Here is a 55,721-nt window from a genome sequence, read left to right on the forward strand (position 1 = left end):
CTTCTGCGCCACGCCAACGGTTACGAGAGCGCCTACGGTCACATGAGCGCGTATGCGCGCGGCATCGAGGACGGCACGCATGTGCGCCAGGGCCAGGTGATCGGCTTCGTCGGCTCGACCGGCCTGTCGACCGGCTCGCACGTGCACTTCGAAATCCGCATCAACGGCCGCTTCGTCGATCCGATGCGCATCAAGCTGCCGCGCGGCCGCGAGCTTGGCGGAGGGATGCTGGCGAGCTTCGATCAGGAGCGCGAGCGCATCGACGGCATCATGGCGCGCAAGCCGGCGCGCGTGGCGGCGCGCTGAGTTTCACGATTTAAGAGAGAACTGTCCTCCGCTCATGCCCGCGCAAGCGGGCATCCAGCGCCGGGTCCCCGCTTGCGCGGGGACGAGCGGAGGAAGAGGCAGTATTACGCCGCCGCGGCCATCTTGCCGTTGAAGGTGAGGCCGAGCTTGTCGCCCGACACATTCACCGTCTCGCCGTCCTTCACCGTGCCGGCGAGGATCATCTCGGCGAGCGGGTCCTGCACCGACTTCTGGATCACGCGCTTCAAGGGGCGTGCGCCATAGGCCGGGTCCCAGCCCTTGTCGGCGAGCCAGTCGCGTGCACTCGGCTCGAGCACCAGCGTGATCTTGCGATCGTCGAGCAGCTTCTGCAGCCGCACCATCTGGATGTCGACGATGCGGCCCATCTCGGTGCGCTTGAGCCGATGGAACAGGATGATCTCGTCCACGCGGTTCAGGAACTCAGGCCGGAACGCAGAGCGCACCACCGCCATGACCTGATCGCGCACGGCATCGGTGTCCTGGCCGTCCGGCTGGTTCACCAGATAATCGGCGCCCAGGTTCGACGTCATGATGATCAGCGTATTGCGGAAGTCGACCGTGTGGCCCTGCCCGTCCGTCAGGCGTCCGTCATCGAGCACCTGCAGGAGCACGTTGAACACGTCCGGGTGCGCCTTCTCGATCTCGTCGAACAACACGACCTGATAGGGCCGACGCCGCACCGCTTCGGTGAGCGCACCGCCCTCCTCGTAGCCGACATAGCCCGGAGGCGCGCCGATCAGCCGCGCGACCGCATGCTTCTCCATGTACTCGGACATGTCGATGCGCTGAAGCGCGCTCTCGTCGTCGAACAGGTATTCGGCGAGCGCTTTCGTCAGCTCCGTCTTGCCGACGCCGGTGGGGCCCAGGAACATGAACGAGCCGATCGGCCGATGCGGGTCCTGCAAGCCGGCGCGCGCGCGGCGCACCGCGGTCGAGACGGCGCGCACCGCCTCGGCCTGGCCGACGACCCGCTTGGCGAGCTCGTCCTCCATGCGCAGCAGCTTTTCCTTCTCACCTTCGAGCATCCTGTCGACCGGCACGCCGGTCCAGCGCGAGACGACGCCCGCCACGTGATCGGCGGTGACGGTCTCCTCGACCATCGCAGTCTTGCCTTCGGTGTTCTCGACCGCCTTGAGTTTCTTCTCGAGGTCGGGAATGCGGCCGTAGGCCAATTCGCCGGCCTTCTGGTACTCGCCCTTGCGCTGAGCAATGGCGAGCTCGTTGCGCGCATCGTCGAGTTGCTTCTTCAATTCGGTCGCCGAGCCGAGCTTCTCCTTTTCGGATTTCCAGCGGCTGGTGAGGTCGGCCGATTTCTTCTCGAGATCGGCGAGCTCGACCTCGAGCTTGCCCAACCGGTCCTTCGAGCCCGGGTCGCTCTCCTTCTTGAGCGCCTCCTGCTCGATCTTCAACCGCACGATCTCGCGGTCGATCGTATCGAGCTCTTCCGGCTTGGAATCGACCTGCATCTTCAGGCGTGCCGCCGCCTCGTCCACCAGGTCGATCGCCTTGTCGGGCAGGAAGCGGTCGGTGATGTAGCGGTTCGACAACGTCGCCGCGGCGACGATCGCCGAGTCGGCGATCCGCACGCCGTGATGCTGCTCGTATTTGTCCTTCAGGCCGCGCAGGATCGAAATCGTGTCTTCGACCGTCGGCTCGGAGACGAACACCGGCTGGAAGCGCCGCGCCAGGGCAGCGTCCTTCTCGACGTGCTTCTTGTACTCGTCGAGCGTGGTCGCGCCGATGCAGTGCAGTTCGCCGCGCGCCAGCGCCGGCTTCAGAAGGTTCGACGCGTCCATGGCGCCGTCGGCCTTGCCGGCGCCAACCAAGGTGTGCATCTCGTCGATGAAGAGGACGATGCCGCCTTCGGCCGCGGTGACTTCCTGCAGCACGGCCTTGAGCCGCTCCTCGAACTCGCCGCGATACTTCGCGCCGGCGATCATGGCGCCAAGGTCGAGCGCCAGCAGCTTCTTGTCCTGCAGGCTCTCCGGCACGTCGCCGTTGACGATGCGCAGCGCGAGGCCCTCGACGATCGCCGTCTTGCCGACGCCCGGCTCGCCGATCAGCACAGGATTGTTCTTGGTCCGCCGCGACAACACCTGGATGGTGCGGCGGATTTCCTCGTCGCGGCCGATAACCGGATCGAGCTTGCCGTCGCGCGCCGCCTGCGTCAGGTCCCGGGCATATTTTTTCAGCGCATCATAGGCATTCTCGGCGGAGGCGGAATCCGCAGTTCGGCCTTTGCGCAGCGCATTGATTGCGGCGTTGAGGTTCTGTGGTGTGACGGCGGCGGCTTTGAGAATCTTCCCGGCCTCGCTGTCCTTCTCCAGCGCGAGGCCAAGCAGCAGTCGCTCGACGGTGACGAAGGAATCGCCCGCCTTCTCGCCGGCCTTCTCGGCCGCGTCGAAGACTCGCGCCAGAGCGGGATCGAGATAGACCTGGCCGGCGCCGCCACCGGAAATCTTCGGCCGCTTGGCGAGCGCAGCTTCCGTCTGCTGCAGCGCCTGGCGCGAATTGCCGCCGGAGCGGTCGATCAGGCCCGCCGCCAACCCCTCCGGGTCGTCAAGCAGCACTTTCAGGAGGTGTTCGGGGGCAAACTGCTGATGGCCCTCGCGCATGGCCAGCGACTGCGCTGACTGCACGAACCCGCGGGCGCGGTCGGTGTATTTCTCGAAATTCATGGTCTCAACTCCTTCGGCCCAAACTGGCACCGTTTCCGCGGGTCCCCATCGTGGGCGGCCCGCCTCGATCCATTATGTGGGAACGCTTATGCGGGTTTGAAGAGCCCTTCCGCTTGAGATAGGTCAGGACGAGCCCCTTTTCCCGCCGGAATCAGGTCCCTCAATTTCCATGGCAGCCGCCACGATCCAGTCGATCTATCACTACCCCGCTAAGGGGCTGTCGCCGCAGGCGCTCACCCGGGCCGCCCTGACCGCCGGCGGCACCCTGCCGGCCGACCGGCTCTACGCCATCGAGAACGGCCCGACCGGCTTCGATGCTGCCCACCCGGCCTACTTCCCCAAGCAGCGCTTCCTGATGCTGATGCGCAACGAGCGGCTTGCGGCCCTGAAGACGGACTTTGACGAGGCGAGCCGCACGCTCAGCATCCGCCACGAGGGCCGCGAAGCGGCGCGCGGCGACCTCCGCACGGCAGAGGGCCGCGCCAACATCGAGGCGTTCATGGCGGCCTTCTGCGCCGACGAACTCAACGGTCCGCCGAAGGTCCTCTACGGGGAAGGCCATTCGTTCTCGGACGTGGCGAAGAAGGTGGTCGCGATCATCAACCTCGCCTCGATCGCGGCGGTCGAAACCGCCGTCGGGCGGCCGGTCGACCCGTTGCGCTTCCGCGCCAATCTGTACGTGACCGGCTGGCCTGCCTGGCGCGAGTTCGAACTCATGGGCCAGGAAATTGACGCCGGCGGCGCGCGGCTGAAGGTGGTGAAGCGCATCGTCCGCTGCGCGGCGACCAACGTCGATCCGCTGACCGGCGTGCGCGACATGACGATCCCGCAGACGCTGATGCAGACCTTCGATCACATGGATTGCGGCGTCTACGCCGAGGTCGTTACCGGCGGCGAGATCGCGGTCGGCGATACGGTGCGTGACGGCAGGCTGCTATAGCGCCTTGTGCTTGCGGCCTTCGAGCGTTCCGATCAACTCGGAAAACGGGTTGCCGACCGCGCGCGCGACGGGCGCAGCCTGCCGCGGCGCGTCCGACATCTGCTGCACCACGCGGTGCGGCACAGGCGCAGGCGCAGGTTCAGCGCGCCGTGGCGGCTGCCGCGCCTCGTGCTTCACGGCCGGCGTTTCGGCGTGCGCCTGCTCGGCCTCGATCGCCGCGATCAATTCGGTGATGGGCGAATCGACGCCGCCGTCCGCACCCGGCACGCTGACCGGGCCATTGGCAGCAATTCGCGTCTCGCCGTGGCGCGCGCTCGGCATCACATAGGCGATCACTCGCGAGCGCGAATAGATGCCCTCGCCGACCGTCCGATTGTGATTGCCCGAGATGATGATCGGATCGCCGTTCTTGTCGATGCCGGAGACGACGCCGACATGGCCCCCGCGCCTGCCGCGCGTGAGGACGGCGATGGCGCCGACGCGCGGCTCGGAGATGCGCCGTCCGTAATAGGCGAACGACCGTGCAGCATCGGAATTGGTGCCGGCATAGCCGAGCTTGGCAAGAATGAAGTTCATGAACGTGGCGCACCAGAGCCGCTTCCGGTCGGTCGGATTGGTGCCCATGTATTTGCGCGCTTCCGAAACCAGCGCCGGCACGGCGTAGCTCGTGTGCGCCGACAACGAAACCTCGGTGAGCGGATGAGGAGCGAGCGCTGCGGAGCGCTGCGCCGGGCGGACGGGGTGCGGATGCTGCGCCGGCGGCGCGTGACGCGGGCGCGGCAGCGGCGTGCCCGCAGCGGGTTCGATCAGGATCGCGAGGCCGACACAGCCGGCGGCGAAGGCAAACCTTGTCCGTGAACGCATGGCGGGTGCCCAGTCTTCTTGAGCGCCGGAATGAGGCCGGCCCGCACCCGATTTATCACGCCACTTTTAGTCGCTTTCGAGCGATTGAATTTACAATGAAGTGGTTTACGCGGCGCGCGTAACCTTAACGCGCAAGCGCGCGCCCGCTTGCAAAACGGGCGCGCGCTCGACGTCGATCGATCAGCCGCCGGGTTCGACGTAAGCCGCGATGCGGCTACGCGGATAGACCGACTCGGCGACCGTGTTGTTGTGGTTGCCCGACACGATGATCGGGTTGCCGTTCGGGTCGATGCCGCTGACCACGCCGACATGACCGCCGCCGCGCCGGTACATCACCGCGATGGCGCCGACGCGCGGGCCGCCAATGCGACGACCGTAGTGCAGATAGCCGGTGGCAAGATTGCCACCGCCACGGTGGCCCGTGTCGCGCAGAACCTTGTCCATGAACGCCCCGCACCAGAGCGTGCGCCGGTCGGTTGGATTGGTGCCGAGATAACGGCGCGCATCCGCGACCAACGAACTGCCGCCGAAGCTGCCGAACGTGCTCACCGGCTCGGTGGCGACGTGCTCACGCTCGCCACGACGGCGGCTGACGCGGCTATGGCGCGCAGGCGCAACGGTGGCTTCGGACTCGACGCCTCTCGCGCCGTACTCGGGCATGCTGCCCGGACCGCCGTAAGCGCCGGTCGGTGCCGCCACCATGGAGTGCGCGGCGCCAGAGCGATATTCCGCACGCAGGTGGCGATGATGCACGACATGATGCGCAACATGCTCATGGTGGCGTACGTAGCGATGATGGTGCGGCCGCGCTGACGCGGCACTTGAGCTCGCCGCGAAAGCGACCGAGCACGCCAAGACCGTCGCACCATATTTTACAAGTCTCATCAGATCATTCTCCTCGTTGATCCTTTTGAGCGTTTCTCCCCAAACACTTCAGCGCCTTTTCCAAATTGGAAGAAAGGCTGAAGCGTGTCAGCTTTTTGATTGCTGGATGGATTTTTCGTGCCATACGCCGGAATCGGCAGCACGCAGGGCTGCCATACCGTAATTTTGTGCGGTGTCCAACATATTTTATCGGCTTTGAATACGTCGGCAGATGACGGATGAGCGCACGAGGGATGGTTGTTGTCGTCGCGCGATACACGCATGTCCGTTTCGAACAGTCTTTTTGTAAATTTCCGACGCGCGAGGCCGGGCATCCCGCTCCAGGCGGGTAAGAGAGATTGCAGCATCGACGTTCCAAAGAAAAAAACCGCGGGCGAAATGTTCGGTGGCCGCGCATTATCGTCGCGAGGCGCAGAGGCATGCGCTCGATCGGCGGCGAATGGCCGCGGGCGCCCCGGGCACAAGCCGCGCGGCACAGGGGCGGGGCGGCATCAACCCACACGGAACGCCTGTTTGATTTCGTACGCCGGCGCATTTATCAATAGCCGCATGTCAAAGACCCCCGACGTCCCCTCCCTCGCCGAACTGCGCAAGGACATCGACCGCATCGACGAGACGATGCACAATCTGCTGATCGAGCGCAGCGAGATCATCGGGCGCCTCATCGCGGTCAAGAAGAGCCAGGAGACCGGTTCGGCCTTCCGGCCCGCGCGCGAGGCCGAGATGATGCGGCGGCTGGTCGAGCGCCACAAAGGCATCCTGCCGCTCGACACGGTCGAGAGCATTTGGCGCGTCATCATCGCCACGTTCACCTATGTGCAGTCGCCCTTCTCGGTGCATGCCGACCTCTCCGCCGGCGACGCGCTGATGCGCGACAGCGCCCGCTTCCATTTCGGCTTCACGGTGCCGTTCGTGCCGCACATGGGCGCGTCCGGTGTCGTGCAGGGCGTCTCCGAGTCGAAGGGCGACCTCGGCCTTGTGCCGGCGACCGCCGTGGCCGGGGCCGGCGCCTGGTGGAGCGCGCTCGAATTCGACACCGCGCCGAAGATCATCGCCCGCCTGCCCTTCGTCGAGCGCCCGGATCATCCGGCCGCGCTGCCAGTGTTCGTGTTGTCGCGCGTCGCCGCCGATGCCATGGCGACCGACATGTCGGTCTGGAGCGTGCGCGTCTCCGGCTGGAGCGCCAAAGCGGCGCAGGCCCTCGCGGCTGAGGCGGACTTCATCGCGGTACCCGACCGCGCCTTCGACGGCGCGGCGCTGCTCATGAGCCTGCCCAGCGACAATTCGCTCGACGGCATCAAGGCGACCCTGGTCAAGGCCGGCGCCACCTTGCGCTCGGCGGCCCTCGTCGGCAGCCACGCAACCCGCTATACGGTTGCCGCCGACAAGGCCTGAAACGTCCGGATCCGACCATGACCGACCGTCCGCAACCGCGCCCCGGCGTGCTCGACATTGCCCCGTACATCCCGGGCAAGAGCAGCGCGCCCGGCGTCGCCAAGGTGTTCAAGCTCTCGTCCAACGAGACGCCGCTGGGCCCGAGCCCGCATGCGATCGCCGCCTACAACGAGGCCGGCAAGCACCTCGAGGATTATCCGGACGGCGCCGCGACCGCGCTGCGCGAGGCGATCGGTCAGACGTTCGGCCTCGATCCGGCGCGCATCGTCTGCGGCGCCGGCTCCGACGATCTGCTCAACCTGATCGCCCGCGCCTATCTCAAGGACGGCGACGAGGCGATCCACGCCACGCACGGCTTTCTCGTCTATCCGATCGCGACGTTGGCGGCCGGCGCGAAGCCCGTCGTCGCGCCGGAGACCGATTACACGGCCAACGTCGATCACCTGCTGAGCGCGGTGACGGCTAAGACCAGGGTCGTCTTCCTCGCCAACCCGAACAATCCGACCGGCACCTACATCTCGTTCGACGAGGTGAAGCGGCTGCATCGCGGCTTGCCGCCGCACGTGCTGCTCGTGCTCGACGCGGCTTACGCCGAATACGTCGATCGAAACGATTACGAGGCCGGCATCGAGCTCGTGGCCACGTCCGAGAACGTCGTGATGTGCCGCACCTTCTCGAAAATCTACGGGCTGGCGGCGCTCCGGCTCGGCTGGATGTACGGCCCGGCGCACATCGTCGACGCGGTCAACCGCGTTCGCGGCCCGTTCAACGTGAACGCGCCGGCGATCGCCGCCGGCATCGCCGCCATCCGCGACACCGCGCATGTCGAAAAGGCGCGCGCGCACAATAAGCACTGGCTCGCCTGGCTCACCGAAGAGATCCGCGAACTCGGCCTGAAGGTGACGCCGAGCGTGGCCAACTTCGTGCTCATCCATTTCCCGGAGACGCCGGGCCGCACCGCCAAGGAGGCCGACGCCTTCCTCACCAAGCGGGGCCTCATCTTGCGCGGCGTCGCCGGCTACAAGCTGCCGCATGCGCTGCGCATGACCGTCGGCGGCGAGGAGGCCAATCGTCTGGTCGTCGCCGCGCTGCGCGACTTCCTGGGGAAGGCCGCGTGAGCAAGACCCTCTACAATCGTCTCGCGCTGATCGGCGTCGGGCTGATCGGCTCGTCGATCGCGCGCGCGGCGAAACTGCAGAACGCCGTCGGCTCGATCGTCGCCACCGCGCGCTCGCCGGAGACGCGGCGGCGCATCGCTGAGCTCGGCCTCGCCGACCAGGTGGTCGAGACGAATGCCGAGGCGGTCGAAGGCGCCGATCTCGTCATCGTCTGCATTCCGGTCGGCGCCTGCGGCGCCGTCGCGGCCGAGATCGGGCCGCACCTTGCGCCCGGCGCCACCGTTTCGGATGTCGGCTCGGTGAAGGGCTCGGTGGTGCGCGACATGCGCCCGCATTTGCCCGCCCATGTGCACTTCGTGCCTGCGCATCCGGTGGCCGGCACCGAATATTCCGGGCCCGACGCCGGCTTCGCCGAGCTGTTCGTGAACCGTTGGTGCATCCTCACCCCACCGGACGGAACCGACGCGGCGGCGACCGACAAGCTGGCCCAGTTCTGGACGCTGCTCGGCGCCAATGTCGAGGCGATGACCCCGGAGCATCATGACCTGGTGCTGGCGGTGACCAGCCATCTGCCACATCTGATTGCCTACACCATCGTCGGTACGGCGGACGAATTGCAGAACGTGACGCGTTCCGAGGTGCTGAAGTTCTCGGCCGGCGGCTTCCGCGACTTCACGCGCATCGCCGCTTCCGACCCGACGATGTGGCGCGACGTCTTCCTCGCCAACAAGGACGCGGTGCTGGAAATGCTCGGCCGCTTCAACGAGGACATCTCGGCGCTGACGCGCGCGATCCGCAACGGCGACGGCGCGACTTTGTTCGAGCACTTCGCGCGCACGCGCGCGATCCGCAAGGGCATCGTGCAGATTGGCCAGGATTCGCCGGCGCCCGACTTCGGCCGCCCGCATCCGGACCTGCCGCACACGCCGATGCCGAAGCCTTACGCCGCGGAAGAGTAGTGCTTCGTTGAATATATCGAGCGTTGCGACACGCCCGCTTCACCTCTCCCATAGGGAGAGGTCGCCGCACGAAGTGCGGCGAGTGAGGGGTTACAAACTCACTGACTCCTGAACCCCCTCACCCCAACCCTCTCCCCACAGGGGAGAGGGAGCCTGCCGTGCCGTAGGCCAAGTCTAATCCGACACAACCGCGAACTAGAACAACGCCGGCGTCTTGCCGATCGGGATCGGCCCGAGGAACATCGCGCCGTCTTCGAAGCGCAGCGGCAGCGCCACCGCGGGCCGCCCTTCGAGCGTCGTCTGCTGGCCGAGCGCGTTGATGCCGGCACCAATATTCGAGCTGAGCTGCTCGCGCGCGGCGTTGCCGAGGCCCGGAGCCAAACGGTCGAGCGCCCCGGCCAGTTTGTCCATCGCCGGCGAGCTCTGCACCATCTGCTTGGCGCCGATCTCATCGAGGAACTGTTCGAGGCCGGCGACGGTGACCTGGATCTGGCCGTCGAGATGGCCGCCGGCGTTGAGCGTCAGCGCGCCGTTGCCGACCGCCAGGATGTCGCCTTGCGATACGCGCGCCTGCGGCACCTCGATGCGGCCGCCAGCCGCCTGCAATTCGCGGAAGCGCACCTTCCAGGGCTTCGGCGAGAAATCGGTGACGCCGCGCAGGACCGTATCGATCGTCGCATCGATCGGCTTGGTCGCGGCCGGATGAAGGCCGGGAAGCGACGCCTGCTGTACACGCAGCGCCGTCTCGATGCCGCCCTTGTCATCGGCCGACGGGGCAGCGACGCGCCCATGCAATTCCAGATGCTGGGCCTTGAGCCAGACGTCGCGCTTGCCGCCGGCGACATGGTCGATCTCCGGCGCGTCGAAGACCAGCGACACGCGCTGCGGCGTCGCCGCCAGCCCGCGCACGCTCGATTGTCCCAACGTCCAGTTCGCCTCGAACTCGGGAGTCGCGCCGGCGCCGCCGATGCTCACGGGACCGTCGAACTCGCTGATCAGAAGGGTCGGATCGTAGATCTGCGCGGCGACGAGAATGCGTGGCAGCCGCACATCGAGCGGCGGCGAGAAGTTGCGGAACTCGGCCGTCACCGGCCGGCACGTCACCTCGATGCGGAACGGATAGCCGGCGATGTCTTGCGAGCCACAGCCGAACACGCGGCCCGCCGCGGCCTCGTGCTCGCGCCAATCGGCAATCACCTCGGCCGCGCGCCCGGAGGCGTACCACCAGAAAGCGCTCCAGCCGCCGATGAGCGCGAGCACGAAAACCACCATCGCCAGATAGCGGCGGCGCGTCCGGCGACGGGATTTCAGATCGATCGGCATATCCGACATCGCGGCTCACACACCTTCCGAATGCGGCGTTTCTGCGCCAAATCTCCCAGGCGCGGCCTTGCGCTGGCGGCAGGCGGCTGGTACCGGAGCCGCGTTCCTTGCTCCTTGTCAACGCCGCAGGCCACTCCCGCGCAGGATGAGCACAACAATCGACCAGTGGGGCGGCGATCTCTGGGTTTTTGCCTACGGCTCGCTGATGTGGCGGCCTGGTTTTGAATTTCAGCAGCGCCGACCCGCGCGCGTGATGGGCGCCCATCGCGCCCTCTGCGTCTATTCGTTCGTGCACCGCGGCACGCCGGAGAAGCCGGGACTGGTGCTCGGGCTCGACCAGGGCGGCAATTGCCGCGGCGTCCTCTATCGCGTCGCTGCCGCGAAGCGCGCGGAGACCATCGCGTATCTGCGCGGGCGCGAGCAGGCGACCATGGTCTATCGCGAATGCTGGCGCTCGGTCTGGTTCCTGGATGACCCGGGACAGCGGGCACAGGCGCTTTGCTACATGGTCGACCGTGGGCACGAGCAATATGCCGGCCGGCTGAGCCTGGAAAAGCAATTGCACTACGTGCGGCAGGGGCATGGCCGCTCGGGCAACAACCGCGATTACGTGCTGGAAACGGTGGCCGAGATCGAACGGCAGGGTTACCGCGACCCCGAGCTGCACCTGCTGGCCGATCGGCTCAAAGGCGTGCACGAGCACGCGTGAATTCAGCCGGCGCGCCGCGCCCCGCCCTCGGCGACGAGCCGCGCCGTCGCCGTTTCGATCTCGTCCTGCAAACGCCGGATGAAGTCCTCCTTGTCGAGCCCCGGCGGGATCGGATCGAGGATCTCGACCACCACCGTGCCCGGACGCCGCAGGATCGACCGGCGCGGCCAGAACACACCCGAGTTGAGCGCGACGGGCAGACAGGGCACGCCTTCGGCGGCGTAGAGATACGAGACGCCGTATTTGTAGCGCGGCTCGGCGCCGACCGGCCGCCGCGTGCCTTCGGGGAAGATGATGAGCTGTCGCCCGCGCGCGAGCTCGACGCGCGCCCGCTCCGCCATCTGCACCAGCGCCTGCGAGCCGGCGCGGCGATCGACCGCGACCATGCGCCCCTTGATCGTCAGCCAGCCGAAGATCGGAATCCACTGCAGCTCGCGCTTCATGATGAAGGTCGGGCTGTCGAACAGGTGCAGCAGGGCGAAGGTCTCCCACGCCGACTGGTGCTTGGCGGCGACGATGACGGCGCCCGGCGGAATCTTCTCGCGTCCGCGCAGCTCGAAATCGACGCCGGCGATGACGCGCAGCAGGACGAGGTTGACGCGCCCCCAGGCCTTCGCGACTTCAACGATCGCCTGATACGGCAGGAAGAACGTCGGCAGCGCGATGATCAGGAAGACCAGCGTATTCAGGTAGAAGCAAATGTTGAATGCGACAGAGCGCAGAATCGTGACCATGGCCGCGCTCCTCACGTAGTGTCCGGATCGATGCGCATCCGGACGTGCGCGAAGAGATATTTCAGATATTCGCTGATGAAAAGCCGCATGGTCTCGCCGTTCGACCACCAGGGATTGGCCTTGATCTTTTCCGACACGACCGGGAACGGGATCAAGGTCGTCTGCGGCATCTGGTGCTCCATCTCGGCCATGGCGCGCGGCATATGCCAGTTCGACGTGACGATGATCAGCGAATTGAAATTGTGCTCGACCGCCCAGCGCTTGGTCTCGATGGCGTTGCCGAAGGTATTGAGCGCGGAGCGGTCGAGATCGACGCAGCAGGTGAAGTACTTCGAATAGAGCGGCATCAAATGCGCAATCTCGGCGGCGCGCGTGTCATGGTGCACGCCGGTGATCAGCAGCCGCTTGCCGCGGTCGGCGGCGAGAAGTTCGATCGCATCGGGGATGCGCGCGGGGGCGCCGGTGAGCACGACGATGCCGCTGGCATTGCGGTCAAGCGAAACCTCCTCGGTCTTGATCTGCCAGACGAACCAGAAAAAGCCGCCGGTCAGCAACAGCGCGGCGACGAGGCCGGCGGTTATCGTGAGGAAGCCGATCCAGCGGACCAAACCGGAAAACATATCAGTCGATCATCTCGAGCGTGCTGTTGACGGTGTGCCGCGAGGTGAAGGCGGTCACACCGGCGATCAGAAAAACCTGGAACAGCACCGCGACATAGCCGCCGATGCCGATGGCGAAGGAGCCGAACAGCGCCGTGGTCTGCTCGCCGCCCGCCGTGCTGCCGAACCAGCGGCTCAAGCCCGCGGCCAGCGCGAACAGCGCCACCGCGGCGCCGCCGCCGATGGCGCCGCCCTCGAGCCCTAGCAGCAGAAAGTGACGCTGGAAATTCTCGGCGATGAACCGGTTCTTGGCGCCGACGAAATGCAGGACTTCGATGACGGTCTTGTTCGTGGCCATGGCGCCGCGGGTCGCGAACGTGACGGACAGGATCGTTGCGGCGATCATCAGCACCAGGATGGTGACGCCGATGGCGATGGCGGTGCCGGACATCGTGCGCATGCGGTCGATCCAGCCGCGATGATCGTCGAGCACGGCGCCGGGCACCTGCTGCGTGAGGTCGTTACGCAGCAGCGGCAGATCCGGCGCAGCGCCGCGCGCGACCTTCACCACGATCAGCCGCGGCACCGGCAGTTCGTCGAGCGTCAGCCCGCTGCCGAGCCATGGCTCGAGCAGCTTTGCCGATTGCTCCCTGGTGTAGGCCTGCACGTCGGCGATGCCGGGGAAGTTCTTCACCACCGCGGTCGCCTTGGCGACGTCGGCGTCGGTATCCCGGCCGGACGCCGGGATGATCTGCACGGTCATTTCGTGCGAGACGTCGGATTGCCATTCGCTGGCGGCCTTGCTCACCAGGATGACGCCGCCGGTGGTGAGCGAGGCGAGGAAGGTCATGATCGCGACCACCGCGACCAGCGCACGCCCGGCAATCGAATTGCGCGGCACCAAAGGCGTCTCGTAGCGCGGCTGCGGCACGGCAGAGACGCGCGGCACCGGCGTGAAATCGCTTCGGACGGTTTCGCTCATCCCCTCGCCTCAGTCGTAGATGTGCAGGCGGCCGTCGTGCAGCACGAGGCGCCGGGCATCGTACTGGTCCATCAAGGCGATGTCGTGCGTCGCGATCACCACCGAGGTACCGGACTTGTTGAGCTCGATGAACAACCTGAGCAGCCGCTGGCCCAAAGTCGGGTCGACGTTGCCGGTCGGCTCGTCGGCAAGGAGCAATTGCGGACGGGCGATGACGGCGCGGGCGATGGCCGCGCGCTGCTTCTCGCCGCCGGAGAGGACGGGCGGCAGCGCCCAGATGCGCTCGCCGAGGCCGACCCAGTTCAGGAGTTCGATCACCTCCTCGCGGTAGCTGTCCTCTGGCCGGCCCATCACGCGCAACGGCAACGCGACGTTCTCGTAGGTGCTCATGTGGTCGAGCAGCCGGAAATCCTGGAAGACGATGCCGATCCGCCGCCGCAGCGTTGCGACCGCGTCCTTGGACAGGGTCGCCACGTCATGGCCGAACTGGGTGATGAGGCCGCGGGTCGGCTTCAGCGACAGGAACAGGAGGCGCAGCAGGGAGGTCTTCCCCGCCCCTGACGGGCCGGTCAGAAACTGGAATGAATGCGGCTCGATGCGAAAGGTGAGGTCGCGCAGAACCTCCGGCCCCATGCCGTAACGCAATCCAACATTTTCGAATCGGACCAAACCCGTCTCCGCCACCCCGGCTCGTCAACCCCCGCAAGGCCGGCCAGCGCGCCCCGCAACGCTGATTCCCCGCTAGAACCAAGGTTTTACAGCATTATGGCCGCGCCGCCAGAGCGGAAAGGCCGCCCATCCAAGGCATTCGGGCGAGGCCATTCGCCGCCCCATGGTTTCCGGTCCTTTAACGGTCGGCTGCTAGGTTTCTGACCGGGCTACCGGTTTGGATTCCATGCTGATCGTCTGTCCGAGTTGCGCGACGTCCTACCAGATCGACCCCGGGTCGGTCGGGGGGACGGGACGTATGGTGCGATGCGCACGTTGCCGGGCGACCTGGTTCGCGACCGCGCCGGCGCCCGGGACGACGGTCGACGCCTTCGTCGACAGCGTTATCGCCGAGGCCGAGGCCGAGCAGGCGCCGCCGGCCACTCCGCCCACCGCAGCGCGGGAGCCGGTCCTTCCCGCCGTCACGAACATCGCCCCGCCGGACGACTTCGGCCACGACGAGGCCGCGCCGGGATCGGTGCCCGACGTCCATGCGCCCGAGGCTGAGACGGCGAATTTCGCCGCGGCCGACGACTTTGTGGCCGCCGAAGCCGAAACGGTGACCATCGCCGACTCGCCGTCGCTGGTGCCGCCGATCGAGCACATGCCGCTGCCGGAGCCGGGCGCGAAGGCGGAAGATGATTCGGAATCCTTCGTCGCCCGCCGCCGCCGCCTGCAGACGAAGCGGCAGAAATCGCGGCGTTCGTCGCGCTGGACGGCGATCGTGCTCGTGCTGTTTGCCTTCAACGTCGCACTGATCGGCGCCCGCAACGAGGTGGTGCGCTACCTGCCGCAGACCGCGTCGCTGTTTGCCGCCATCGGCCTGCCGGTCAACCTGCGCCAGCTCGACTTCGAGAAGGTGCACATCACCCGCGAGACGCAGAACGGCGCCAGCATCCTCTTGGTCGAGGGCAAGATCGTCAGCAAGTCGCACAAGCCGCTCGAAGTGCCGCGGCTGCGCTTTGCCGCACGCAACGCGACGGGGCAGGAGGTCTATGTCTGGACCGCCAAGCCCGAGCGCAGCGTGCTGAACCCGGGCGAGGCCCTCGAATTCCAGAGCAGCCTGGCCAAACCACCGGCCGACGCCACCGACGTGATGGTGCGCTTCTTCACGGCCTCGGACGCCATGGCCGGCGGCAAGTAGCCGCACCGACCTGCCGCGACACCGCCCACGGCCTAAAATTCAATCTACAGTTGTATAACGGCGCAACCACCGCTAGCATCGCCAGCACAATCTGCGGTGGTAGCGTTATGTGGCGTCGCGTGGGGGCCGGCGAGAGCCGCGCCGGCCTGGGGAGGAACACGGCCGGATTGGGCTCCCTTTATCCGGAGCTCGACTGCGTGCGCGCCTGCGTCGCCCCGGCGGCGCTGACCGCGGCCGAGGACCGCGCCGCCCGCCTGGCCATCGGCGCCGACCGCGCCCTGATCGCGGCAGGCGCCATCGACGAGGAGAGCTACGCCCGCGCTTTGGCCGAGCACATCGGGAGCCGGTTCGAGCCGTTCGACGACGTCCCGCGCGATCGCTGCACGCTCAGCGACGAACGCCTGATCGAAGCCGCCGCCGCCGGCCTCGTCCCGCTCGGCGACGGCGAACAGCCCACGCTCGTGGTCGCGCCGCGCCACGCTGCCGCACGGCGTCTGATGCAGTTGGCCGACCGCGCTCCGGAGCTGTCGCAGCGCTTTCATTTCACGACGACGGAGCGGCTCAATGGCTTCGTCCTCGGCCATGCCGGCGCAGCGCTGAGCGAGCGCGCCACCGGCTTGCTCGAGGCAGTGTCGCCGGCGCTGTCGGCGGCTCCGCCCTGGCGTCCCGGCCAATTGCGGCTGGTCCTGCCGATGACCCTCGCGGGCCTGGCCCTCTTCCTGTGGGCGCCGGCCACGACATCGCTGGCGCTCGAAGCGGTGCTGGCGCTGTTCTTCCTCGCCTGGCTGGTGCTGCGGTTGTCCGGCGCGGCCGTGCGTCCGGAGAGCCGGCCGCCGATCTCCGCAGGCGCCGACGACGAGCTGCCGATCTATACCGTGATCGCCGCGCTGTACCGCGAAGCGCGCTCGGTCGACAAATTGCTGCGGGCGATCGACCGGCTCGATTATCCACCCGAGAAGCTCGACATCATCCTCGCCATCGAAGCGGACGATCTGGAGACGCGCGGCGTCATCGATGCGCGCACGAGCAAGCGTCCGCTCTCGGTCATCGTCGTGCCGACGGGCGGGCCGCGCACCAAGCCGAAGGCGCTCAACGTCGCGCTGGCCTTCGCGCGCGGCGCCTACACCGTCGTCTACGACGCCGAGGACCAGCCGGAGCCCGACCAGTTGCGCCGCGCCCTCGCCGCCTTCGCCACCGCCGGCGACCGGCTCGCCTGCGTGCAGGCGCGGCTGTCGATCGACAACACCGACGACAGCCTGCTGACACGTCTGTTTACCGCCGAATATGCGGCGCAATTCGACGTGTTCCTCGGCGGGCTGGCGGCGCTCGGTCTGCCGCTGCCGCTCGGCGGCTCGTCCAATCATTTCGCCACCGCCGTGCTGCGCGAGGTCGGCGGCTGGGACGCCTGGAACGTCACCGAGGATGCCGATCTCGGCATGCGGCTCGCCCGTTTCGGCTATCGCTCCGGCGTCATCGCCTCGACGACCTACGAGGAAGCGCCGGCGCGGCTCGGTCCCTGGCTGCGCCAGCGCACGCGCTGGTTCAAAGGCTGGATGCAGACCTGGCTCGTGCACATGCGCGCGCCGGTGCGGCTCTGGCGCGATCTCGGCGCCGCCGGCTTCTGGACATTCCAGCTCGTGGTCGGGGGCAACGTGCTGTCGGCGCTGGTGCATCCGCTGTTCGCGGCGAACCTCGCCTATGCCTGCGTGACGAACAGCGGATTGAACCTTGACGTGCTGCTCGTGCTCTATGGCTTGAATCTGGTGAACGGCTATGTGTCGTCGGCCGTGCTGGGCTGGATCGGTTTGTCGCGCCGGCGCCTGACGCGCACGGCGTGGATCCTTCTGCTCACGCCGCTGCACTGGCTGCTGTTGTCGTGGGCGGCGTGGCGCGCGCTCTATCAATTGCTGATCGCGCCCTACAGGTGGGAGAAGACCGAGCACGGCCTCGCCCGCCATTCGCGGCGCATGCGGCGGCTGACGCAGTCTTTGCTTGCGCTGGAGCGAGAGCTCGCCGCAGCGCACGCGGCCGGCGCGGTGCCGAAAATAAACGGGGCGCCCGCGGTGGCCGCGGGCGCCCCGGTGCAGAACAGCTGACGCCTTACTGCTGCTCCATGCCGGCGTCCTTCACCACCTGCTGCGCGGTGGAGCGGCCGGCCTTGATCTCGGCAGCGAACTCTTCCGGCGTATCGAGCGCCGGCACGAGACCGCGGGGGAACAGGTTCTTCTCCTGGAACTCCTTCTCGCCGACGATCGCGCGCACTTCCTTGTTGATCCTGTCGATGACGGGCTTCGGCGTGCCGGCCGGCGCGAACAGCCCGTACCAGCTGCGCGACGGCGGGCCCTTGTAGCCGGTGTCGGCGAGAGTCGGCACGCTCGGCAATTGCGGCGTGCGGATATTGTTGGCGAGTGCGAGAGCCTTCATCTTGCCGGCCTTGATGTGCGGCATGACATTGCCGATGCCGATGAGCGCGATCGGAGTCGAGCCCGACAGCACCGCGTTGGTCGCCTCGCCGCCGCCGCGGAATGGCACGCGCACCCAGTCGGCGCCCTTCTCTTTCTTGAGATGCTCCATGTAGACGACCAGCGGCAGCGACGCAGTGAGGTAACTGAGCGTGCCCTTCTTCGCCTTCGACAGCGCGACGAGATCGTCGACCGTATTCACCTTGAGCTCGGTGTTCACGATCAGCGCCTGGATGATGCTGAACAGGTTGACGATCGGCGTCAGTCCGGTCTCCGCATTGTAGGTGAGGTTCTTATAGAGATATTGATTGTAGATCAGCGGATCGGCGTCGACGATGCAGATCGTGTAGCCGTCGGGCTTGGCCGCGGCACAGGCGCCCATGGCGATGTTGCCGGCCCCGCCGGGGCGGTTCTCGATGATGATGTTCTGACCCATGCGCTGCCGCAATTTGTCGGCGAGCACGCGCATGAAGATGTCACTCAGGCCGCCGGCGCTGGATGTCGTCAGCACCTTGATCGTGCGGGTCGGATAGTCCTCGGCGCGGGCCGGAGCGGCCGCGCTGATGACGATGGCTGAAAGCAGGAACAGGCAGGCCGCAAGGCGCCGCATGGCGTGAACTCCCCCGTGAGCGTTTCCAGACGTTTATTGTTGTCAGCGGGGGTATTTGAACATCGACCTCGCGCGCCGGCAAGGCGGAGAGGCGGTCAGCCCGCCAGGCGGGCCTTCACCAGCGCGCTCGCCTTGCCGAAGTCCATCTGCCCGGCGTACTTGCCGCGCAGGACGCCGATGACCTTGCCCATGTCCTTCATGCCGGCGGCGCCGGTCTCGGCGACGGCGGCGTCGATGGCGGCCTTCATCTCGGCCTCCGACATCTGCTGCGGCAGGTAGCCCGAGATGATGGCGATCTCCTCCTGCTCCTGCTTCACCAGGTCGTCGCGGCCGCCCTTCTGGTAGAGCTCGACCGACTCCTGCCGCTGCTTGATCATCTTCTGCAGGATCGAGAGCACGGCCGCGTCGTCGAGCGGCTTGCCGGTCGTGCGCGCCTCGATGTCGGCGTTCTTCAGCGTCGCGTTGACCATGCGCAGCGTCGAGACCGCGCGCTCGTTCTTGGCCTTCATCGCCTCGGTCAGGGCTTTGTTGATGTCGTCGCGCAGCACGGTGCTAATCCCTTGAAAAATGGCCCCCGGACCGACCCGCAACGCGGATGGGGTCAACCCCCGCCGGTCCCTTGCCTTCCCATACATAATACGCAACTAAGAGGCCATGACCCAGACGCAAGGAAACCCGGCCGGGGCTTGGGCGGAACCCAAAGCCACGGCAGTTTTGGTGCTGGCCGACGGAACGGTGCTGGAGGGCTTCGGCTTAGGGGCCACCGGCCATGCCGTCGGCGAGGTGTGCTTCAACACCGCCATGACCGGCTACGAGGAGATCCTCACCGACCCCTCCTACGCCGGACAGATCATCACCTTCACGTTCCCGCACATCGGCAACGTCGGGACCAACGAGGAGGACATCGAGAGCGTCAACATGGCCGCCCGTCCGGGCGCCTGCGGCCTCATCCTCCACACCGACATCACGGCACCGTCGAACTACCGCGCCACGCGCGGGCTCGACGAATGGCTCAAGGCCCGCGGCATCGTCGGCCTCGCCGGCATCGACACCCGGGCGCTGACCGCGCTCATCCGCGAGAAGGGCATGCCCAACGCCGTCATCGCGCATGCGCCGGACGGCAAGTTCGATCTCGCCGCGCTGAAGAAGGAAGCGCGCGAATGGCCCGGCCTTGTCGGCATGGACCTCGTGCCGCAGGTGACGAGCGGCCAGCGTTTCACCTGGGACGAAACCGAGTGGGTCTGGGGCAAGGGCTACGGCCGCCAGGACAATCCTGAATTCCATGTCGTCGCCATCGACTACGGCATCAAGCGCAACATCCTGCGCCTGCTCGCCGGCGCCGGCTGCAAGGTGACGGTGGTTCCGGCCAAGACGTCGGCCGAGGACATCATGGCGCTCAAGCCGGACGGCGTGTTCCTGTCGAACGGCCCCGGCGATCCGGCGGAAACCGGCAAGTACGCGGTGCCGGTGATCAAGACGCTGGTGGACTCAGGCACGCCGACCTTCGGCATCTGCCTCGGCCACCAGATGCTCGGCATCGCCATGGGCGGCAAGACGCAGAAGATGCATCAGGGCCATCACGGCGCCAATCATCCGGTGAAGGACGTGACGACCGGCAAGGTCGAGATCACGTCGATGAATCACGGCTTCGCGCTCGACAAGGAGTCGCTGCCGAAGAACGTCGAGCAGACGCACTTCTCGCTGTTCGACGGCTCGAACTGCGGCATCGCGCTCAAGGACAGGCCGGTGTTCTCGGTGCAGTACCACCCGGAGGCCTCGCCCGGCCCGCGCGACAGCCATTACCTGTTCACGCGCTTCGTCGACATGATGCGGCAGAAGAAGCAGAAGAAGAGCGCGTAACGCGGGGCGCGCAGCGAGCCCGGACCGGCCGCACTGCGTTGATCGGTACCATGTCCAAGCCCCTCACCTATCAATTCAGCGACGACGGCATCGTCCCGAACAACGCATTGCCGGTCGTCGTCTACGAGGGCGCGCTGGATCTCGGCCGCAGCGGCAATCCGGCGGCGGCGATCGAGGCGCTGTTCCGCTCGAACGGCTGGGGCCGCGACATGTGGCGCAACGGCGTCTTCCCGTTCGTGCATTACCATTCGATGATCCACGAGGCGCTCGGCATCGCCCGCGGCCACGGCCGCATCCAGCTCGGCGGCCATCAGGGCCAGGTCTTCGACCTCAAGACCGGCGACGTCGCCATCCTGCCGGCGGGAACCGGGCACCAGAAGCTCTCCGCCAGCGACGACTTCCTCGTTGTCGGCGGCTATCCGCCCGAGGGCACCTACAATCTCTGCCGCGGTGACAATCCCGCCGAACGTGATAAGGCCTTGCAGACGATCCCGCGCGTGCCGCTGCCGCAGAGCGATCCCGTGCTCGGCACGAGCGGCGGCCTCACCGATCTCTGGACCCGCTGATGGACTGGATCAGCTTCTACGATTTCAAGCATTCCGTGATCTACGTGAATGCGCGGCACCGCGACGTGCACTACCGCACCATCGCCACCGACATCGCCAAGCTTGTGCCCTCGCCGGATGCGCGCGTGATGGACTACGGCTGCGGCGAGGCGACGTCGGCGGCGATCCTTGCCGATGCTTGCGGCCATCTCACCATGGTCGAGGCGGCGCCGAACGTGCGCGCCGCGCTCGCCGCGCGCAACGCCGGCAATGCCAGGATCGCGGTGATGACGCCGGACGAGGCTGCGGCCGAGCCGGCGCAGTCCTACGACATGATCGTGCTGCACTCGGTGGCGCAATACCTCAGCGCCGCCGAGCTCGACGGCTTGCTCGCGCGGTTCCACCGCCTGCTCAAGCCGGACGGCCTGTTCGTCCTCGGCGACATCATCCAGCCGCGGCTCGCGGCGCCGATGGCGGCGATGGCGTTGCTGCGCTTCGGCGCCGCCAACGGCTTCTTCTGGGCGGCGGTCGGCGGCCTGATGCGCATCTTCGTGTCCGACTACCTGAAGATCAAAAGCCAGGTCGGGCTGTCGCATTACGAGGAAGCGGACATGCTGATGAAGCTGCGCGACGCCGGCTACGACGCGAAGCGCGCGCCGCGCAATATCGGCCACAATCAGCAGCGCATGACCTTTCTCGCGCGGCCGCTAACCGGGCATTAACCGCACGCGCCGCGGGAACCCACAGTGGCCGCTCGCATAACTTTCCATCAAGCCTGCGCCCTTACGACAGGTGTCGGCCCGGTGGCGGAGTGGCGACGCAGAAGCCATGCAAGGTCTTCCAGCCTGGTTCGATTCCAGGCCGGGCCTCCACCCGCTTAGTTGAGCATTGATTTAGCTCGCGAATTCTACCAAAAAGTCCCACCGCAGCTCGAGGTGGGACACAGTTTCGTTCGCGGCTGTTCTAGTTCATCGAGCGTTCCTTTGGGGCCGGGGGTACTGGTCCCTTTCCATGGTCCCTAGCCCCTTTTGAAGCGAGCGATGGCCCCTTTTCACATGCCGAATTTATTCGTCATCTTAGCCGTAACAGCGCATGATGGGACATCACCGGCGAGGCTTTGTCCCGTAGGTGTCGGTGACTGAGAGACGCGTCCCCGCTCCCGCTCGCATCCTAGGGGGGAGACTATGACCGCTCAAAATACGTCCAAGAATGCACCTGAGTGTCACCGCTGCGGTAGCGCCATGGTGTTCGTATCGGCACAGATCGCCGCTTCAAAACCCGTCAATATCTTCCTCTGCTCCAATTGTGTCGTATTGGAAGTGAGGGGAGAGGCCGAAGCTATGGCGCAAATGCCAGAACGTGCCCGAAGTCAGAACATCATTCCGATACAGTAAGGCCCGCCTCAGTTGGCGGCCTCTTTCGTTGGTGCCGCCTCTTAGCGGCTGTTGTCTAGAAGATGCATGGCCGAATCGGCGAGCCGCTTCTGATCGGCGGCTCGCGTATACAGCTCAGCTTGCTCGATCGAGTCCCAACCGAAAATAGCCATGAGCTGACGGGCTGTAGCGCCTTTTTCAGCGGCGATCGTCGCTCCGGCCTTGCGTAAACCGTGCGCTGTGCAGTGGGCTAGCTCCGCCTGGTCGCACCACTCGCGCATCTTGTTGCCGAAGCCAGCATCCGTGAACGCGCGCCCGAAATCGGTCACGAGGAACGTCAGATCACCGCAGGGGGAGGCATCAATGACCTCTTGGAGGACGGGCAAGATGGTCAGTGTGAGCCGCTTCGGCTTGCGATTCCGATTCTTGTGCTGCGTGAAGGTGAGCTTGCCTTGGTGCACATGCTGACGGCCAAACCTGATCGCGTCTGATCGCCGCTGCCCAGTAAACAATAGAAGAGACAGCGCAAGGCGCGCCTTCGTCCCGATCGGATGTCGCTCCTCGAATTGACGGACCTCCTCGACGCTCCACGTGTGGTAGCCGGTCGAGCCGGTCTTGAATTTTTCGATCTCTCGGGCCGGATTCGCCGTCACGTAGTGCTTCTTGACCGCGAACTTGAACACCTGCCGGATCGCCTTGATTCGGCTATTCGCCGCTTCTGGCGCATTCATCTTCCGATCCCGCAGAACCTCGATGGCCTCCGGATCCATCCGACCCAAGGGCATGTCGCGAAAGAACCGGTCAGCGCGCGGCGCTATCGGCTCGTCGAAGGTCCCCTCGAGGATTAGACGGCGCACACGCTGAGTCTGCGGATCAAGCCGCTTAAAATCCATGCATTCGGAAAAGTACTTCACACAAAGCCACCGCCAGGTGTTGGGGGCAATCCCGTGCTGAATACGCGGCGCTGGAGCGCCCTTGGCCTGCTCGTAGGCGGCCATGAACTCGGGCGTCCAAGGGATGCCGCGCAAGCGGACCTTCGGACGGCCTCGAACTCGGTAATAAGTTCGGATGTTTCCGTGCCGGTCGGTATCTTCGACGCAGCCGGGCGGCAATCGGCGTGGCATTTCCGGCGAGCATACCAGCATCAGACTGCCACCTTCCAGTCTTCAGCAGTCCCTTCGCTATGCTCATCCGGCAGAGCATCGAAGGCCAGATCGAGCGCGCGAACATCCCAAACCTTGCGGCTGTCAATCAGCTTCGCGGGTCCCACCCTGCCATCCTGCCGCATCTGATCGAATTTCGACGGCGAAACGCCGAGATACATCGCGGCCTCCTCTCGAGAGAGGCCGCGCCGCGGGCCGGGACGAATCTGAGAAAGGGTGGCAACCATCGCGGACGGAAATTGCGCGAGAATGCCCCTGCCCGCCAGAGGAACAAATTTCAGTTCTTGCTACATCACTTCTGCATAGCTCGGAATTCGACTCCCTCAGCGCGCGGGGATCATGAACGGCCAATGTTGGCCCTTTAGCCACGGCAAGGGCGCTTGCCATAAGCTGCGGCTCGTCCCGCGACAGCGCAGCCTCGATTCAGGGCGGCAGTGGTGTCGCTAAGCGCATGACCTCTCGTTTCCTTGCATCGTGAATCAGCGGGCGCAGGGGGAAGATGCCGGGTTGTCTTTGTCTCTCCCGACAACGAGAGGGTTTTCCAGCTTATCCCCAGACAGCGGCGGCCGGGCCGGTTCCACGGTCATGTCGCGTACAGACAACATCCCGATACCCCGACACTGTCAGATTGGGTAAGGGGCTCCTCGGGGGCGCCTGTGAGCGATCGTACTGACCAGATCATCGCCTCATTAAAGATGCCGAGGCCGCCGTGCCCTCTCTGCGCATGGCCGCTGTGGCAGACCGGGATTGAGCACTTGGCGTCTGACCGTGAACGCCGGTCATTCCTGTGTCCGCGTTGTGAATACGTTGATGCCCAAGAGACGCGGATAATGCGGCCGGCGGCTTAGCGATGGCTCGGCAGCCGATCTACTTGCCATGGACCGAGGCTGACGACGAACTGCTTCAGCGGCTCTGGCGTGCTCCGTTGACGGTCACGGCGATAGCCCGCCGTATGCACCGGAATACAGAGACGATCCGCGCCAAGGTGAATGCGTTGGGACTGCCACCGAAGGTGCGCTCTGTGCCCGCGCGATCAGGGAGTGGACCCCGGAGGGAATAGCGCCCGGGGGTCCTGAGGACGATGCGCGCCAGGGCGAGCACTCCTCGAATCGACGCCGCCAATATGGCTCTGTCGCGCGGCAGGCTCCCCGGAATTCGGAGCTTCGGGCGCGAGTGGGCGAGGTTTTCCTCGTCATGCTCGTATCGGTTGACGAATGCGCGAGTCTTCCGCACCATGCGATCCTTAGCTGTAGCAGGGGCTAGGGGTTGGAATGCGCTTTTTGGTCTATGTGCTCGCGGCCGGGGCCGTTTGGGCGTGCGTTGGCTCTTCCGATGAGGCTACTAGCAAGGAGCGCGGAAGCGAGATAGCGGGGCTTGCCAAAACGTGCGCCGAATTTCGAGAGCGCTTGGCCGCTTCCGGCAAAATCTTCGGAGACGTAGTACCGCGATTTAGTTTCCGCGACTGGGATGAGGACCATCCTGACGATCCGAAAACAGATAATCGGGCCTACACCGTCGAGAACGTGAAGGCGGTTGATGGCGAGCTCGATTGCGCTCGGAAGTCCGATCAGCTCTCAGTTTTCCAGATGAACGTCACCACCGCTGGCGAGGACAGGGACGATCTCCTTGCCGTTGGTCGGTTCATGGTCTCGATGTACGCCGTGACGTGGGCTTACACGGGCTGGTCAAAGCCCAAGGTGCAAAAGATTGTCAGTGACCTAATTAAGAAGGCGAATAGCGAAGCAAAGAAAAGCGAATTCCGCGGGGATTCGGTGACGCAAGGTAAGGCGGAGTACGAGATCACGGACGATGTTGATCTGGACTACACGGTGGGCGGTGGGTTGACCCTCATGATCGACGCCAGCACTTCTCCCCAGCAGTAGACCGCTCGCTACTTCAGGACACACCACCCGAGGGTACTGGCCCCTTTAGCCCCAAAAGGGGCCAGCCGGGATTTGAAAAGGGGCCGGTGAGCAATTCACCATGAGCCATACATTTCGGTTGTAGAGGGCCGCCCTTTCGTGCACGTTTTTGTTGCAGGGGGACTCAGTGCTGCTAGCCGCGACAACCGAAGCCGCCATTTTTCTTGGGCTGACGGCCGAAGGGTGGATTGCCACTGGGACTTTTGTGCTTGCCGCCGCGACCGTAGTCCTAGTGGCGGTTGGACTGTTCCAGATTAGTTCTGCCCGAGAAGAGACCAAGAAGACCCGAACCCTTGAGGCTTGCGACCGGTATGATCGCGACGCCGTACTATATAACTGCTTGAGAAGGCTGGCGTTTGCGAAGACTAGCGGTGCTTTGGCTGCGGAACCTACAAAGTTCCGGCCGGAGGTAAGCACCCTGTTGAATTACTTGGATTCCCTTGCTGTTGGGATAGCTCAAGGCCTATATATCGAGGAGCTGGCAAGGGACCATGTGGAACCAATCCTCAAGCGCCACGTAGACCAGTTCCTGGGGCCGGATGCGCCGAATGTCGGCCTTGATCGCGCCAATTACGCTTGCTTAACGGAGTTGAGAGCTAAGTGGTCGAACTCGACTCCTAGGTTCCAAGACGGCCAATCTCGCTGGAAGAGGAGGAAGAAACAACAATGACGGTGATCAATCGTTCGGGTCCCAAGTTCTGAGGACCATAAAAGGGCCGCTTGCGCGGCCCTTTTCATTTCAAGTCACTCAAACAGATCCCCTTGAATTACCCGGAACGCCCGACGGCGCTCGGTCGGGGTCTGCGTCGGCACCGGCGGCACGGCCTTAAGCGCGGCCTCGATCAGGTCGGCCACGGACCACGCCCGCTCAGTCAGACCGAGCGCCATCGCAGGCGTCATCCGCAACGCTTCATGGGTCCGGCATAGATTGTAGAACGCGGCGTGCAGGCTGATCGCCGCAAGGTGGCAATCGATCTTCTTTGAGAAGCCATTGCTGAGCCGCGCGAACCGCTTTGAGCCCATGCGCAGCGTCAGGTTCTGGCGTTCGACGTAGCTGGTCGAAATATCCTCCGGCTCGTTCGCTACGGCTACGCGCTCTACGGCTACTACCTGAGCCGGAGAATAGCGGCGGGAGGCTTCCGTTACGTTCAGGTGCGTTACCGAATAGGTCTTGTTGATCACGCCGTGCGCCGCGCGGCCCCCGAAGGCGTCACGGATCGCGTTTTTGTACGGATGGAAGCCATCCGTGCTGATCTCCGGCACGCCGATGACGCGCTGGCGAAGGTCCTGAATGAAATCATCCGTGGTTAAGCGTCTGCAGGTCAATTCGTCCGCTACGCGATATCAGCGTGAACTGGCCTATTTGCTAAGTATCCTTTGACGAAAGAGGCCGCCAACTGAGGCGGCCTCACTCGGGCATGGGAATGCCGAGTTCTTTAATAGCGCGGGCGCAGATTTTGGCTGGCTCGCGTTCACCCAGTCGGTATGCGTTAATAACTTTCGCCGCGACCAGCTCGCAGACTGGATCAGTGCGGTCTATCAGGCGAAGTAGCGACAAAGTGGAATCGTAGGCGTCCGTGAGAACTGCGACCTCGGTCGGGCCGAATGATGCCTGCTGCAATAGTCGCTGAATTGGCACGGCTTACCCCTGACGCCCCACCGCCACAGGATACCGCATTATCACCCCGAATTGGACGAAAGCCAAGCTTAGTGCGAGGTGCCAGAATCCTCGCCAGAGCCGGGTGGCCAGTCCTTCTGATCCGCCTGCGCCGTTTCGGTGCCGTGCGACGAACGCAGAAGCCGCGTCCATTCCTGCGCAAGGCGCAGCCATGTCGCCTTATACGTCGCTAATCGAGTTCTTTGCCATGCGCTCACATTCAAGCGCCTGCTTTCGATATTCGTCAGAGCGGTCATTCATTCCCCTCAGTACGCCCAATCGTTAAAAGGGACCACCTCTCATTTCAAAAGGGGCCAGTGAGGATGGAAAGGGGCCAGTACCCACCCGAGAATGCGAACATAGCACGAACGTCCTGCCAGCGCCCAATGTTCCCGGAAAGAGGGCTAGGGCTACTCCTAAATACATATAAAACCCACTCCGCCTCCAGCAGCTCACCAACGTGGCGAAGCTATCACCCCAAGAACGCGTATATCTGGCCAAAAAGCGTCTTTTCGCGGTACTCGAACGCCACACGGTGGCCAATGCCCGTACCCTTGAGCAAAAGATCAGTGATGCAGGCCCATTCGGCCAGCGCATCGACCCGCACGTCCTTACCGAGGTACGCAACGACTTGGTCAAAACTGGGGAGCTCGTCCGCGACAAACATGCGAACGCTCCCTGGTTCTACCTCGGGAACAGCCCTATCCAGGCGGTCTTGGAGCGGTTGAACGAGCAGCTACCAATCTACGAAGCGCTCCTGCAACCGACCCTGAGCCGCCGCGTGGGGCAAGCGCTCGAGATTGCCACCTACCGCGCGCTCTGCCTTACGGAAGGCTGTGACTTCGATGGGCGCTACATTGACCTTGATGAGCACGGGGACGAGCTCCCATATCGAAAGCAGGAGCCTTCGCAACACATCGGCATCAGATCCTTGAGCGGCGACGAGCGACTCGACTTCATCGTCCGCACTCCCGACGCCGGCCCGCTCGGGATTGAGTGTAAAAACGTCCGCCACTGGCTTTACCCTCACGTGGAGGAGATCAAAGAGACCTTATCCAAATGCATCGCCATAGACGCGGTGCCAGTTCTTATCGCGCGCAGAATCCCCTACGTCACCTTTCACCTGCTCTCGCGGTGTGGCGTCATTGTGCATCAGACGTATAATCAACTGCTTCCCGAAAGCGATGCAGAACTCGCGGCGAAAGCTAAGGAGAAGACCCTTCTGGGCTACCACGATATTCGGCTGGGCAACGAGCCCGACGCGCGCCTAAAAAAATTCATTTCCAAGAATATGCTTTCGGTGGCAGCGCAGGCGCGCGCCCGCTTCGAGGATAATAAAGACCTGCTGGATGACTTCGGTAACCGTCGAATCCCCTACGAAGAGTTTGCGGGACGCATCCGCCGTCGCGATCAAGGCTTAGGAGATAAATGGGATCCGGACCCTTGATGCCACGATCTCTCGGCTTCTTCCGCTACTTCATTCGATAGGCAGTTGTGTCCCATGTCTCAGTACCCTGACGAACCGTCGGACGGCTATTTATCCGACGTCATCCCGTTCGAATACACCGCAGCCATCGGCGAAATCTTTTCAAAATGGGCACTTCTTGAGCACGAGATTGATGTGATGATATGGGACTTAGCGGGTCTAAGCGATACTCCAAAGATTGGCGCCTGCCTGACCGGTCAATACGTTTCGATAGCCGCCCGGTTCAGCGCCCTGATTGCGCTGGCTCGAATTAGGGGCGCCTCAGGATTCCAGCTCGCAAAGCTCAATAAATTCAAAGAACACGTTCTAGGGCTTGCCGAGCGGCGGAACCGGGTCGCACATGATCCGTCGCTCACAACGTGGGATCTTAAAACGTCGCCCCTCTCGGCGAAGACCTACAGACTGCACAAAACCGCACGTTCAAAACTCGAATATACCCTTAAGCCGATCGACCTAAGCGAGCTTAGATCATTGCGAGAGGAAATTGACAATACTCTCACAAACTTTGGGGGGTTGGCGCTCGATCCCTCTCTCGCGCCTTATGAAGTCCGTTAACCGCGTCGCCAGAGCCGCACCGACTGCTACATCGTCGCGCGCTTCTGGCCTTTGGGGCGTCGAAGGTGTCATTTAACCCGCGGTTCCACGTCAGCTCGGTCGATGGTAGGGTATCGATGCATATATTCCACGACGGCATTTACAAGGTCGGCCTCTAGCGGTTCACCTGGCTGAATCGGCGCAACAGGTTCGACATGCAGCACCTGGTCACAGTCCCGTCCTTCGCCACCTGGTACGTGATCCAGGACCTGTTAACGGCCTGATGGTCAAAGGTCACTCGGAGATCTCCCGCCTGTGTGTGGTTTGGGCCCCTGAACGAGACTTCTACGCCGGTCTCTCGCTCTCCGCCAAGCGGCTAAGAAGGCGGGCGGCCGCTGTTGGGTGCCATACACCGCCTCGCGGAGAGGGCACCCCCATTGCTGTAAGTTCCGCCGCCACGGCTCGAACGGTGGTTATGCCCTTGGCCTTGATCTCATCGATGATCGCCTGAAGATTCGTTGCACGCTGCTCAGCATTCGCCTTCAGCGCGGCGACCGCTTCGCGGTTTCCCGTGTACTTTCCGCGCATACAGGCGGCTCCGTTCGGGTTTCCCAGCTTTACCCCGCGGGCCTTGGCGGCGGCGAGCGCTGCCTTTGTACGTTCACTTATCCGGCGGGCCTCGTCCTCGGCAACGGCCGCCAGGATGTGGATGGTGAGGCGGTTCGCTGACGGCATGTCCGCCGCAACGAAATCGACCCCGGATCCATCAAGGCCGTGATGAAATGGAGGTTGCGGGCCAGACGGTCGATTTTGGCCACCACCAAAGTCGCGCCGATCGCCTTGGCATGTTTCATCGCGGCGGCGAGTTGCGGTCGGTCTGATCGCTTACCGGATTCCACCTCGGTGAATTCGGCGGCGGGAGCCTCGCCCTTCAGGAAGGAGGCGACGGCTGCGCGCTGTGCCTCCAACCCGAGGCCAGACTGCCCCTGCATGGCGGTCGAAACTCGATAGTAGGCGACGTGCTTGCGAACTCGGACCATGTCTCATTTCCCTGCAACGGACGTTACAGGGAATTGTGTACAACGCATACTGTTTACCGTAAACGGTAAACAGTATGCGTTTCTGCATGGGTGTCGTTCGGCCTATGCTGAAATGCAGTGTCAGGGGTGTCAGCTGCGATGCCGATCTTCCAATGGCCGGAACACTCATCGATCCGCTCTGGCCAAGAGCGACCACGATAAGCCTCAGCGGTCGTCAGGGCGCACGTCGGGCAGACGCACCTATCCACGGTCGGTCTCGCCGAGTTCTTCAAGAGCGGGGTGGCCGTGCTTCTTCAGCCAGGCGTCCAGAGCCTCCCGTAGGATGCCGCTGACCTTTCCAGGACGACCCATTCCGAGATTGCTCAACCGTCGCCAGTCGGCCTCGGTCAGGTAGACGGTGACCTTCTTCGGCGGATTGGAGACCGGCTGGAGCGATTTTGCCTTCCCGGTGGTCCGTTTGCCTGTCGGATTCGCCATCAGTGCGCGCTTGCCATCGTGTCTGTCAGATACCCATGATTTACAGCAAACGGCTGACGGCAAAAAGCCCGCCGAGCCAGGCTCGACCGGAAGGGCAGTGGAAGGACGGGCTCTACGCGGTCTGTTTCAGGCGGCAAGCTATCTTTTGCCGGCAATGTTCGGCCGCCATCGGTCCATCAGCGACGACGATCGGCACCGGTCCACGGTGCGTGTAGGCGGTGCTGGGTATCCGCAGCCACCAATAGCCTTGCCGATCGACCCGCGCTTGTGCGGCGCCGCCCTCGGCCAGCAGGTATGTCGCGCCGTCTACCAACTCTCGAATTTCCATCTCACCACTCCTCATAGACAGGCCGCCGGGCCTTTTGAGACCCGGCGGCCGGTTGCAGGATGTTCTGTGGTAGGAAATTGCGAATTTGTTGGGTGAGAGCCTACGCGATTCACCGTTTACTGCAAGCGGTTTTTTTAGCGAGCCGGCCGACTCTACGGTGCGCCGGCGCGCGGGCGAAGACTAAGCGAACGCCATGATGCTTGGATCGACAAAGTCACCCTTCGCCGGGCCGACTTTGTCGCCAGCGAACGGAAGTAGCAACTCCATTTGATCCTTGAATTGTTTTCTCCGGGCCGTGCGTTCGATACGATCTGGCTGCGGCAGCGGCGGAAGCTTCGGCATTTTGCCTTCAAGAATCTCTTCAATCGTCACGATCTGAAGACGAGGCACTCGCCCGTGGGCGGATTTTGAAACATAACCAGCGGCGGCGGCTTCCGTCTTCATTGGGCCGGTAGGGTCAGTTAGAGAGATCAGAATGCCCATCTCTGCGCCTTCGCGCTCGATAACCCCGCGCAGGTCCCGGACCATCTGGACGCCGACGTTCTCTCCGCCCTTGACCGAAATGATGATTAGACCATCTCCATAAGGGCCGTTCTTAAACATCATCCGTCCATCAATGCCACGATCAGCCCCTTTCTTTTCTTCCCGGTACCAGCGAGCGCCGAGCCTCCAGGCCGCCCACCATTGAAATTGATGTTTGTCCCGCGCCGCGAGCTCGCGCGCGCCTGCGAGGTCAACGGGGCGGCCTGCCACCTGATATGAGTTTTGTGAAGCGCCCATAGATTTGAGGCGGCCTTCGATCAACGTGACTGCGTAATGAGTTACGTCAATCCCCATCCACTTGCGCTTCATGCGCTCGGCGGCTTCGATTGTAGTCCCGCATCCGCAGAACGGGTCGAGCACCACATCGCCCTCATTCGAGGAGGCGCCAAGAATGCGCTCGAGCAGCGCGATTGGCTTTTGTGTCGGATAGCGCAGCCGCTCTTGCGCTTGCGAATTGATCGGGTCGATATCCGTAATCATATCCTGAATGGGATTGCCCGCCGACGCACTCAAGTATCTTTTGTATCTGGGCGTCTTGCCTCTGGGTGGCCAATACACAATGCCGGCAGCTTCGAGAATATCGAGCCGCTCTTGCACGGACATCTCGGGATAGCCGGGCGGATGCTTGAACCAATCGGGAAGCGCGCGGTCTGGTGGCAACTCCCAATGTCGGCCCTTCCTCGTTGGATCGATGCCGCGCCAAGGCTGACCCGAGCTACCGGTGCGAGTACCAGGTCCATCGAGCGTTACGGACTGATAGGTGCCGTTGCCGTCTTTTGTACGATAATGGCTGTCAAGGTAGGACTGGTTATATTTCTCGTACACGCGGTTCCACGTGTATTTGTCCGATGCCGAGTAGAAAAGAATATTATCGTGGATCGGCCCCCATCGCTTTGCGCGACCGTGCGCCTGTGTCCGCTTCCAGATTACTTCATTCCGAAAGTTTTCGTGCCCCCACACTGCATCAAGAATGACTTTCAGGTAGGCACTGGCGGTCGGATCGCAGTGGAGATACATGGAGCCGGTAGGCTTCAGCACGCGCCGCATTTCGATTATGCGAGCGGTTATCATTGCCAAGTAGGCCATCATCCCGTTTTCACCGAGCCACTTCCGAAATCCGGAAACGACTAGCGCGACATCGCCATTGGCGCGGATGATGTCGTCATAGGCGTGTTCCGCATGGTCACCCCAATCCCAGGTGTCACGGAACGCCTCGGCTTGAGCTTGCGAAACTGTGCCGCCGTGTTTAAACAGAACGTTGTAATTGGCATCTGAATTGAAGGGGGGATCCAAATAGATCAGGTCGACGGACTCGTCCTTGATCTTCTCCCGAAGCACATCAAGGTTGTCGCCGAAGTACAGCTTATTCATTTCCCCAACCCCGTTTCCACCGGGATGGTGAACAAACTTCCCTAAATTGTGCTCAAGATCTATGGTTTCCGAATGGTTGAGGCCGATGCGATTGGCGGCGAACGGGCCGGCGCGGTACGTCCGCGCGCCGGCCGCTCCACCCACGCCACCGCGAGAGGCGCGCGGCGGCATTAGCTTGTAAGTCGTTTGATCTCGCCGTCGATCTCGGCGAGATGCGCTGATACCGAAAAGTACGATCGCGCATTCTCCCTGTGCAGCCCCGCCATTTCCCGCTCGGCTTCTTCCTTCGGAAGGCTTCTCCATTCGGGCAAGAACGATGGGAGGGCATTCAGTCGTGCAATCTCGTGCGCGGCCTCCAGTCGCATGATGTGCAGCCGGCGGAGAAGAGCGTCGCGCTGCGTCACGCGAACGCCCCATCCGAAAGCTGCTTCCCAACGGAGGCGTTGAACTTGTCCCAGACCGCCTGAGCGGTCTGGTGCGCGTCACCGCCGCCATTCACATGGATCGCCATGTTATGGATCTCGAGGCTGGCGTGGCCGATGCCCTTGGCAGGGCTCAATGACGGCGCGCCGCCACGCGGCTGGCCGATCGACAGGCCGGGTACACTGACGTTCGGACCCTTGACGATCGCCCCCGCGAGCAGGTTCTTGACCATGTCGAGGAAGCTTTGCGCCCACGACTTGCCCTTCTGCTGTGCGTCCGCAGTGCTTCCGCCAAGCGCATTCCGCAGATCGCGCACGGTGCTGGCAAGCGGGGTGCTGGTGAGGCGGTCGGCGTTGCCATAGAGCGACAAGCCCATCGCCGCGCGCTCGCGATTGAAAGCGCGCCGGAGGGTTTCCGTATGGCTGTGGGGCCCGACTTCTTTGACCGAGTTGATCGCGTCCTCGCGCTTCTTCAGCGCCGCCTTCGTCTGCGGCGAGAGATTGGCATAGACCGCCTGGTCGACGGCGTAGAGAACGCCCGCAACGCTGAAGACGCGCAAAATGCCACCGAGCAAGCCGGACAGCAGCGTGCGGCCCATCGTTGCGCCAGCCGCAGAAACAGCGGTGGCCTCCGTCGCGCCAAAGCTCAGCAAGCTTTTACCGACCATGGCGCCCAAGATGCCGCCCATCGGGCCGCCAGTGGCAAGCCCGATACCTGAGCCGAGCACCGTGCCGACAATTTGACGGCCCAGCGAACTCGACAGCAGCTTCAGTGCGACCGTACCGGCACCTACCTCCAGGCCGGCGACCGCGGCGGGGTTCTTCTCGCCCCATGACCACAACGATGTGGCGATCTTGCGCATCGCTTTCACGATGCGCGTGGCTGGGCCAAGGAGGGGACCGACGAAGACGGCTTGCAACTGGGTGGTCTGTGCCGAGAGCGCTTCCACGTTCTGCGAAAGCGTCTCCATCGACCGGGCATACGCCTTGTCGTAGTCCATCGCCTTTTTGTAGAGCTCAATGCGCGCCTTGATCTGGTCGCGCTGGATAATCATGAGCTGCACCAACTGGCGCATATTCTGCGTGCCCTGAAGGTGGGACACCCATTGGGCAATGGCAGCATGATCGTTCAGGTTCACCTTGTCCCGCTGCATCGCGGGCAGCAGATACTTCATCGTCCACTCGAAGGGATTCTGCGAGGCGAGGTGGCCATCAACGACGCGGCCGTCTTTGCCGAGCAGTCCTTCGCTGCCGAGCCAGGGCGAGACCTTCTTGGCGTAGGTGTTGGCAACGAAGTAGCGGCCGAAGGCAGCAAGAGACGAGCCGGCACCACCGCGGCTACCACCGCCGCGGCCGGTCATAAACTCCTGCGTCAGCTCCGAGACGATCGGGAAGAAGTCTTGCGTCCAGCCATGCACCGCATCACGGGCATACTTGAACGTCTGGAACAGCGCCGTGGGCTGGACCAGGCCGCCGGTGGCGAGCACCGACTGGCCTTGGAATTTGAGCCACTTGCGGAAGGTTGGCTCGTCGGCGATCAGATTTTTGATTTCAGCGCCTTTGACGGACTCGATGATCTGATCGCGCACCTGCCGCGCTTTATCCTCGCCCTGCGATGCGCCGATGACGGTCATCAGCTTGGCGAGGTCCGGGAGCGTGTCGACCGCCATGTCGAGACGATTGCCGAGCGCATAATTCAGCTCACGCAAACGGTGGAGGTTTTGCCCTTCGGTCGCGGTGGGAATGGCCGCGGTGATACGGCGCGCCGCCGCGATCATCCTGCGTTGTTGGTCCGGCGCGAAGCCTGCCATATCGAGGAGGGCTTTCTCGTTTTGCAGCGCCGCGCCCTTGTCGAAGACGGAGCCGGCTGCGTGCAGCGCTGTCTTGCCGCCGTAATATGCGCCCAGCAGACCCAGGCCGCCCATTCCACCGCCATGATACCGCTGCACCCCGATCTTCGTCTGAAGCTTCGCGATTTCGCGCAGGTTCTGCACCTCCGCGGACATCCACGATCGCCCTTTCTGGGCGCCCATCTCCTTCGCCATGGTGCGGGCAGCATCAGAGGCGCCGCGGAATGCGGACGAGAATTGCCGCACGTCGGAGGAGAGCGCGCGGGTCGCAGCGCCCGCCTCCTTGAGCTGCTTGGGCAGCATATCCATGCCGCCGCCGATCTTCTTGAGTTCGGTGGTGACCTTCACCAACCGCAGAATGTCTTCGGCGGCCTTCTTCGCTGGTCCGGAGAGCTCGTTGACCAGGCGTAGGATGACGCTGACTTCCATCGCCGACATACGTTAGCCCTCCGCCAGAGATGGCTCGGGCCGATCGGCGGGCGGGCCGAACGCAGCCCAGGCGGCATATCTCTGCCAGGTACTGATGACCGCGGGCGGCGCGGGATCAGCGATCGCCAGTAACTCCTGACAGAATTCCAGTTCCTCATTGGAGAACTCGTTCAGGAACGACATTGACCGCCTCTGCTGGGGGAGATTTTCTCTGGATGCCAGCTCGGTCGCGAGCTTCGGTGCATCTGCGTGCTTCCACCGCCAACGCCGCGTGCCCGTGATGTGGTCGGGCGCGTCCGGCTCGACAAGCTCCAGAAATTCCAAATAGCCAGTGTACGACGCACATGCCTTGACATTGTAATAGCATGTGGTGGCATCGAGACTCCTCGTGGGTGAGGCCGTGCGCTCGACGCGCTCCAGCCTGGCTTTGGTCGTTCGGTTCATGATGTTTTTCCTTGTTGGCGTTCGATTTCGACCAATCGCCGTTCGAGATCGGCGACTTCGAGAACGCGGCTTTGCCTTTCGATCAGTCCAACGATCTGTTCGCCCGCATCAGGGGCGATCTGCCCTGCTGTCACGGCTCGAATGACGGCTGCAATGGCCTGAACAGCATCCGCAGCCTTCTCGACGGTAGGAATCTCGATCAGAATCGGCTCCGAGACGGCTGGCGGGATCAGGGTCCGCAGCAAGGCGACCGCCGCCGCCGTGTTGCCTCCCAGAGCACGTTCCCGCAACTTCTCGATGATGGCCGGCATGTCGTCAGCGATGATTTGCTTTAGGTCGCGCGGGAGTCGGTTACGAGATCCGCGGCGGCGCCCGCCATTCCCTTTCTGGAACGGGCGGCCTCGCGGTTTCGGCCGCGCAGATTCCACGTTAACTGCGCCACTCTTTTCTGACGGTTCGAGTGCCACCATTAGGTCGCCTCCGCTTGCCTTTTGAGCTCGCCGGCCAGAGCGGGGTCGAGGCGCGCAACCCGCATCTGATCGGTCAAGTTGAAGGATGCGCCAGCTCGGAAGGGGTTGCGCTCGCGCTCGCGCACGTCTCGGAGGAACTCGGAGTTCTCCGCGGCTCGCTCGGCCGTCAGTTTCGCTCCCTCGATGCGCATCATGCGCATGAGCTCATCGGACTCGTTGTCCTTGGCGTCCTGCTTGATGGCGATATCAGCGCGATCGCGCCAGGGCAGACGAGGGAAGCGCGACTTCAGCTCGGCCGCGATCTCATCGTCGTGCAGCGGTCGGAAGCTGCTGCTTGCCGTGTCGAAGCGCGTAACTCGGCGGCCTTCCGTGTCGGTAGTGAATACCCGGACCTGATCGCCCTCGATGTCCACGGTAAGCCGCGCGGCAAAGGCAGGGGCATAGGCGGGGTCCCCGCAGTAGGTGGCGGCCAGGGCGGCTCCGCGTTCTCGGACGACAGCCGCGCGCAGCGAGCCGTTTTCTTTTCGCAGGCGGCCGAGTTCCTCGAGAGCTTCGGCCTGGTCTTGGTGATCGAACATTCGTTTCTCCATGTGTGTCGCCGTTCGCGGTGATCGACCACGTTGTCCGGCGTGTTGATGATTTAGACGTGCTCCACCGCCGATGTTCGGCAAGTGGTGTCGTAGAGGCCCAAAATTGGCCGCCGGTGCGAGTTGCGGCGCCTGCGCGAGCTGGAGCCGCCAGCCGCGGATTTGCGAACAGGCGGCCTTGTTACGCGGCTAACGGTACGACGGAGGCAGCGGGACTGTTCAGGTGGCCGGGCGGCCAACGCGAGTTGAAGTGTCGACCGCCATCACGATCCGGAGAGACGGATGGCTTGCCCTGAGACCGCAGATACTCGGCCCAGGCACTCCATTCATCGGTATCGCCGTAGATGTACGTGCGCTTGCCGACGCCGGGAATGTCCCGCTCCTCGCCATGCTTCGGTCTGGCCGGTGGTGCGCTGGAGGCCTGTGCGCTAGGCGCCTCAGCCAATGCCTCAAAACGGCGCTGCGAGAGATACCGGCAGGCGTGCACCGCCGGATGATCCGGCTTCGATTTCAGGTAGGCGACGTACCGCGGCAACGCTGCGATCGCCTTAGCCCGATCATCGGCCGAAAGCCGCTCCCAGATGTCCCATGCCTCCGCCTTCGACATGATCGGCGTGCGCGGGTACGGCTTCCAGAACTTCTCGTCGAATTCGACCGAGTAGGCGCGCGGTTCGGTCTTGGTGCGCTTCTTCGCTGCCTTCTCGCCTTCGCCGCACGGCGTCGGGTCGTCAGACCCGACAAGATTCTTTCTTTCTTCTTCCATTCCATTCCTATTCCCCGGTGCATCAGCATCGGTTTGAACAGGCGCTTCGCTGGCGAATGCTAAGTCGCTTCCCAGAGATTTCAGTGCTTTAGCTTGCCCGCCGGCGCGCCCAGCCGTGCGGCGTTTTTCAATCCGGCCGAGCGTGTGTTCGAGTTCTTGCCGGAGGCGCTTCTGGGTGATGCGATTGCCATCGATGGTGAGCAAATCTAAAATTTCGGCGTTGACCTTGCGCCACTTGTCCATTGGCAGGCGCGCCGTGCGAGCCAGCCGGACTTCATCATTCGGCAGAGAGCCGCCACCTCGCCACATAGCCATCAGGATCAGGAGGTATGCCCCGTGCTGAACGGTGGTGAGGTGCTGAGTGTCTGCAAGGTAGTCGTTGGTCCACAGCATCATTCCGTCGGCGGCGCTCATTTGGCGCCTCCATGACGAGCAGCGGATCTTGATGCCGCATTGAGAGAGTGGTACAGAGTTGTTAGCAAGAAAGCCTCCTAGCCCTGTCGCGATTGCCGTCGCGCAGGGCTTTTCATTTGGACACTCCGGGATGCTGGCTCGCCGTCGCGAGCCAACCTCTCAATTAGACGGCGGAGACGTTAGCCTGCGGATCGGCCGGCCGGCGCGGCCACATTCCCTGCTCACGGAGGGCCGCCTTCACGAGGTTCTTCACCGCTGAGGCGCAAGAGAGGTCCTCTTGGTCAGCGTATTCTTGCACTGCCGTCTTCAGAGCCGTGGAAACTCGGAAGTGCCAGGTGGTATCGTAGGTGCGCTGCATGTTTGTCGTCCTTCCTTGAACGCAAAAAGCCGCCCGATGGGGCGGCTTTTGCCGTTGAGATGATGATGTTGAGGCGGTGGTGGTCTACAGATGAAGCCACCAAAAGCAAAACGCGCCCCTGCGGGCGCGCTGCGCAGTCTTCTTCGACGTTGCCGTATCTATACGGTAGGTTCGGTAGAAACGCAAGCCCTCGGTACTGTCTTGGACACCCACAATGCAAAAAGCGCCCGCATTCCTGCGAGCGCGATTCCACATCATTGCAATTTGCATACTCGCGTTCGGGGATTTTTGTCAACCCGCTCCCGACAAGCGCCCGATCCCGGATAGTCGTTATGCTGCGCGCGCGCACGCGCGTGTGTCAAATTCGTAAAATTCGTCGAGCGATGTCGCTGAGCTGTTGCGTCGAGGTGAAAGCAACTTCAATTTGGTGGGACACAAGTGGGAATACGCCTTGGGAAACAATGGGAGTATTCCGAGTCCCACTTTTTCCCAAGCCCTTGAAATTCCTCGAAACTGGAGGCCCAGGCCGGGCATCGGCACTCCGCGCTACCCCTCTGGCAATGCTGAATCTTTTTCCGCAAGGTCCCACTGAGGAATGATTGGGGTCGCACCCGCGCGGGTGTCGTCTTCTCAATTAGCGCCTCAACCGAACACGAAGTTCGACAGCGAGAGGAATCAGTTATCACAATTCGAAGCAGTTTCCATAACTGCTGCTAGCTGCTTAGCTGACCGATTCGGTATTCCGCGCTTCTATGATGAAGCCTGCCCGTAATGCGGCTGACTTAATGCTTTGGTACCCGCAGAACCTGACCCGGGTAGATTCGGTCGGGCGAATCCAGCTTGTTAAGATTAGCCTTGTAGAGTTCAACTCCTCGATGAGGATCGCCAAGGAGTTCTTTCGCTATGCCACTGAGCGTGTCGCCACGTTTGACTTCGTAGAGGTCATATTCGGCATTGGCGGTTGGTTGCTCTCCAAGCCCAAAGTTAGCTGGGTCGAGCTTGTCCAACTGCGGTTTGACCCTGGCGAGAGTGGCGGGGCGATACGGCCGCTGATCCTTGAGCCTTTTGGGGTCTTCAAGCCACCTGCGCTGCGCGCTCATACTCACTTCCCAAAGCTCGGAAGGCCCGGGCGCACGGTCTGCGGCAGCAAACTCGTTCGCGAGCTTGTAGTAGAGGCTCTGTTCCTCGGAATTCTCAATGTACTCCGAATAATCAGGCTTCAGGCTGTAGATCGGAGAAGATTGATCATTTGCGTCGAGCACGAGCCCGGCAGCGCGCGCGCCGTCGAGTATCCAGTCGAGCGCTTGGTCAGATAAGCCACGCCTTTCGCCTCCGCCACCGACGGCACTGTGGACGCCCGGGAACCACTTCTGTTGATAGGGAGCATCGGCGTCGCTGGATTTCTTGCCTGCTGAATCATTGAGCTGGTCTACGTTGTCCCACAGGGTTGGGACGAAGTCCTCGCGACGCTCGTCGATCGCTACTGCGTGTCGACCACTTGCCACGAAGTTGGATAGAGAAGTGTCATGAAATAAGTATTTTCTGTCTATTGCCTTTGAGATTGCAAACCGTGCAGGAATGCCGAGAGCGCCAACTGTGTCCCATACGCCGAGGTACTTGATTGTCAGAAATGGCGCATCCTTGGAAACCAATTTAGCCTTGGTGCGCCAGTCCCGCTCCTGAGCATTGATGCAAATACCCGCGGAATGATCCCGCCTGAAACAAAGAACCTCCTCTTGATAGGAGGCTGATGAATCGCGGCGACGATACAATTCAACGGCTTCTTCGGCTTTTGATGCGTATCTACGCTCAAGAATACCGGCGACATGCAGCATCCCCACGAAAGAGCGAGCCGTATACGCCCCTCGTGAGAAGCCGAAGACATATATCTCGTCGACTGGCGTGTAATTAAAAATGAGAAAGCGGTACGCGTCTGCAATGTTTTTTACGAGGCCCGCGCCGAACATGCCGCCGGCCAGTTCTTCACCTTTGGATGTGCCCACACCCTCATCATAAAAAATGACCTGCGCTGTGGCGTCTGGCGTCAGCGGGAGAACGCTCTCTGCCGTTAGCACTACGTTGGTCGGGCACTGGGCGTCGAGCCGATTCCACGTGCCGTCGAAGCAAAACACCAAACGTTTCATGTTCTTACTCACAGTTGAGATTTGGAAGCGCGGATTTTGTCGGCGGGATTACCAAATGATCTTGGCTCCCAAGATCCTAAGGACCGCCCCCCACCACTAACTTCGAACCTATCATCAGGACGGAGGAGTGGAGCCTCGCACTTAAGCTGGAATAACCAACAACTTGACTAACTCCGGGCCGGGCCCGATTGAGGCGCCGCGCGATCGCGCGCAATGTTATCTTGGCAGGATCCAATCCATTGTTCACGGCTGAATCTATCGATTGTGCAATTTCAGTCGCCGTAGCGACGGTATGATCCTTATCCGTTTCCACCACGAGAACTCGTGCCTAGGGATAAGTTTTGGATAGCTCCTCATAAAGCGGACTATCGGAAGCCACTTTTGGCAGCGCACGCCGTTGCAAAACTCAGTGGACGCATGAACCGCAGCAACGCCGACCGCGTGTATGCAATTTCGTCCGCCAATTAATAACATCCGCTAGACACCACACTAAATGAGTGTAATGTATATGGAGCAAGATGCAACCCAAATGCATGAGGCATCACGCAGGGGGAGACTACCCAAGACAATAACAAAGACGGCAGTTTGCGGCCGCGACCCGCAGCCGAATCTCGAAGTGTTTCAGACGCGATACTTGCGTCTGGGAAGCATTTTTATTGCCGCTCTCATGTTTCTGAACTCGCGCTGTAGCGCTCGTGCGTGAGGATGTGCGATGCAAGCGATCTGGCGTATAGTGGCGACTTCGTTTTTCGCGATGTTGCTTGCGGCCTGCACTGCGGCCAGTTTCAAACAACCAATCGCAGGTTTCGCCGATGCGACGAAGGCCGCCTCGACGAGCGTGGACGCCTACTCGAAAACGATTGATGCCGCCGCGCAGGACGAGAAGATAGACGAAGTGATCGCGAAGCCGTCGAGGATCGAAATCCCGCACGGCGATTGCAGGATCAATTCTAAGGGGTGCCGGCCTATGGTGCGCATTGGAAGCGTCACCACGCCACTTGCGCCGACACCGACCACCCCTAAGCTCAAAATGCTGGTGGCCGGCCTCGTCACATACTCTACGAACCTCACAGCTATCGGGAACGCAGAAACTCAATCCGATTTAGCTTCCGCGATTAACGCCACGAGAGCACAAACGGTCGGGCTAGCCAAGGCGATCGATGGGCTAGAATCGCAGCGAAGCCCACACGCTGGCAAGCTCGAACCAACGGTCACAGCCTACGCGTCTCCGATCGCTGACGCAGTAACGCTCGGTCTCGGGCTGGCACTAGAACAGTTGAAGCTAGCTGCGCTTCGCGAAGCAACGGGTCGAATGGATGAAATCTTCCCCGTTGCTACGCGGATATGCGCCGAGTATGCGGTGAGTGGCCTAAATATTAGCAAGGATGGCCTTTTCAAATCGTTCGAAGATGCCAACACGGTAGTAGTTGGGCCGAAGGTTACGGCCAAGCAGGTTGAGGCCTTACAGTCGGCAGCCGCAGCTCTCGACGCCGCTCTTGCAACGGATCCGAAAAAGGTTTTCGCGGATTTGAGGAAGGCGCATTCTGCATTGACGAGGGCTCTCAACGATCCGCAGCCATCGTTGGATGAGCTTTGGGTCGCCCTACAGCAAATCTCCGATGATGCTGTGAAGATCGAAGCCATTTCGGCCGCGCTGGATAAGGCCCGTAAATCCACAAAAACGTAGGGACCTGAAGGTCATGGCACTTAGGGGCGATATCGACGCAATCATCAGGTCGCGCGACGAGGCGCACGATGCCCTTGAAAGCAAGATCAGCGATGTTCAGGATCGGATTGATCAGATCGTGGATGTTGCGCGGGATCGCGGCTATACGCCAGACGAGCAGAATGAGTTGGATACGCTTAAAACAGCTCATGCCGAGGTTCTGGATACGGATCGCCACATTCAACTCGTCACAGTATCCGCGTTAGAAAACAGCCAGGCGCTAAAATCGCTGATCGAAAAGATCGACCGAAACAATAGGGATCTGAAAGCCGCGTTCGACGATATCCAATCTGCAGCACAAGCCATTAAGAACATTGGCGACGTGCTGTCCAAAGTCAGTTCGCTTCTCGGCGGGCTTACCGCCTTGCTTGCGCTTCCGGCCTAAACGTCCTGAGCCCGAGAGGAACGCACGCGCCCTGACAGAACTGTTGCCTTCAACAAGACGGTCTCCAATGCCAAATCAGCCAGAACAAAGTGAAGCTGAAGCTTTAAATCGAGCGGGTGGCCTGCTCCGGTTTGCGGCAGAGAACAGCCAACTAAGTGAAGATATAGTGGGGCCCATCTGCGCGGCCTGGGACGCGCGTCAAAATAATGCATGGACCCAAGCAGTCGCGGTTAAATTCTGGATCGCGTTTAACTCGCTTTGCACGCTGGTAAAACCGGTAACAATGGATTCTCTTTCGACAAATTTGAAGGAAGTACCCCCGCCGTCTTGGCTACGTCCCTGGAAACCACATCCGATATCTCTTTCAAAACGCACGGCGGACCATTATTTGATTCTTCTCGTCGTGCTCCTGCTGTTAGCAGTTGTCTTCGCCTTCTTGCAGTCGAAGGTCGGCGACTTCGCGAAGCAGATCAAAACTCAGATCGATCTCGCTGACAAACTAGTCGTGCAGATGACGACCAATGTCGACTCTTTAGATAAGGATGGCATTTTCGATCTGAGGGATGTGAGGCCCGGCAATCTCGCGACGGTATCCCTTTTGCAGCAGCAATTTCAGGAATTAAGTTACCTTGAAGAGCAGATGCTGCAGGAGCGTCATGTGATATCGGCATTGAGCACGCTTGGGTTCGGCACCTACCCCTACGCGCCCGGTACGTATGAGCCCGCAGCGACAGCGTATGAGATCCGGGCGTCGCTAGCTAACTATAAGGATGTCCGACGAAAGGTAAATTCTTACCTGCTCCACGAAGGCCTCGCAATCGAGATCATCAGTTCTTCTGTGCTGCCTATTGTGCTTGGCCTCATGGGCGCTTGCGCATACGTGGTCAGATTGATTTCGGATCAGATCAAAGATGCTACATTCTCGACGACTTCTCCAATCAGGCATCGCGTCCGCTTGCTCTTGGGAGGCCTTGCTGGGATCGTAATTGGATTTGGCGGAATAGTCACAAGCGCCGGGTTATCTTCGGCAGCATTGGCTTTTATAGCGGGATATTCCATCGAGCCCGTATTCGCGACTCTGGACAGCATTGCTTCGAAATTTCGCCGCTAGTCTTTAGTGGTCGGGAAGGAAGCTTGATAGGCGGTCACCGCCTCTTTGTAGCTGTTCACGGCTTCAGGATAATTTTGATTTATTAGCTTGTGATATAATTGAAGCATGACGGAATATAGATCCGCATCAATTCTGCCGGACAATTGCAGTTCTTCCGTATAGCGCCGGAAGCGCTCAATCGCTTTGCGAGCCCCTTCTGCTCGGACTGAGCGATAATGTTCTATCGAAATACGATATCTCTCCAAGCCCTCTCGGCTCCCGCTTTCGTCCAAAGCTGGGACGCTTGCCAAGCCGACCAGTTCTGGAGTGCTGTAACGGACAACCATCTGGTTGCTGCTGGCTCGGCTACAGTTGATAAAATCGGATGTCGCAGACAGGTCGCACGAGTAGGTCTGCGCGTGCGCAGAGGTTAGCGCCGGAGCGGTCGCAACTAGCGTCGCGAGCAGTAGTTCGCAAACAAGACGCAACAGACCCATCCGTTTTCTTTGGGACTGGACATTTAGGGTCGATTTTAGAGTTATTTACTCTGCAGTTCAAGTGAGAGGGAACATTGTCAAAGATGCCGCATGAGATCTGAGCACTGGGCCAACCCGGCAACGTCTGCGTCTGATCGGTGATTACCTTCCCTGTCCCGACGAACACGGAGCTGCTTGCGAGTTGAGACGTCCGCCTTAGAAACTCGGAGATGGGATCGGCTGTCGCCTCGGCTGAGGGCTTCTCGATTCCTCAATAAGTCAATTCATGCCGGTGCGGTCGGTCAACTCTAATCAACTGACGGCCGAAAGGGCGCCTTCCCATTTTCGGGTGCGATTTTTCACGCGGCCTTTCAACTCGCGGCGCAGAGTCGTGCTTCTCGAGCTGGGCCTGAGACAGCCCCAAACCAGCAGATCGGTGGGACACGAGCCGAAAAACGCCTTGAGAAGCAATGGGAGCTGGTCCAGTCCCACAATTCTCTAAGCCATTGATGTTACTGGAGGTTGGAAGTCCAGGCCGGGCCTCCAATCCAATCGCCGCATAGGCGTCCCGCGCCCGCCCGCATGCTCGCAGGGCAATGGCGTGCTAGGCTGATGGCGCTGGTCAAGTAGCCCGAACCGAGCATGCCCATCCGCACGGCCATCGTCGAAGACGAGCCTGAGCTGCGAAAAATGATCGTTTCGCTGCTGCAGGAGGATCCGGACTACCACGTGGTCGCCGAATTCGCCGAGGGAGCGCCGGCCGTCGCGGCCATTCCCGGCCTCGCCGCCGACATCGCGCTGGTCGACATCGGACTACCGGACATGTCCGGGATCGAGGTCATCCGCGCACTCAAGGCACGTTGCCCGGCATGCAACGTGCTGGTGGTCACCACCTTCGGCGACGAGAAGACCGTCACGGCCGCGCTGGAAAGCGGCGCCGACGGCTACCTCCTGAAGGGCACTTCGCGCGAGGAGCTGAAACGCGATATCCGGTCGCTGCAGGACGGCGGCTCGCCGCTGTCGCCGATGATCGCACGCAAGCTTCTCAACCGGCTGCGCGCCGAGCCGCAAAAGCGCCGCAGCGCCGATGCCGAGGCCGTATTGACCGCACGCGAACAGCAGGTGCTGGAAATGATCGCGAAGGGCTTCTCCTACAGCGAGACGTCGAAGATCTGCGGCATCAGCGCCACGACCGTGCACACTCACCTCAAGAGCATCTATCGCAAGCTCGAGGTCCACTCCAAGACCGAAGCGGTCTACGAGGCGCGGCGCCGCAGCCTCATCGGTTAGGCGGCACATTCAACGCCAGCCGGACGGTCGTCCCGCGGCCCGCGGCACTGTCGATCGACAGCGACCCGCCGGTCGAAACGCTCGCGATCCGCTTGCGCATGTTCGACAGGCCGCGTCCCGAGCCGGCGGCGGCGGGATCGAACCCGCCTCCGTCGTCCGCAACGACGATGGCGATCGTCGATCCCGGCTCGCGGCGCGCCGTGAGCGTTACGTTCGCGGCATTTGCGTGATGCAGGACGTTGCTCAACGCTTCCATAAGTATCAGCTTGATCGCCAGCGCGTCGCGCTCCGCCAGTCCATCGATCTGCGGCAGGTCGTCGACGTCCCAGTGCAGATCGATGCCGGCCAGTTCAAGGCCGCTCGCCATCCGGTGGCGGACGTTGCCCAGCAGCATGTTGATATCGCTGCCATCGGTTTCGATGCTGTCGACCAGCAGCCGCAATTCGATCAGCATCTCCCCGATGCGCCGTTTGACCTCGGACAGGTTGACGTTCTCGACCGTGAAATAGGCGAGCAGGCTCGCGAGGCTGGCGCCGATGCTGTCGTGCATATCGGCGGAGATCTTGCGGCGCTCGGCGAGCGCGGAATTCACGATGTCTAGCTGCGCCTGTTGGCCGAGCTTGCCAAGGCGATGAATGAAAGCGGCCGCGGCTGCCATTGCTGCCGTCAGCACGAGCCAGCAGAGACCGAGAATGTAGAAGTAGCCGATATACTGACCGCGCAGATAATCGGCGCCGTATCCGACCGCCACATAGAACGGCGTCGTGGGCGAGACCACGAAGCTGCCGACTCGTGTCACCTCGTCGATACCGCTGCGGCTGTCAAAGGTGCCGCTTTTTTCGCCGGCGAGAATCCGGTTGTAGACGAGCGGCATGCGCGACACCTCCGCACCGTATCCGATCGCGCCATTGAGGGTGCGCACCCGCACGACGCCATCCCTGCCGGTCAGGGCCGCCAATCCACGGTCGCTGACCTTGAGCTTCTCGTAGAGTCTGACGAAATAGCTCAGCCGATAGGACAGCAGCACCACGCCGGAGAAGGCGCCGGACTTGTCGCGCAAGGCGCGCGAGAACTGGATTTCAGGCTCCCTGGCGAGAACGCCCTGCAGCGGCGCGCTGACATAAAGGCCGGACGCGGTGCCGTCGGCGTGAACACGAAAGGTATTGCGGTCCTTCAAGGATAGATCGGGCGCCGGATACGCGGTCGCGCTGGCGATGAGCCGGCCGTCGCGGTCGAGAATGGCCGGACCGATCATCGAGGGATGCAGCACGTAGCGCTGCAGCAGCCGGTGCAGCGCCTGCCGGTCTGGCTGCGAAACGGAGCCTTCCGGTAGTTCCGCCGCAACCCGCTCGAGAATGGCATTGGCGGTCGCGGCGTCGTTGTCGAAGTCGACCAGCAGGATCTGGGCGATGTTCTCGGTCTGGCGGTAGTATTCCGCATCGACCTTGCTCTTGAAATGCAACCCCTCGAGAACGCACAGCACGAGCACCAGACCGGAGAATGCCGCGCAGATCGGCGCGATAGAGGCCCGCGAAAAACGAGCGAAGATCGAGCGGATGTTTTTTCGGATCGTCATTGCGAGCGCGAACTTCTTTCCGACGCGCACCGGGCGGTGGACATCGACTGTGCGGCGTCACCAGTTTTGGGGAGACAGGACGGCAACTTCTATACCCAGTTCTGGGGATTGGTCGAAGTGCCGGCATGATCCACCGTCCGCGGCTCGGATCATCAGCCTCACGGGACTTCAGCCGCCATGCTCGACATTCCGCGCCCGACCAGCGGAGCCCAGCTGACGGCCAAGCAGATGTTCATGCTCTTCCCGTCGCCGATGTTCACGGGAAAGCTGCCGGACATCGGCCTCTGCGACCGGATCGAGAAGAAGCTGCGCGAGTTGCAGAAAGCCGGAAAGGGGCGGTCGACGCCGGAGGGCCTGGTCTTCGCCTACATGACGCCGGACGACCTGCAGAACGTCCCGGAGATGAAGCCGCTGGTCGACGTGATCATGGTCGAGTCCGGCAACATCCTGGACGCCTACAGGATCAAGCGCGACTCGCATTACATCACCAACATGTGGGCGAACATCGCCAACCCCAATCGTCGCCACGGATTGCATATCCATCCGAACTGCCTGTTGAGCGGTCTCGTCTACATCAAGACGCCGCAGCGGTGTGGACCGACGGCGTTCATCTCGCCGCGCCAGTTCGCCAAAGGGTTCGAGCCGGCCTATCTGGAAAAGAACGAACTCAATTCCGACACCTTTGTCATGCCGCCGGAGAAAGGCCGCATGTTGCTTTGGCCGGCCCACATTCCGCATGCGGTGGAACAGGGCGCGGCCGATGAATCGGAAGACCGGATCGTGGTCGCCTTCAACATCATGATCCGCGGCCTTATCGAAACCGAGACGGCGCGCATCGACCTGCGTTAGCGGGTGGCCTCCAAACATCGCACACGGTGTGATATGCTGCGTCTGTACTGGAGTGGGCGCGGCCGATGCTTCGCATCTTCACCGGGCTGGCTTTGATGGTGGTGCTTGCCGCCTGCGCGGAGCACCGCGATCACCTGAGCGCGCATTACCTCGACCAATATGCCGAGGCCGACCCGCACCCGGCGCAATTCCGCGAATGTCACGGGTTTTCCTGCGCTGTCCCCTCGCGCGTCGTGCTGCGCCCCGCGGATTGGCGGCGCGTGCATGCGATATTCACGCCGCCGGCAAAGGACGCCGCCACCGAGCGCCGCCATATCGCCGCCGCGGTCGCGCTGATGCAGCGGCTGGTCGGCGCGCAGACCGGCACGTCCGCGCATCAATGGACTCACAAGGACATGATGATCCTGCCCAATCTCGGCGACCCGACGCAGCTCGACTGCATCGACGAGGCGGTGAACACCTGGACCTACATGACGATGATGGAGCGTGACGGCCTGTTCCGCTTCCATCACGTGGCGCCGTTGGCCTTCGCAGGCTCGCCGGTCGATCCGAACCCGCGCAATGCCGCCGTGCTGGAGGAGCGCGGTGGTACGTATTACGTGATCGACCCAAGCCTGGTCGACAGCGGAATGGTGGCGCCTGTCCTGCCGCTCACGGCATGGCTCGATAGCTGGCCGCCGGAGCTCTCGCGCTTCGACAGCGCCGGCCTGCCGAGGTCGTAATCGGGAATTTCGCGCTCAGCCGCGGCTGCGCGATCTCGCCTGCTGTTTCCGGCCGGTGCGCGCCGCGCGGCGCTCTGCCGCCATCACGAGTTGGCCGGTGTCATCGATCCGCACGGAGACGGACGATGGGTCGGCGGAGGCAAGAAACGACAGAAGACGAGAACTGTCCTCAGCCGGCAACGCGAGAAAGCTGCGCAGCATTTCCAGCGCGCCGGGCTCCTGGCTCCAGTACAGCAATTCGAGAATCCGGCTCGCCGGCACCCGAGTCGACATGAGGTTCTGGATGAGCTCGCCGATTTCCGCCGAGCTTGCATCGACCGATTTCCGTCTGATGACGTCGTCCTCGCTTCGCATGTGCGCCGCCCCCCGACTGGCTTTGACATTGCGAACAATGTCGGCTGCCAAACACTATCACGCGCTCGCGCGATTGCTATCGCAGTTGACCCATTTTAGCCGCAGGCAAGCGCATAGCCACTACCTCAGATTGTAATACGTGCATGTGATGACCGGCGCCGGTCGGTCACTTCGACGGATAGACCGCCACCATCTCGAGTTCAACCCGCGCACCCGGCGTCGACAACTGGTTGACGCATACAGTGGTGCTGGCCGGGGTCCAGTCGCCGAAATAGTCGGCCATCGCTGCGACCATGCCGTCCATGTCGCGCATGTCGGTAAGGTATTTTGTCACCTTCACCACATCGGTCCAGGTGAGGCCCTCGTGCGCGAGGATGCCCTCGATGTTCTCCATCGCCAGCCGGGTCTGCGCCGCGATGCCGACGGGGTGATTGTGTTCGGACAGGTCGTGCGGGTGCCGATGGTAGAGCGGCGACGGCGTCGCGCCGGAAATGAACAGGAGGTCGCCCGGCGCCGTGACCCTGATCGCCGGGGCATAGGGCATATCGGCCTTGCGCGACGGCAGGGTCTGGATTTCGCCGATCGCCGGATTGCTCGGCGAGGTCTTGAAAGCCGGCGGGCGCTTGCTCATTTCTCTGCCGCTCTCCGTGGCACGAGCGGCAAGTCTGGGCATTCGGGGCGGCAGCGTCAAATACCGCCGCGGCAATCGGCCCAATAGCTGTGGCGAGCCGGGCCTTCGCCCTTCCCTGCCCGGCGATTATGGTCTAAGCAGCCCCTCGCGCGGGGCCGACCCCCGCCCGGGGCCAAGGACGCGCGTGAAAGCGCGCCCTTTTTTTGTGTGCCCGCTTCTGCCGGAGCGCCCGCTCCGGCCGCCGCGGTCGGAAAAGTTGCAGGACGGATGCCGAAAAGAACCGACATCAAATCGATCATGATCATCGGCGCCGGGCCGATCGTTATCGGCCAGGCGTGCGAGTTCGACTACTCCGGCACGCAGGCATGCAAGGCGCTCAAGGAGGAGGGTTACCGGGTCATCCTGGTCAACTCCAATCCGGCGACCATCATGACCGACCCGGACCTTGCCGACGCCACCTACATCGAGCCGATCACGCCGGAGATCGTCGCCAAGATCATCGAAAAGGAACGGCCCGACGCGCTGCTGCCGACCATGGGCGGGCAGACGGCGCTCAACTGCGCGCTGAGCCTGCGCAAGATGGGCACGCTGGAGAAGTTCGGCGTCAAGATGATCGGTGCCACCGCCGACGCCATCGACAAGGCTGAGGACCGCGAGCTGTTCCGCGAGGCGATGACCAAGATCGGCCTGCCGACGCCGCGCTCGCACCACATCAAGACGCTGGCGCAGGCGCTCGAGGCGCTCGAGGACATCGGCCTGCCGGCGATCATCCGCCCCTCCTTCACGCTCGGCGGCACCGGCGGCGGCATCGCCTACAACCGCGCCGAGTTCATCGACATCGTCGAGGGCGGCATCGACGCCTCTCCGACCAACGAGGTGCTGATCGAAGAGTCAGTGCTCGGCTGGAAGGAATTCGAGATGGAGGTCGTTCGCGACAAGAACGACAACTGCATTATCATCTGCTCCATCGAGAACGTCGACCCGATGGGCGTGCACACCGGCGATTCGATCACCATCGCGCCGGCGCTGACGCTGACCGACAAAGAATACCAGATCATGCGCGACGCCTCGATCGCGGTGCTGCGCGAGATCGGCGTCGAGACCGGCGGCTCGAACGTGCAGTTCGCCGTCAATCCGGAAGATGGCCGCCTCGTCGTCATCGAGATGAACCCGCGCGTGTCGCGCTCGTCTGCCCTCGCGTCGAAGGCGACCGGCTTCCCGATCGCCAAGGTCGCGGCCAAGCTCGCCGTCGGCTACACGCTCGACGAGATCGCCAACGACATCACCGGCGGCGCGACGCCGGCTTCGTTCGAGCCGACCATCGACTACGTCGTCACCAAGATCCCGCGCTTCGCCTTCGAGAAATTCCCCGGCGCCTCGAACGTGCTGACCACGTCGATGAAGTCGGTCGGCGAGGCGATGGCCATCGGCCGCACCTTCCAGGAGAGCCTGCAGAAGGCGCTGCGCTCGCTGGAGACCGGCCTCACCGGTCTCGACGAGATCGCCATCGAGGGCTTCGACGCCACCAAGGGCATCGAGGATGCCGACAACAAGAACGCCATCCGGGCCGCGCTCGGCACGCCGACGCCGGAGCGCCTGCTCAAGGTCGCGCAGGCCATGCGGCTCGGCGCAACGGATGAACTGATCCACAATGCCTGCCGCATCGATCCGTGGTTCCTCGCGGAGATCCGCGGCATCGTCGAGTCGGAAGCCGAGATCAAGGCGAAGGGCCTGCCGACCACCGCCGGTCCGTTCCGCCGGCTCAAGGCGATGGGCTTCTCCGATAAGCGCCTCGGCAAGCTGACCGGCAGCGACGCCGACGGCGTGACGGCGAAGCGCCGCGCGCTCGACGTACGGCCGGTGTTCAAGCGCATCGACACCTGCGCGGCCGAGTTCGCCTCGCCCACCGCCTACATGTATTCGACCTACGAGGCGCCATTCGCAGGCAGCCCGGTCAACGAGGCCAGGCCCTCCGACCGCAAGAAGGTCATCATCCTCGGCGGCGGGCCGAACCGCATCGGCCAGGGCATCGAGTTCGACTATTGCTGCTGCCACGCCTGCTTCGCGCTCAAGGAAGTCGGCTTCGAGACGGTGATGGTCAACTGCAATCCGGAAACGGTGTCGACCGACTACGACACGTCCGACCGGCTCTACTTCGAGCCACTGACGCCGGAGGACGTGCTCGAGATCGTCGACACCGAGCGCTCCAGAGGCACGCTGCACGGCGTCATCGTACAGTTCGGCGGCCAGACGCCGCTCAAGCTCGCCGAGGCGCTGGAAAAGGCGAAGATGCCGATCCTCGGCACGTCGCCCGACGCCATCGACCTCGCCGAGGACCGCGATCGCTTCAAGAGGCTGCTCGACAAGCTCAAGCTGCGGCAGCCGCAGAACGGCATCGCCACCTCGCTCGGCGCCGCGCGCGCGATTGCCGACAGGATCGGCTATCCGGTGGTCGTGCGGCCCTCGAACGTGCTTGGCGGGCGTGCCATGGAGATCGTGCGCGACGCCGCGCAATTCGACCGCTACGTGGCGCGGCTGACGGGCGATCTGAACCGGCCGAGCGAACTCGTCATCTCCGATCGCAGCCCGCTGCTCATCGATCGCTATTTGTCGGACGCCACCGAAGTCGACGTCGATTGCCTCGCTGACGGCAAGGACACCTTCATCGCCGGCATCATGGAGCACATCGAGGAGGCCGGCATCCATTCGGGCGACTCGGCCTGCGCGCTGCCGCCGTACTCCCTCGACGAGAAGACGATCGCCGAGCTTTCGCGGCAGACGCGCGAACTGGCGCTCGCGCTCAATGTCGGCGGCCTGATGAACGTCCAGTACGCCATCAAGAACGGCGAGATCTACGTGCTCGAAGTCAATCCGCGCGCCTCGCGCACCGTGCCCTTCGTCGCCAAGGTGATCGGCCTGCCGATCGCCAAGATCGCGTCACGCGTCATGGCCGGCGAAAGTCTGAAGAGCTTCGATCTCAAACAGCGGCCCTACCAGCATCGCGCGGTGAAAGAAGCGGTGTTCCCGTTTGCACGCTTCCCTGGCGTCGACACCGTGCTCGGCCCGGAGATGAAGTCGACCGGCGAGGTCATGGGTCTCGACAAGTCGTTCGAGATCGCTTTCGCCAAGAGCCAGTTCGGCAGCGGCACCAATCTGCCGCGCAGCGGCACCGTCTTCGTCTCCGTGCGCGACGACGACAAGGTCCGCATCCTGCCGTCGGTGAAGCTGCTCGCCTCGCTCGGCTTCAAGATCATCGCCACGTCGGGAACGCAGCGTTACCTCGCCGAGCAGGGCGTCCCCGCCGCCAAGATCAACAAGGTGCTGGAAGGCCGGCCGCATATCGTCGACGCCATCAAGAACGGCGGCGTCCAGCTCGTCTTCAACACGACCGAGGGGGCGACAGCGCTGGCGGACAGCCGCTCTTTGCGGCACGCGGCCCTCTTGCATAAAGTGCCGTACTACACCACTCTTTCAGGTGCCGTTGCGGCAGCGCAAGGTATCAAAGCCTATCTCGGGGGCGACCTCGAGGTGCGTGCGCTGCAGACCTACAATCAGGGCCGGACCTGAACGGACTTTTCGGACAGGCTTCGGACCGGACACGGCAGCGTGCGTGAGGCCGGTTAGGGGTAAGGACCGCGGCGACGGGAACCGGGCCGCGGTTGAAACGTATTTGACCGGCCCCTCGTATTTCAGACTCCGGTGGCGGGGAACCCGTGGCCGGAGTCGAATTGCGAATGGATCGAACTGAAAGCTGGAAGGGCTTGGCGGCGGAAGACGCGCGATCAAGTTGCCGCCAGGAGGAGAAGAGACGATGGAAAAGCTACCGATGACCGCCGCAGGCTATGCCGTGCTCGAGGCTGAGCTCAAGCATTGCCAGCAGGTCGAGCGGCCCCGCATTATCCAGCAGATCACCGAGGCGCGCTCGCACGGCGACCTGTCGGAGAACGCCGAGTATCATGCCGCCAAGGAGCAGCAGTCGCTCAACGAGGGCCGCATCGCGGAGCTCGAGGACAAGCTCGCGCGCGCCGACATCATCGATGTCTCCAAGCTGTCCGGCGACACGATCAAGTTCGGCGCCACCGTGACGCTGGTCGACGAGGACACCGAAGAGAAGAAGGTGTGGCAGATCGTCGGCGAGCCAGAGGCCAACGCCAAGGCCGGCAAGATTTCCATCACCTCGCCGCTCGCGCGCGCCCTGATCGGCAAGGCCAAAGGCGCCTCGGTCGAAGTGAACGCGCCAGGCGGCGCCAAGGCCTACGAAATCAAGAAGATCGAGTGGCGCTGAAAATCATTCGGACAAACAGGGGGTTGGAAGGCCGCCGTGAGGCGGCCTTTTCGTTTTCAGGGCCACGCACTGAAATCGCTTCAGCGGCCGCCACTCTTCATCGGGGATGCCGATCGGCGACGCTCAGTCTTCCATCGGCACCATGGCCGCGTCCTTCGACTGGCGCAGCACCAGCGAGGTCTTCACGTTGCGCACATTTGGCGCGGCGGTGAGTTTCTCGACGAAGGTCTGGAAGGTCTTGAGGTCCGGCGCGACGCATTTGAGGACGAAGTCGATTTCGCCGGACAGCATCCAGCATTCGCGCACCAGCGGCTGCCCGCGCACGAAGCTTTCGAAGGCCGCCAGATCGGTCTCCGCCTGGCTGGACAGGTGCACCATGGCGAAGACGGCGATCTCGTAGCCGAGCATCTTCTCGTCGAGCAGGCCCCGGTAGCCCTTGATGAAGCCGGCCTCCTCGAGCGCGCGCATGCGGCGCAGGCAGGGCGGTGCCGAGATGCCGACCCGGCGAGCCAGCTCGACATTGGTGATTCGGCCGTCGTCCTGGAGTTCCTTCAGGATCTTGCGGTCGATGGCATCGAGACGGGCGGGCACGTATGGCTCCTCGGATTGGCCGGCGAGCAGTCATACCGCGAAATAAAGTTTCGCGAAAGATTATTGCGCGCGCTGTCCGCAGATCGCGCGGACCGGCCCGAGGGTTGTGGGCGGTCGGGTTGCGTATCTTGCATGGCTCGACCGAAAGCAATAAATGGTGCGAGCGGTGCCCGGAGAACTCCCAGCCGCCCGCGCCAGACACCACCTCCAAGAGCCGGCGCTCCAGACCGGCCCGTTTGCGGGCGATGCTTGCCCGCCGCCCGACAAGGGGGCGCCTTTCATGTCCAAGACCGTCCATCGCAAGGTCGTCATCATCGGCTCGGGTCCGGCCGGCTACACGGCGGCGATCTATGCCGCCCGCGCAATGCTGCAGCCGATCCTGCTGCAGGGCATCCAGCCCGGCGGCCAGCTCACCATCACCACCGACGTCGAGAACTATCCCGGCTTCGCCGATGTCATCCAGGGCCCATGGCTCATGGAGCAGATGCAGAAGCAGGCCGAGCACGTCGGCACCGAGATCGTCACCGACATGGTCGTGGCGGTCGATCTCAAGCAGCGGCCGTTCCGTCTCGAGTGCGACTCCGGCGACGTCTATCTCGCCGACGCGCTGATCATCGCCACCGGCGCGCAGGCGCGCTGGCTCGATCTGCCGTCGGAGCAGAAATTCAAGGGCTACGGCGTCTCGGCCTGCGCCACCTGCGACGGCTTCTTCTACCGCAACAAGGAAGTCATCGTGGTCGGCGGCGGCAACACCGCCGTCGAGGAAGCGCTGTTCCTCACCAATTTCGCCTCCAAGGTCACTGTGGTGCACCGGCGAGAATCGTTCCGCGCCGAGAGAATCCTGCAGGACCGGCTGTTCAAGCATCCGAAGATCGAGGTCGTCTGGGACACGGTGCTCGACGACGTCGCCGGCAGCGAGAGTCCGCTCAAGGTCGAGCGCGTGCGGCTGAAGAACATCAAGACCGGCGCGATCACCGAGCGGACGGTCGACGGCGTCTTCATCGCCATTGGCCACCAACCTTCCTCCGAGCTCTTCGTCGGCCAATTGCAGATGAAGCCGTCCGGCTACATCGTCACCGGCGGCCACTCGACGGCAACATCGGTGCCCGGCGTGTTCGCCGCCGGCGAC

Annotated in this window: 55 protein-coding genes, 1 tRNA gene and 1 pseudogene (2 of these 57 running past the window's edge); 25 read left to right on the forward strand and 32 right to left on the reverse strand. The window is 63.0% G+C overall.

Annotated features, from left to right (window positions below; translation table 11 throughout):
• Positions 1-306: the end of a M23 family metallopeptidase gene (locus VGV41_RS12280; RefSeq protein ID WP_326864125.1), read on the forward strand. It extends 1,662 nt beyond the left edge of the window; only the last 306 of its 1,968 coding nucleotides appear in the window; its start codon lies beyond the left edge, outside the window; its stop codon occupies positions 304-306.
• A gap of 104 nt (positions 307-410) precedes the next feature.
• Here the strand turns inward: VGV41_RS12280 and clpB are convergent, their stop codons facing one another.
• On the reverse strand, positions 411-3,005 hold the full coding sequence (gene clpB, locus VGV41_RS12285; RefSeq protein ID WP_326864126.1) for an ATP-dependent chaperone ClpB: 2,595 nt from the start codon (positions 3,003-3,005) through the stop codon (positions 411-413).
• A 169-nt stretch (positions 3,006-3,174) separates the two neighbouring features.
• Between clpB and VGV41_RS12290 the strand changes: the two genes are divergently transcribed.
• Positions 3,175-3,945: an MOSC domain-containing protein gene (locus tag VGV41_RS12290; protein ID WP_326864127.1), complete on the forward strand. Its 771-nt coding sequence runs from the start codon at positions 3,175-3,177 to the stop codon at positions 3,943-3,945.
• On the opposite strand, the gene VGV41_RS23020 is transcribed toward VGV41_RS12290, so the two are convergent.
• The 3 genes from VGV41_RS23020 to VGV41_RS12305 form a co-directional block, all read right to left on the reverse strand.
• Complete coding sequence (locus tag VGV41_RS23020; protein ID WP_414705096.1) at positions 3,940-4,809, reverse strand: TIGR02594 family protein; 870 nt, start codon at positions 4,807-4,809, stop codon at positions 3,940-3,942. The two genes, VGV41_RS12290 and VGV41_RS23020, sit on opposite strands and share 6 nt — an antisense overlap.
• A gap of 180 nt (positions 4,810-4,989) precedes the next feature.
• Positions 4,990-5,694: a TIGR02594 family protein gene (locus tag VGV41_RS12300; protein WP_326864128.1), complete on the reverse strand. Its 705-nt coding sequence runs from the start codon at positions 5,692-5,694 to the stop codon at positions 4,990-4,992.
• Positions 5,694-6,041, reverse strand: a complete 348-nt coding sequence (locus VGV41_RS12305) for a hypothetical protein (protein ID WP_326864129.1) — start codon at positions 6,039-6,041, stop codon at positions 5,694-5,696. Before VGV41_RS12305 ends, VGV41_RS12300 begins: the two co-directional genes overlap by 1 nt.
• Before the next feature lie 202 nt (positions 6,042-6,243).
• Between VGV41_RS12305 and VGV41_RS12310 the strand changes: the two genes are divergently transcribed.
• The 3 genes from VGV41_RS12310 to VGV41_RS12320 are packed head-to-tail and all read left to right on the forward strand — an operon-like array spanning position 6,244 to position 9,166.
• Positions 6,244-7,089, forward strand: coding sequence for a chorismate mutase (locus tag VGV41_RS12310; RefSeq protein WP_326864130.1), 846 nt, complete (start codon positions 6,244-6,246; stop codon positions 7,087-7,089).
• Between the two features lie 17 nt (positions 7,090-7,106).
• Positions 7,107-8,207: a histidinol-phosphate transaminase gene (hisC, locus tag VGV41_RS12315; RefSeq protein WP_326864131.1), complete on the forward strand. Its 1,101-nt coding sequence runs from the start codon at positions 7,107-7,109 to the stop codon at positions 8,205-8,207.
• On the forward strand, positions 8,204-9,166 hold the full coding sequence (locus VGV41_RS12320) for a prephenate/arogenate dehydrogenase family protein (RefSeq protein WP_326864132.1): 963 nt from the start codon (positions 8,204-8,206) through the stop codon (positions 9,164-9,166). The genes hisC and VGV41_RS12320 overlap by 4 nt, the downstream gene beginning before the upstream one ends.
• A 195-nt stretch (positions 9,167-9,361) precedes the next feature.
• Here VGV41_RS12320 and VGV41_RS12325 read toward each other — a convergent pair whose 3' ends face one another.
• Complete coding sequence (locus tag VGV41_RS12325; protein WP_326864133.1) at positions 9,362-10,489, reverse strand: DUF2125 domain-containing protein; 1,128 nt, start codon at positions 10,487-10,489, stop codon at positions 9,362-9,364.
• Between the two features lie 145 nt (positions 10,490-10,634).
• Between VGV41_RS12325 and VGV41_RS12330 the strand changes: the two genes are divergently transcribed.
• Positions 10,635-11,198 (forward strand): gamma-glutamylcyclotransferase, encoded by a 564-nt coding sequence (locus tag VGV41_RS12330; RefSeq protein ID WP_326864134.1) that lies wholly within the window; start codon positions 10,635-10,637, stop codon positions 11,196-11,198.
• A gap of 2 nt (positions 11,199-11,200) precedes the next feature.
• Here the strand turns inward: VGV41_RS12330 and VGV41_RS12335 are convergent, their stop codons facing one another.
• From VGV41_RS12335 to ftsE, 4 genes are read right to left on the reverse strand one after another with little or no spacing between them, the layout of a single operon-like run.
• Positions 11,201-11,932, reverse strand: coding sequence for a lysophospholipid acyltransferase family protein (locus tag VGV41_RS12335; RefSeq protein ID WP_326864135.1), 732 nt, complete (start codon positions 11,930-11,932; stop codon positions 11,201-11,203).
• 11 nt (positions 11,933-11,943) lie between these two features.
• On the reverse strand, positions 11,944-12,552 hold the full coding sequence (locus VGV41_RS12340; protein ID WP_326864136.1) for a YdcF family protein: 609 nt from the start codon (positions 12,550-12,552) through the stop codon (positions 11,944-11,946).
• 1 nt (position 12,553) lies between these two features.
• Positions 12,554-13,513: an ABC transporter permease gene (locus VGV41_RS12345; protein WP_326864137.1), complete on the reverse strand. Its 960-nt coding sequence runs from the start codon at positions 13,511-13,513 to the stop codon at positions 12,554-12,556.
• A gap of 9 nt (positions 13,514-13,522) precedes the next feature.
• Entirely contained in the window at positions 13,523-14,182 is a 660-nt protein-coding gene (ftsE, locus tag VGV41_RS12350; RefSeq protein ID WP_326864138.1) for a cell division ATP-binding protein FtsE, read from the reverse strand.
• 226 nt (positions 14,183-14,408) lie between these two features.
• On the opposite strand from ftsE, the gene VGV41_RS12355 reads away from it, so the two are divergent.
• Both VGV41_RS12355 and VGV41_RS12360 read left to right on the forward strand, forming a co-directional pair.
• A complete protein-coding gene (locus tag VGV41_RS12355) occupies positions 14,409-15,365 on the forward strand; it encodes a zinc-ribbon domain-containing protein (protein WP_326864139.1) in 957 nt (318 codons plus the stop codon).
• Positions 15,366-15,472: 107 nt separating this feature from the next.
• Entirely contained in the window at positions 15,473-17,461 is a 1,989-nt protein-coding gene (locus VGV41_RS12360; RefSeq protein WP_326864140.1) for a glycosyltransferase, read from the forward strand.
• 4 nt (positions 17,462-17,465) lie between these two features.
• On the opposite strand, the gene VGV41_RS12365 is transcribed toward VGV41_RS12360, so the two are convergent.
• Positions 17,466-18,437, reverse strand: a complete 972-nt coding sequence (locus tag VGV41_RS12365; protein ID WP_326864141.1) for a tripartite tricarboxylate transporter substrate binding protein — start codon at positions 18,435-18,437, stop codon at positions 17,466-17,468.
• A gap of 95 nt (positions 18,438-18,532) precedes the next feature.
• Positions 18,533-18,985 carry a GatB/YqeY domain-containing protein gene (locus VGV41_RS12370; RefSeq protein ID WP_326864142.1) on the reverse strand — a complete coding sequence of 151 codons (453 nt, stop codon included), beginning with the start codon at positions 18,983-18,985 and terminating at the stop codon, positions 18,533-18,535.
• 106 nt (positions 18,986-19,091) lie between these two features.
• On the opposite strand from VGV41_RS12370, the gene carA reads away from it, so the two are divergent.
• The 4 genes from carA to VGV41_RS12390 all read left to right on the forward strand — a co-directional run bounded on the left by carA (position 19,092) and on the right by VGV41_RS12390 (position 21,714).
• A complete protein-coding gene (gene carA / locus VGV41_RS12375; RefSeq protein ID WP_326864143.1) occupies positions 19,092-20,297 on the forward strand; it encodes a glutamine-hydrolyzing carbamoyl-phosphate synthase small subunit in 1,206 nt (401 codons plus the stop codon).
• Positions 20,298-20,347: 50 nt separating this feature from the next.
• Complete coding sequence (locus VGV41_RS12380) at positions 20,348-20,863, forward strand: hypothetical protein (RefSeq protein WP_326864144.1); 516 nt, start codon at positions 20,348-20,350, stop codon at positions 20,861-20,863.
• Entirely contained in the window at positions 20,863-21,564 is a 702-nt protein-coding gene (locus VGV41_RS12385) for a class I SAM-dependent methyltransferase (protein WP_326864145.1), read from the forward strand. The genes VGV41_RS12380 and VGV41_RS12385 overlap by 1 nt, the downstream gene beginning before the upstream one ends.
• Before the next feature lie 75 nt (positions 21,565-21,639).
• Positions 21,640-21,714 (forward strand) — tRNA-Ala (locus VGV41_RS12390).
• 563 nt (positions 21,715-22,277) lie between these two features.
• Here the strand turns inward: VGV41_RS12390 and VGV41_RS12395 are convergent.
• Both VGV41_RS12395 and VGV41_RS12400 read right to left on the reverse strand, forming a co-directional pair.
• The gene (locus VGV41_RS12395) at positions 22,278-23,213 is read right to left on the reverse strand and encodes a tyrosine-type recombinase/integrase (protein ID WP_326864146.1); all 936 of its coding nucleotides are present in this window, start codon (positions 23,211-23,213) and stop codon (positions 22,278-22,280) included.
• 146 nt (positions 23,214-23,359) lie between these two features.
• Positions 23,360-23,539 (reverse strand): hypothetical protein, encoded by a 180-nt coding sequence (locus VGV41_RS12400; RefSeq protein WP_326864147.1) that lies wholly within the window; start codon positions 23,537-23,539, stop codon positions 23,360-23,362.
• Positions 23,540-24,649: 1,110 nt separating this feature from the next.
• On the opposite strand from VGV41_RS12400, the gene VGV41_RS12405 reads away from it, so the two are divergent.
• Together VGV41_RS12405 and VGV41_RS12410 are read left to right on the forward strand one after the other, a co-directional pair.
• Positions 24,650-25,261 (forward strand): hypothetical protein, encoded by a 612-nt coding sequence (locus VGV41_RS12405; RefSeq protein WP_326864148.1) that lies wholly within the window; start codon positions 24,650-24,652, stop codon positions 25,259-25,261.
• Between the two features lie 166 nt (positions 25,262-25,427).
• Complete coding sequence (locus VGV41_RS12410) at positions 25,428-25,970, forward strand: DUF4760 domain-containing protein (RefSeq protein WP_326864149.1); 543 nt, start codon at positions 25,428-25,430, stop codon at positions 25,968-25,970.
• 74 nt (positions 25,971-26,044) lie between these two features.
• On the opposite strand, the gene VGV41_RS12415 is transcribed toward VGV41_RS12410, so the two are convergent.
• Together VGV41_RS12415 and VGV41_RS12420 are read right to left on the reverse strand one after the other, a co-directional pair.
• On the reverse strand, positions 26,045-26,626 hold the full coding sequence (locus VGV41_RS12415; RefSeq protein WP_326864150.1) for a hypothetical protein: 582 nt from the start codon (positions 26,624-26,626) through the stop codon (positions 26,045-26,047).
• Between the two features lie 381 nt (positions 26,627-27,007).
• On the reverse strand, positions 27,008-27,214 hold the full coding sequence (locus VGV41_RS12420; RefSeq protein ID WP_326864151.1) for a hypothetical protein: 207 nt from the start codon (positions 27,212-27,214) through the stop codon (positions 27,008-27,010).
• A gap of 203 nt (positions 27,215-27,417) precedes the next feature.
• Between VGV41_RS12420 and VGV41_RS12425 the strand changes: the two genes are divergently transcribed.
• Both VGV41_RS12425 and VGV41_RS12430 read left to right on the forward strand, forming a co-directional pair.
• Entirely contained in the window at positions 27,418-28,404 is a 987-nt protein-coding gene (locus tag VGV41_RS12425; protein ID WP_326864152.1) for a hypothetical protein, read from the forward strand.
• A gap of 54 nt (positions 28,405-28,458) precedes the next feature.
• Positions 28,459-28,998 (forward strand): hypothetical protein, encoded by a 540-nt coding sequence (locus tag VGV41_RS12430; RefSeq protein WP_326864153.1) that lies wholly within the window; start codon positions 28,459-28,461, stop codon positions 28,996-28,998.
• Positions 28,999-29,322: 324 nt separating this feature from the next.
• On the opposite strand, the pseudogene VGV41_RS23025 reads toward VGV41_RS12430, so the two are convergent.
• The 12 genes and pseudogenes from VGV41_RS23025 to VGV41_RS12490 all read right to left on the reverse strand — a co-directional run bounded on the left by VGV41_RS23025 (position 29,323) and on the right by VGV41_RS12490 (position 40,617).
• A pseudogene (locus VGV41_RS23025) lies at positions 29,323-30,017 on the reverse strand (recombinase family protein).
• A 240-nt stretch (positions 30,018-30,257) separates the two neighbouring features.
• Positions 30,258-30,494 (reverse strand): hypothetical protein, encoded by a 237-nt coding sequence (locus VGV41_RS12440; RefSeq protein ID WP_326864154.1) that lies wholly within the window; start codon positions 30,492-30,494, stop codon positions 30,258-30,260.
• 112 nt (positions 30,495-30,606) lie between these two features.
• Positions 30,607-30,822: a hypothetical protein gene (locus tag VGV41_RS12445; protein ID WP_326864155.1), complete on the reverse strand. Its 216-nt coding sequence runs from the start codon at positions 30,820-30,822 to the stop codon at positions 30,607-30,609.
• Positions 30,823-31,002: 180 nt separating this feature from the next.
• Complete coding sequence (locus tag VGV41_RS12450) at positions 31,003-32,907, reverse strand: DNA methyltransferase (protein ID WP_326864156.1); 1,905 nt, start codon at positions 32,905-32,907, stop codon at positions 31,003-31,005.
• On the reverse strand, positions 32,907-33,140 hold the full coding sequence (locus tag VGV41_RS12455; protein ID WP_326864157.1) for a hypothetical protein: 234 nt from the start codon (positions 33,138-33,140) through the stop codon (positions 32,907-32,909). The genes VGV41_RS12450 and VGV41_RS12455 overlap by 1 nt, the downstream gene beginning before the upstream one ends.
• Positions 33,137-35,446 (reverse strand): hypothetical protein, encoded by a 2,310-nt coding sequence (locus tag VGV41_RS12460; protein WP_326864158.1) that lies wholly within the window; start codon positions 35,444-35,446, stop codon positions 33,137-33,139. Before VGV41_RS12460 ends, VGV41_RS12455 begins: the two co-directional genes overlap by 4 nt.
• A 3-nt stretch (positions 35,447-35,449) precedes the next feature.
• Positions 35,450-35,881 carry a hypothetical protein gene (locus VGV41_RS12465; RefSeq protein WP_326864159.1) on the reverse strand — a complete coding sequence of 144 codons (432 nt, stop codon included), beginning with the start codon at positions 35,879-35,881 and terminating at the stop codon, positions 35,450-35,452.
• Positions 35,878-36,351: a hypothetical protein gene (locus tag VGV41_RS12470; protein WP_326864160.1), complete on the reverse strand. Its 474-nt coding sequence runs from the start codon at positions 36,349-36,351 to the stop codon at positions 35,878-35,880. Before VGV41_RS12470 ends, VGV41_RS12465 begins: the two co-directional genes overlap by 4 nt.
• On the reverse strand, positions 36,351-36,929 hold the full coding sequence (locus VGV41_RS12475; RefSeq protein ID WP_326864161.1) for a hypothetical protein: 579 nt from the start codon (positions 36,927-36,929) through the stop codon (positions 36,351-36,353). The genes VGV41_RS12470 and VGV41_RS12475 overlap by 1 nt, the downstream gene beginning before the upstream one ends.
• A 190-nt stretch (positions 36,930-37,119) precedes the next feature.
• A complete protein-coding gene (locus VGV41_RS12480; RefSeq protein ID WP_326864162.1) occupies positions 37,120-38,115 on the reverse strand; it encodes a YdaU family protein in 996 nt (331 codons plus the stop codon).
• Between the two features lie 163 nt (positions 38,116-38,278).
• Entirely contained in the window at positions 38,279-38,473 is a 195-nt protein-coding gene (locus VGV41_RS12485) for a hypothetical protein (RefSeq protein ID WP_326864163.1), read from the reverse strand.
• A gap of 782 nt (positions 38,474-39,255) precedes the next feature.
• Positions 39,256-40,617: a phospholipase effector Tle1 domain-containing protein gene (locus VGV41_RS12490; RefSeq protein ID WP_326864164.1), complete on the reverse strand. Its 1,362-nt coding sequence runs from the start codon at positions 40,615-40,617 to the stop codon at positions 39,256-39,258.
• Positions 40,618-41,329: 712 nt separating this feature from the next.
• Here VGV41_RS12490 and VGV41_RS12495 point away from each other — a divergent pair.
• The 3 genes from VGV41_RS12495 (at position 41,330) to VGV41_RS12505 (ending at position 43,839) form a co-directional block, all read left to right on the forward strand.
• Positions 41,330-42,304, forward strand: a complete 975-nt coding sequence (locus tag VGV41_RS12495; protein ID WP_326864165.1) for a hypothetical protein — start codon at positions 41,330-41,332, stop codon at positions 42,302-42,304.
• Positions 42,305-42,317: 13 nt separating this feature from the next.
• Positions 42,318-42,728 (forward strand): hypothetical protein, encoded by a 411-nt coding sequence (locus VGV41_RS12500; RefSeq protein WP_326864166.1) that lies wholly within the window; start codon positions 42,318-42,320, stop codon positions 42,726-42,728.
• 67 nt (positions 42,729-42,795) lie between these two features.
• Positions 42,796-43,839 carry a hypothetical protein gene (locus VGV41_RS12505; protein ID WP_326864167.1) on the forward strand — a complete coding sequence of 348 codons (1,044 nt, stop codon included), beginning with the start codon at positions 42,796-42,798 and terminating at the stop codon, positions 43,837-43,839.
• Here the strand turns inward: VGV41_RS12505 and VGV41_RS12510 are convergent.
• Positions 43,836-44,165 carry a hypothetical protein gene (locus VGV41_RS12510; protein ID WP_326864168.1) on the reverse strand — a complete coding sequence of 110 codons (330 nt, stop codon included), beginning with the start codon at positions 44,163-44,165 and terminating at the stop codon, positions 43,836-43,838. The two genes, VGV41_RS12505 and VGV41_RS12510, sit on opposite strands and share 4 nt — an antisense overlap.
• Positions 44,166-44,936: 771 nt before the next feature.
• On the opposite strand from VGV41_RS12510, the gene VGV41_RS12515 reads away from it, so the two are divergent.
• The gene (locus VGV41_RS12515; RefSeq protein WP_326864169.1) at positions 44,937-45,584 is read left to right on the forward strand and encodes a response regulator transcription factor; all 648 of its coding nucleotides are present in this window, start codon (positions 44,937-44,939) and stop codon (positions 45,582-45,584) included.
• Here the strand turns inward: VGV41_RS12515 and VGV41_RS12520 are convergent.
• Positions 45,574-47,160, reverse strand: coding sequence for an ATP-binding protein (locus VGV41_RS12520; protein WP_326864170.1), 1,587 nt, complete (start codon positions 47,158-47,160; stop codon positions 45,574-45,576). The genes VGV41_RS12515 and VGV41_RS12520 overlap by 11 nt on opposite strands.
• Before the next feature lie 177 nt (positions 47,161-47,337).
• On the opposite strand from VGV41_RS12520, the gene VGV41_RS12525 reads away from it, so the two are divergent.
• Positions 47,338-48,009, forward strand: coding sequence for a TIGR02466 family protein (locus VGV41_RS12525; RefSeq protein WP_326864171.1), 672 nt, complete (start codon positions 47,338-47,340; stop codon positions 48,007-48,009).
• A 65-nt stretch (positions 48,010-48,074) separates the two neighbouring features.
• Positions 48,075-48,731 carry a hypothetical protein gene (locus VGV41_RS12530; protein WP_326864172.1) on the forward strand — a complete coding sequence of 219 codons (657 nt, stop codon included), beginning with the start codon at positions 48,075-48,077 and terminating at the stop codon, positions 48,729-48,731.
• 15 nt (positions 48,732-48,746) lie between these two features.
• On the opposite strand, the gene VGV41_RS12535 is transcribed toward VGV41_RS12530, so the two are convergent.
• Both VGV41_RS12535 and VGV41_RS12540 read right to left on the reverse strand, forming a co-directional pair.
• Positions 48,747-49,085: a hypothetical protein gene (locus VGV41_RS12535; protein ID WP_326864173.1), complete on the reverse strand. Its 339-nt coding sequence runs from the start codon at positions 49,083-49,085 to the stop codon at positions 48,747-48,749.
• 166 nt (positions 49,086-49,251) lie between these two features.
• On the reverse strand, positions 49,252-49,716 hold the full coding sequence (locus tag VGV41_RS12540; protein ID WP_326864174.1) for a RidA family protein: 465 nt from the start codon (positions 49,714-49,716) through the stop codon (positions 49,252-49,254).
• Positions 49,717-49,983: 267 nt separating this feature from the next.
• On the opposite strand from VGV41_RS12540, the gene carB reads away from it, so the two are divergent.
• Together carB and greA are read left to right on the forward strand one after the other, a co-directional pair.
• Positions 49,984-53,283, forward strand: coding sequence for a carbamoyl-phosphate synthase large subunit (carB, locus tag VGV41_RS12545; RefSeq protein WP_326864175.1), 3,300 nt, complete (start codon positions 49,984-49,986; stop codon positions 53,281-53,283).
• A 244-nt stretch (positions 53,284-53,527) separates the two neighbouring features.
• Positions 53,528-54,001, forward strand: a complete 474-nt coding sequence (gene greA / locus VGV41_RS12550) for a transcription elongation factor GreA (RefSeq protein WP_326864176.1) — start codon at positions 53,528-53,530, stop codon at positions 53,999-54,001.
• Between the two features lie 123 nt (positions 54,002-54,124).
• Here greA and VGV41_RS12555 read toward each other — a convergent pair whose 3' ends face one another.
• Positions 54,125-54,592, reverse strand: a complete 468-nt coding sequence (locus tag VGV41_RS12555) for an Lrp/AsnC family transcriptional regulator (RefSeq protein WP_326864177.1) — start codon at positions 54,590-54,592, stop codon at positions 54,125-54,127.
• Positions 54,593-54,872: 280 nt separating this feature from the next.
• Here VGV41_RS12555 and trxB point away from each other — a divergent pair, with 280 nt between their 5' ends.
• Positions 54,873-55,721 carry the 5' portion of a thioredoxin-disulfide reductase gene (gene trxB / locus VGV41_RS12560; protein ID WP_326864178.1) on the forward strand. Its footprint extends 117 nt past the window's final position, so 849 of the gene's 966 nt are visible here — the first part of the coding sequence; it begins with the start codon at positions 54,873-54,875; the stop codon falls past the right edge of the window.

The organism is Pseudolabrys sp. (assembly GCF_035943735.1).
Classification (GTDB): Bacteria; Pseudomonadota; Alphaproteobacteria; order Rhizobiales; family Xanthobacteraceae; genus Pseudolabrys.

What these genes read in the sequence shown, in the direction of transcription:
- clpB (WP_326864126.1), bottom strand. Translation starts at nt 3,005, where the DNA reads ATGAATTTCGAGAAATACACCGACCGCGCCCGCGGGTTCGTGCAGTCA.
- VGV41_RS12290 (WP_326864127.1), top strand. Translation starts at nt 3,175, where the DNA reads ATGGCAGCCGCCACGATCCAGTCGATCTATCACTACCCCGCTAAGGGG.
- VGV41_RS23020 (WP_414705096.1), bottom strand. Translation starts at nt 4,809, where the DNA reads ATGCGTTCACGGACAAGGTTTGCCTTCGCCGCCGGCTGTGTCGGCCTC.
- VGV41_RS12300 (WP_326864128.1), bottom strand. Translation starts at nt 5,694, where the DNA reads ATGAGACTTGTAAAATATGGTGCGACGGTCTTGGCGTGCTCGGTCGCT.
- VGV41_RS12305 (WP_326864129.1), bottom strand. Translation starts at nt 6,041, where the DNA reads ATGCTGCAATCTCTCTTACCCGCCTGGAGCGGGATGCCCGGCCTCGCG.
- VGV41_RS12310 (WP_326864130.1), top strand. Translation starts at nt 6,244, where the DNA reads ATGTCAAAGACCCCCGACGTCCCCTCCCTCGCCGAACTGCGCAAGGAC.
- hisC (WP_326864131.1), top strand. Translation starts at nt 7,107, where the DNA reads ATGACCGACCGTCCGCAACCGCGCCCCGGCGTGCTCGACATTGCCCCG.
- VGV41_RS12325 (WP_326864133.1), bottom strand. Translation starts at nt 10,489, where the DNA reads ATGCCGATCGATCTGAAATCCCGTCGCCGGACGCGCCGCCGCTATCTG.
- VGV41_RS12330 (WP_326864134.1), top strand. Translation starts at nt 10,635, where the DNA reads ATGAGCACAACAATCGACCAGTGGGGCGGCGATCTCTGGGTTTTTGCC.
- VGV41_RS12335 (WP_326864135.1), bottom strand. Translation starts at nt 11,932, where the DNA reads ATGGTCACGATTCTGCGCTCTGTCGCATTCAACATTTGCTTCTACCTG.
- VGV41_RS12340 (WP_326864136.1), bottom strand. Translation starts at nt 12,552, where the DNA reads ATGTTTTCCGGTTTGGTCCGCTGGATCGGCTTCCTCACGATAACCGCC.
- VGV41_RS12345 (WP_326864137.1), bottom strand. Translation starts at nt 13,513, where the DNA reads ATGAGCGAAACCGTCCGAAGCGATTTCACGCCGGTGCCGCGCGTCTCT.
- VGV41_RS12355 (WP_326864139.1), top strand. Translation starts at nt 14,409, where the DNA reads ATGCTGATCGTCTGTCCGAGTTGCGCGACGTCCTACCAGATCGACCCC.
- VGV41_RS12360 (WP_326864140.1), top strand. Translation starts at nt 15,473, where the DNA reads ATGTGGCGTCGCGTGGGGGCCGGCGAGAGCCGCGCCGGCCTGGGGAGG.
- VGV41_RS12365 (WP_326864141.1), bottom strand. Translation starts at nt 18,437, where the DNA reads ATGCGGCGCCTTGCGGCCTGCCTGTTCCTGCTTTCAGCCATCGTCATC.
- carA (WP_326864143.1), top strand. Translation starts at nt 19,092, where the DNA reads ATGACCCAGACGCAAGGAAACCCGGCCGGGGCTTGGGCGGAACCCAAA.
- VGV41_RS12380 (WP_326864144.1), top strand. Translation starts at nt 20,348, where the DNA reads ATGTCCAAGCCCCTCACCTATCAATTCAGCGACGACGGCATCGTCCCG.
- VGV41_RS12385 (WP_326864145.1), top strand. Translation starts at nt 20,863, where the DNA reads ATGGACTGGATCAGCTTCTACGATTTCAAGCATTCCGTGATCTACGTG.
- VGV41_RS12395 (WP_326864146.1), bottom strand. Translation starts at nt 23,213, where the DNA reads ATGGCCGCCTACGAGCAGGCCAAGGGCGCTCCAGCGCCGCGTATTCAG.
- VGV41_RS12400 (WP_326864147.1), bottom strand. Translation starts at nt 23,539, where the DNA reads ATGTATCTCGGCGTTTCGCCGTCGAAATTCGATCAGATGCGGCAGGAT.
- VGV41_RS12405 (WP_326864148.1), top strand. Translation starts at nt 24,650, where the DNA reads ATGCGCTTTTTGGTCTATGTGCTCGCGGCCGGGGCCGTTTGGGCGTGC.
- VGV41_RS12420 (WP_326864151.1), bottom strand. Translation starts at nt 27,214, where the DNA reads ATGACCGCTCTGACGAATATCGAAAGCAGGCGCTTGAATGTGAGCGCA.
- VGV41_RS12430 (WP_326864153.1), top strand. Translation starts at nt 28,459, where the DNA reads ATGTCTCAGTACCCTGACGAACCGTCGGACGGCTATTTATCCGACGTC.
- VGV41_RS12440 (WP_326864154.1), bottom strand. Translation starts at nt 30,494, where the DNA reads ATGGCGAATCCGACAGGCAAACGGACCACCGGGAAGGCAAAATCGCTC.
- VGV41_RS12445 (WP_326864155.1), bottom strand. Translation starts at nt 30,822, where the DNA reads ATGGAAATTCGAGAGTTGGTAGACGGCGCGACATACCTGCTGGCCGAG.
- VGV41_RS12450 (WP_326864156.1), bottom strand. Translation starts at nt 32,907, where the DNA reads ATGCCGCCGCGCGCCTCTCGCGGTGGCGTGGGTGGAGCGGCCGGCGCG.
- VGV41_RS12460 (WP_326864158.1), bottom strand. Translation starts at nt 35,446, where the DNA reads ATGTCGGCGATGGAAGTCAGCGTCATCCTACGCCTGGTCAACGAGCTC.
- VGV41_RS12465 (WP_326864159.1), bottom strand. Translation starts at nt 35,881, where the DNA reads ATGAACCGAACGACCAAAGCCAGGCTGGAGCGCGTCGAGCGCACGGCC.
- VGV41_RS12470 (WP_326864160.1), bottom strand. Translation starts at nt 36,351, where the DNA reads ATGGTGGCACTCGAACCGTCAGAAAAGAGTGGCGCAGTTAACGTGGAA.
- VGV41_RS12475 (WP_326864161.1), bottom strand. Translation starts at nt 36,929, where the DNA reads ATGTTCGATCACCAAGACCAGGCCGAAGCTCTCGAGGAACTCGGCCGC.
- VGV41_RS12480 (WP_326864162.1), bottom strand. Translation starts at nt 38,115, where the DNA reads ATGAGCGCCGCCGACGGAATGATGCTGTGGACCAACGACTACCTTGCA.
- VGV41_RS12485 (WP_326864163.1), bottom strand. Translation starts at nt 38,473, where the DNA reads ATGCAGCGCACCTACGATACCACCTGGCACTTCCGAGTTTCCACGGCT.
- VGV41_RS12490 (WP_326864164.1), bottom strand. Translation starts at nt 40,617, where the DNA reads ATGAAACGTTTGGTGTTTTGCTTCGACGGCACGTGGAATCGGCTCGAC.
- VGV41_RS12495 (WP_326864165.1), top strand. Translation starts at nt 41,330, where the DNA reads ATGCAAGCGATCTGGCGTATAGTGGCGACTTCGTTTTTCGCGATGTTG.
- VGV41_RS12500 (WP_326864166.1), top strand. Translation starts at nt 42,318, where the DNA reads ATGGCACTTAGGGGCGATATCGACGCAATCATCAGGTCGCGCGACGAG.
- VGV41_RS12505 (WP_326864167.1), top strand. Translation starts at nt 42,796, where the DNA reads ATGCCAAATCAGCCAGAACAAAGTGAAGCTGAAGCTTTAAATCGAGCG.
- VGV41_RS12510 (WP_326864168.1), bottom strand. Translation starts at nt 44,165, where the DNA reads ATGGTTGTCCGTTACAGCACTCCAGAACTGGTCGGCTTGGCAAGCGTC.
- VGV41_RS12515 (WP_326864169.1), top strand. Translation starts at nt 44,937, where the DNA reads ATGCCCATCCGCACGGCCATCGTCGAAGACGAGCCTGAGCTGCGAAAA.
- VGV41_RS12520 (WP_326864170.1), bottom strand. Translation starts at nt 47,160, where the DNA reads ATGACGATCCGAAAAAACATCCGCTCGATCTTCGCTCGTTTTTCGCGG.
- VGV41_RS12525 (WP_326864171.1), top strand. Translation starts at nt 47,338, where the DNA reads ATGCTCGACATTCCGCGCCCGACCAGCGGAGCCCAGCTGACGGCCAAG.
- VGV41_RS12530 (WP_326864172.1), top strand. Translation starts at nt 48,075, where the DNA reads ATGCTTCGCATCTTCACCGGGCTGGCTTTGATGGTGGTGCTTGCCGCC.
- VGV41_RS12535 (WP_326864173.1), bottom strand. Translation starts at nt 49,085, where the DNA reads ATGCGAAGCGAGGACGACGTCATCAGACGGAAATCGGTCGATGCAAGC.
- VGV41_RS12540 (WP_326864174.1), bottom strand. Translation starts at nt 49,716, where the DNA reads ATGAGCAAGCGCCCGCCGGCTTTCAAGACCTCGCCGAGCAATCCGGCG.
- carB (WP_326864175.1), top strand. Translation starts at nt 49,984, where the DNA reads ATGCCGAAAAGAACCGACATCAAATCGATCATGATCATCGGCGCCGGG.
- greA (WP_326864176.1), top strand. Translation starts at nt 53,528, where the DNA reads ATGGAAAAGCTACCGATGACCGCCGCAGGCTATGCCGTGCTCGAGGCT.